Here is a 57,671-nt window from a genome sequence, read left to right as displayed (position 1 = left end):
ATTCAAAATATCAGAAAAGAATTAGGAGGAGAAGTTGTTGAAGTAATTCCTTATTCTGATGATCCTGCTGAAATGATTAAAAATTCATTAAATCTTGAAAGGTTAATGGACAAAAATAAAAATTTTGAAGTTTTAACAATTTCAGCAGATAAAAAAATAGCTATTTTAATAGTTCCTGATAGTGAATCTCAAGCCAATATAATAGGTAGAGATGGCATAAATGTTAAATTAGCAGTGGAGCTTACAGGATGGAAAATTGATATAAAAACTAGAGAAGAGTTTGAAAAATCAGAATATGCTCATTTAAAAAGTATTCAATTTGAAAATATTTTTCAAGGTAGTAGAAAAGATACTGAACAAGAAGAATATGAAGAAGTTTCAGAGGATGCAGCAATTGATGAATTTATTGAATTCCTTGGTAAGGAAATAATAAATAAATTAAAATCTGCTGGTATTGATACTATTGAAAAACTTATTGATTATAGCTCTACAAATAGATTACAAAATATTTCTAAATTAACAACAGAAGAATTTCTAAAAATAGATAAATTTATTAAAGAAAATGTTGATATACAGGAAGTTGAAGAGGTTGAGGAAGAAGTTGCTACATGTCCAAATTGTAATAACGAAATTCCTTTAGATGCCTTGAAATGTCCTTATTGTGGATATGAGTTTGAAGAATAATGAAAGTTAAAATAGTAAAGTTAATAAATTAAAGTAATAAGAAAAAAACACTTTACATTATTAATTATATTTGTTGTAATTGCAAAAAAATATGATAAAACATGATTAGTGTTTGAAAGGAATGTATGAATAAAAAAATAATAACATATCTTAAAGAAAAAAATTTTACAATTGAAAAAATTAATGAAATTCTCTCTAAATACAATTGGAATCCTGAAGATAGATTGGTTGATGAAATTATTTCTATAATAGATAGAGAATATGAAGAATTAAAGAAGCCTATTAAAAAGATAAAAATAAAAAAGAAAATTATTAAAAAAGTAGTAAAAACATCATTAAGCTCCAAAGAAGATGAGATAGAAGAAGAAACTGCTCAAGAATTAGAAGAAGACAAAAAAATATCTACTGCTGAATTAATTGAAGATAATGTTAAAGATGATGAGGGAAAAGTTAAGTTAGAAGATTTAGAAAAGAAAGAAGAAGATATAAAAGAAAAAATTAAAGATGAAAGTGGGCAAGAGATAGTTAAAACTTATAAATTTTCTCCAAAAACAGATTATAAAAAAATCAAAGAGGAACCTCAGGAATCAAATATTTCAAGTAAATCTGCTAAAGAACCTTCTTATAAGGGAAAAAATTTTAAAGGTACACCGCAACAGGGAACTAAAACTTTAGAACCTTCTAAAAAATTGACATTTTCAAGAGAATTTAAAAAATCTGATTATGACAATAAAATTGATACAAAGAAAGAAGAACAAAAGAGTTTTGGTGATCATAAGAAAAAGATATTTATTAAGAAGAAAAAAGAAAGTAAAGTAATAGATATACAGAAAAAAGAGTTTAGTTTTAGCAATAAGCAAACTTCTACACAGCCAACTAAAATTGGTGAGAGAAAAGAGCCTCCCAGAAAATTTACAGAAAAAGGCAAGAAAAAAGAGGTAGAATATCAATCTTCTTATGAAGATGAAAATATTTTTAATCAAAAAATTTCAGCAAGTTTGAAGAAAAAAGAGGAAGAAACTAAGTTTAATATACCATCTAAAATTGAAATCCCAGAAACAATAACAGTTTCAGAATTAGCTAAAAAGATGAACATTAAAAGTAATATGCTTATAAAAAAATTTTTTGAAATGGGAAAACTTGTAACAATAAATCAAATAATAGACGCTGAAACTGCTGAAATTGTGGTTTCAGAATTTGGTACACAAGTAATAAGAACTTCAATTGCTGATGAGATAAAGATTCCTGAGCAAAACTTGAGTAAACAAGATATCAGAATAAGACCTCCTATAGTTACTATAATGGGGCATGTTGATCATGGTAAAACATCTTTGTTAGACTATATTAGAAAATCCAAAATCACTGCAACTGAAGCTGGTGGAATAACACAAAAAATAGGTGCTTATAAGGTTGATGTTAAAGGAAAATCTATTGTCTTTATAGATACACCAGGGCATGAAGCTTTTGCTAATATGAGAGCTAGGGGTGCTAAAGTTACAGATATAGTAATTCTAGTTGTTGCTGCTGATGATGGTGTAATGCCACAGACCAAAGAAGCTATAAATCATGCAAGAGAAGCAAATGTCCCAATAATAGTTGCAATAAATAAGATTGATAAACACAATGCTAATCCAGATAAAGTAAAAGGAGAGCTTGCTGAATTCAATTTAATCCCTCAAGAATGGGGAGGAGATACTCTATTTTTTAATATATCAGCATTAAAAGGAATAGGAGTTGATGATCTTTTAGAAGGAATCTTGCTTTTAGCAGATTCTCTTAACTTGAAAGCAGATTTTTATACAGAAAAATGGGGAAGTGGTTATATTCTAGAATCAAGAATTGATAAAGGTAGAGGAGTTATTGCAACAGTTATTTTAAAAGATGGAGTTGTAAAACTTAAACAATTTTTTGTTAGTGGTAAAGAGTATGGTAAAGTTAGGTCAATGATTGATGATAAAGGGAAAAGCTTAAAAATAGCTTATCCTGGTGATGCTGTTGAGATAATAGGTTTTGAAGGTTTACCTGAACCTGGTGATGAATTTAATATTGTTGATAACGAAGATTTGGTTAAAGAAATTTCTAAAAAAAGAAAAGAGTATGAGGTTTTAAAGAAATCTAAAAAATCTTCGCTTTCTCTTGATTCAATTTTGAAACAGATGGATAGTTCTGAAGTTAAAGAATTAAAAATAATTTTAAATGCTGATGTTAATGGCATGGTTGAAGCTCTTTCAAATGCATTGGAAAAATTGTCAGTTAAAGAAGTAAAAGTAAAAGTAATTCAGAAATCTGTTGGAGCTATAAAAGAAAGTGATGTAAATCTTGCTATAGCATCAAAAGCAATTATCATTGGTTTTAATACTAAACCTACTCCTGAAGCACTTAAATTAGCAGAAAGTGAAGGAGTTGAAATTAGAAGATATAATATTATTTATGATGCTATTGAAGATATAAAATCTGCAATTTCTGGTTTAGCTGCTCCAAAAATCAAAGAAGAAATAATAGGTGAAATCGAGGTAAGGCAATTATTTAAAGTTCCAAATGTTGGAACTGTTGCTGGATCATATGTAACAAAAGGTAAAGTTGTTAGAGGGGCACTATGCAGAATCTATAGAGATCATGTAAAAATATATGAAAGTAAAATTGCTTCCCTTTTTAGATTTAAAGATCCAGTTAAAGAAGTTAAACAAGGTTTTGAATGTGGTATATCAATTGAAAATTTTAATGATATTAATGTTGGTGATATAATCGAAGTATATCAAAACATTGAGGAAGCAATTTCCTTTGAAGAATTAAAAAGAGAAGAAACAGAAGAATTACAAGATAAAGAAAAAAAAGAATAGAATATAAAACTAAATAAAAATTTTTTTCAGGTTGGGTTATTATATAAAAGTAACATATTTACAACTTAAATTAAATTAATAAAAATTAAAAGAGATAAAGAGTATGATTCCAGATAGGAATATTAGAGTTGGAAGGTCTATATATAAACTAATATGTAATCTTTTTTTTGATGAAATTTATAACAAAATTATAAAAGATAATGTAGTTATTACAAATGTTGAAGTTTCAAAAGATTTGAAGGTTGCTAAGATATTTTTTATAGCTAAAAATAGAGATGAAAAAATAATTGATAAAATTTTAAAAGAACTTGAGAGATTAAAATCTTTTTTAAGAAAAAGAATAGCTGATGAAATAAATTTAAAATATTGCCCTGATATTATTTTTAAATTTGATTATGAAGAAGATAGAGCAAATAGAGTTGATGAATTAATAGAAAAGGTAATTAAAAAAGAAAAATAATTTATCTTATTAAAAGATTTTTAGGTTTAAATTTACTTGATGTTTGATGATTATTTGATAATGCCTATTATAAAACCTTCTGGTTTTTCTAGTGCTCAATATTTGAATATAATAAAGAAAAATTTTTTATCATATATAAAATTTGAAATTTTATCTTATGCCAACAATAATAATAAAATTAAAAATAATTTAATTAAATTTGGCCACACAGGTACTTTAGATCCTTTTGCTTGTGGAGTTCTTTTAATTCTATGTGGTAAGGCTTGTAAATTAAACTTTTTATTTAATTATTTACCAAAAGAATATATAACTGTAATAAAGTTAGGAGAAAAGAGAAATACAGGTGATATTACTGGCATTAAGATTGGAGATTCTGAAATAATTGATAGATATGAGATCGAAAAGAATTTAAATATATTCAGGGGTAAAATAGAACAATATCCTCATAAATTTTCAGCAGTAAAAATTAATGGCCAAAGAGCTTATAAACTTGCAAGAGAAAATAGAGAATTTGAACTTAAAAAAAGAGAAATATTTATTTATGAAAATAAACTTTTAAATTATAATAAAAAGTTAAAGAAAGCTGTTATTTATGTAAAATGTTCATCTGGTACTTATATAAGAAAATATATTGAAGATATTGTTGAGTATTCAGGTAAGTTTGCTTATTGCGAAAAACTTGTAAGAAAATCAATAGGGCCTTTTAATTTGAGATTAATAGTTCAACCAATTAATTTTGAAAGAAATTTTATAAAAAACAAGATCTCTTATCCTATATTAAAACCATACAAATATTTATTTGAAGATTATTTTCAAATTTTGAGCCAAGAAAATCTTGAAAAAGAAGTTTATGATTTTTTAAGTGAAAATTTTAAGAGAGGAAAAACATTAAATAGAGAAAATATTAAAGAAATTATTGAAAAAAGTAGATCAAAAGAATATAAGGTTAAAGATAAAAGTTTAAATAGCGAACTTTATCTTTTTTTTAATACAAATGATTTATTAACAACAGTATTCTCTTTGAATAATAATAAAGTAGAGTATCTATTTAATTATCCTCAAGAAATAAATTAGTTCAAACAATGTATTGATAAAAAAAAAATAATAGTATAATCTTTATTAGGGAAATGAAGATTTTGCTAAATTAAAATTTTATAAAAAAATAACCATGAAATAGAGGTGTTTATGAAAAGTAATAATCCTATTTTAAATTTTTCACAGTCAAATACAGAATATTATTATGAGTTTGATAAAATAAAATCTGAACATTTTTTGCCTGCAATAGAAGAAACTATAGAAGAAGCCAAAAAAGAAATAGAGAATATAAATAAAAATAAAGAAAAACCTGATTTTTTTAATGTTATTGAGAAATTAGAGTTTAGTACTTTAGAAGTTAAAAGAGTTTCTGCTTTGTTTTCAAATCTTTTACAAGCAGAATCTGACAATAAGTTTAAAGATTTAGCTCAGGAAATTTATCCATTGTTAACAAAATTCGAAAATGATGTTATGTTAGACCCTGATTTATTTAAAAAAGTTGAGTATGTATATAAGAATGAAGATAGAAGTAAATTGGATGTAGAACAAAATAGATTTCTTGATATCACTTACAAAAATTTCATAAGAAACGGTGCTTTGTTATCAGATAGTGATAAAAAAATATTGAGAGAAATTGATGAAGAGCTATCTAAACTTGATCCTAAATTTGATCAAAATTTATTAAATAGCACCAATAGTTTTGAATATTATGTAGAGGATGAAAATGAAATTAAAGGAATTCCAGAAAATATTAAAGAAATATTAAAAGAGAATGCTATAAAAAAAGGTAAAAATAAAGGCTATCTTTTAAATTTACAACCACCAATTTTAATGGCTATATTACAATACTGTCAAAATAGAAATTTAAGAAAAATTATAAATGAAGCATATTCTAAAAGAGCTACTTCAGGTGAATTTTCTAATTTAGAAATAATCAATAAAATAGTTAAATTAAGAGAGAAAAGAGCCCAAATACTAGGTTACAATACTCATGCTGATTTTGTACTTGAGATGAGAATGGCAAATAATCCAAATAAGGTTATGGAATTCTTAGAAAAACTTTATAAATATTCTTATAAGAAAGCATTAGAGGAAAAGATGCAACTTGAAGAGTATGCTAAAAGAATAGATAATATAGACAGTTTACAGATTTATGATTGGAGATATTATGGAGAGAAATTAAGGAAAGAATTGTTTAATATTGACACAGAAAAATTAAGAGAATATTTTAAATTAGAAGATGTTATTGATGGTTTATTTAAAGTAGCAAATAAACTTTATAATATTAATTTTATTGAAGTAAAAGATATTCCAATTTATCATAATGATGTTAAAACATTTAAAGTTCTTGATAAAGATGGTTCTTATCTTGGTATTCTTTATATGGATTTGTTTCCAAGGGATACTAAGGTATCAGGTGCTTGGATGACTGAATATCTTGGCCAGGGATATTATAGAGGTAAAATCATAAGACCACATGTTGCAATATGTGGAAATTTAACTCCTTCAACTTCTACTTCTCCATCACTTTTATCATTAGATGATGTAAGAACTCTATTTCATGAATTTGGGCATGCTTTACATGGGCTGCTTTCTAATTGTAAATATCAATCTATGAGTGGCCCAAATGTTTTCTGGGATTTTGTTGAATTACCTTCTCAGATCATGGAAAATTGGGTTTATGAAAAAGAAAGTTTAAACTTATTTGCAAAACATTATAAAACTAAGTTACTCATTAATGATGAAATATTGAATAGTTTAAAGGAATCAAAAAAATTTTTAAGTGGTATTTTAAATTTACGACAATTAACTTTTGGTTTTCTTGATATGGCTTATCATTTTAATAGATTTGGAGAAACTAATATTAATATAATAGAGTTTGAGTATAAATGCACTGATAAATTAAATATATTCCCTAGAATAGAGGGGAGTTGTATATCTTCATCCTTTTCTCATATCTTTGCTGGAGGCTATTCTGCTGGTTATTATTCTTATAAATGGGCTGAAGTTATTGAAGCAGATGCATTTGAATTATTTAAAGAAAAAGGAATATTTAATAGTGAAGTTGCCAGTTCTTTTAGGGAAAATATTTTATCTAAAGGAAATAGTGAAGATCCTATGAAATTGTATATAAAATTTAGGGGAAGAGAGCCTAATGAAGAAGCTTTATTAAAGAGAGAAGGTTTAATATGAGAAATAAATTCGGTTTAATATATATTTTGATTACTTTAGCAATGATTTTTTGGGGAATGTCTTTTGTTTGGGTAAAAATAGTTTTTAAATATATTGGCCCTTTTACACTAGTTTTTATAAGGTTATTTTTTTCTTCTATTTTATTATTTTTATTTAGTAGTATTTTTGGTTTATTTGAAAAAATTAAAGATAAAAGTATTTTATTTTCTATTATGTTACTATCCTTTTTTGAACCATTTTTATATTTTATATGTGAAAGTTTTGGGCTTATGTTGGTTTCTGCTACAATAGGTTCTATTATTATTGCTACAATTCCTGTTTTAACCCCAATTTTCTCATTTATATTTGAGAAAGAAAGGTTAACTTTTTATGGCATTATTGGTTTATTTATATCTACTATTGGTGTGTTTCTTCTTATATTTTTAAGTAAAGTAGAGAAAATAAGTGAAAATAATATTTCAATAAAAGGAATAATTTTATTGTTTTTAGCTGTTTTATCTGCAATTGGATATCTTATTACAGCAAAAAAAATACTTAAAAAAAATGTTAATCCTATTACTTTAGTTACTTATCAAAATCTATTTGGAGCGATCTACTTTTTACCTCTATTTATAATATTTGAGCTTAAAAATTTAAGATTAGAGATTTTTAAAATAGATGAATTAATTAAAAATGTATTATATTTGTCAATTTTTCCATCAACTTTAGCTTTTATTTTTTATAATATCTCATTAAGAGAAATAGGTATAAATAGATCCAATATTTTTACCAATTTTATCCCGATAGTAACGGCTATCTCTTCGTTTTTTATATTAAAAGAAAATTTTGGAATAATTAAAATAGTTTCAATATTCTTAATTATATTTGGTGTTTTTATGTCTCAAATAAAAAATAAGAGGAATATTTATATTCAGGAATACTAAAAAAACATACTTTTATGAGAGGAATTTATGATAAATTATGTTTTGGGTGATTTAAGAAAAGATATAAAAAAAATATTTATTCCAAAATATTTGAGATTTTTATTAATTAAAATATTTATTTTATTTGTTTCAATAATAATTTTTTATTTTAAACAATATTTTAATACGAATTTTATTATTCTTTTGTATATCTTTAATTTTTATATATTCTTGTTGACTTTCACTTCTTATATAACGGGTTTTATAGAACAATCAGAATATAATAGGATAGACGTTTCAGTTTTATTATCTAATTTAAACAAATCAAATGACATAGCTATATGTATAATTATTAAATATTCTTTATTATTTTTTGGTTTTTTTCTTTTAAATAATCTTTTAAAATTGTTAAAATTTAATATTATAGAAAACAATTTTTTTCTTATTTTTCCACAAACCATAAAGTTACTTAAATCTGGTAATTTTGTTCCATTTTTTTATTTATTAGGTATAAATATCGTTTTAATATTATACCCTCTTTATTCTATTTTATTTAATTTTTGTAATTTTTTTATTATTGATAGAGATGAAATTGCAAAAAATGCTCTATCATTTTCTATTTCTAAATGTTATAAAGATTATGTTAAAATTTTTATTTTAAATTTGCCATTTATTCTATTTATTTATTTATTATTGATTTTAGGAGGGTATATAACTTATATATTTAGAAATATAAAAATTTTGTCCATTCTTTATTTTTTTATATTTTCAATTTTAGTAGTTTTGGCAATTCATATTAAAACATTACTTAACTATAATATATATGTCTTGATAAAAAATAGTTAAATATAGAGAAATTTTAGGGGAGCGTATGACTTTTTCAAAAGAACCAGAAAAATACTTTGATTATAATAAAAGAGAAATTGAAATTTATAAGAATTGGGAAGAAAAAAAAATTTTTTCAGTAGATGTAGATTCACAGAAAGAAAGCTATGTTATTCCTATGCCTCCTCCTAATGTCACAGGTGTTTTACATATGGGGCACGGATTGCAGGATACATTGCAGGATACTTTAATAAGATACAAGAAAATGAATGGTTATGAATCATTCTGGATTCCTGGTAAAGATCATGCTGGTATTGCTACCCAAAATGTAGTTGAAAAAGAATTACTAAAGATTGGTATAAAAAGAGATGATCTAGGAAGAGAAAAATTTCTTGAAGAGGTCTGGAAATTTGTTGAAAAAAATAGAAATACTATTTCAAATCAAAAAAAGAAACTTGGAGATTTTGTTGATTGGACAAAAGAGGTATTTACACTTGATCCAGATTATTATAAAGCTGTTTTAACAGCATTTAAAATTTTATATGATAAAGGTTACATTTATAAAGGCAAATATATTGTTAATTGGTGTCCAAGATGCCATACAGCCATATCTAATGAAGAGGTTGAATATATAGAAAGGGAAACTAATTTATGGTTCATTAAGTATCCTATTAAAAAAGAAAATAATAGTAAATTCTTTACAAATTATGAGAAATTGGTAAAGGAAGGGGTTGAATACATTGATTTTATAGTTGTTGCAACCACAAGACCTGAAACAATGTTGGGAGATACTGCAGTTGTAGTTAATCCTCAAGATGATAGATATTCAAATTTAGTAGGTAAAAAGGTTATTTTGCCTATTGTTGAAAGAGAAATAGAAATAATAAAAGATGAGCTTGTTGATAAAAGTTTTGGAACAGGTGCTGTTAAAGTCACACCTGCTCATGATCCTGTAGATTTTGAAATAGCAAAAAAACATAATCTTGAATTTATAGTAGTTATTGATTCGAAAGGGAATATGAATGATAATGTACCTGAAAGTTTTAAATATTTGTCAAGGGAAGAAGCAAGAAAAAAAATTGTTGAAGAACTGGAAAGAAAAGGTTATTTGCTTAAAATTGAACCTTATAAGCATTCAGCAGGTATATGTAGTAGGTGTGATACTATAATAGAACCATATCTTTCAGATCAATGGTTTGTAAAAATGAAGCCTATGGCTGAGAAAGCTATAGATGTTGTTAAAAATGGACAAATAAAAATATATCCTGAAAGATGGGAGAAAATTTATTTTGATTGGCTTACAAATATAAAAGACTGGTGTATATCAAGACAACTATGGTGGGGACATCGAATTCCAGTTTATTATTGTGAAAGCTGTAATAAAATGTTTGTTTCTATTGAAAATCCACAAAAATGTCAATATTGTAATTCAATAAATTTAAAACAGGATGAAGATGTTTTAGATACATGGTTTTCTTCTTGGTTATGGCCCTTTGCAACCCTTGGATGGCCTAATAGAGAAACAAAAGAGTTAAAAAAATTTTTTCCTTCAGATTTACTTATCTCAGGGTATGATATATTGTTTTTTTGGGTTTCTAGAATGATAATGGCTTCATTAGAATTTTTGGATGATATCCCGTTTAAACATATTTATTTAACAGGGCTTATAAGAGATAAGTACGGAAGAAAGATGTCAAAATCACTTGGTAATGGAATAGATCCTCTTGAAATGGTTGAAAAATATGGTGCTGATGCAGTAAGGTTTACTTTAGTTTATCTATGTTCTGAGGGACAAGATATAAACTTAGATCCCATTAAATTTGAGATGGGTCGTAATTTCGTTAATAAAATATGGAATGCTTTTAAGTTTTGTTTTAGTTATTTTAAAAAATATAATAATGAGATATTGATAGATAAAAATAATTTTAATCCTTATAAAGAGATAGATAAGCTAGATATCTATGACAAGTGGATATTAGAAGAATTAAATTCATTAAAAGAAAAACTTAAAAATTATTTTAATAATTATAAATTTAATTTCATCTCTTCAGAGATTTATAAATTTGTATGGAATGATTTTTGTGATTGGTACATTGAGATATCTAAATTTTATTTAAATATGAAAAATGAAACTTCAATCTTTAAAACAAAAATACTTTATTATTTACTAAACGAAATAATAAAAATTATTCATCCGATAATGCCTTTTGTTTCTGAAGAGATATATTCTTTTATAAATTCTTCAAAAGATTCTATTATTTTTGAAAAATATCCAGAACCAATTTTTAATATAAATTTTTCAGAAGATTTAATTAGTTTTAAAATAATAGAAGAAACAGTTAAATCGATTAGAAATGTTAGACAGGAACTTAATATTCCTATTTCTGAGTCAGTAATATGGATTAAGCTTGAAGATAAGGATAAGAAAGTAAAAGAATTATTAAATAGAGAATTGAATATTATAAAATTTTTAACAAAAATTGAAAATATAAATATTATTGATTCTCTTCCTCCATATAAATCAGCAATTTCTGTTAATATATATAATGAGGTTCATATTAAGATTGAGGGAATTATTGATTATGAAAAAGAAAAAAGAAGACTTATGGAAGAACTTGAGAAAATTGAGAAAGAATTTCAAAAAAGTGAAAGTAAACTTAATAATAAAGAATACTTAAGTAAAGCAAAAATTGAAGCTATTGAAAAAGAAAAAGAAAAAAGAGAAGAGTATCTTTTAAAAATAAAGTCTATTAAAGAAAAAATTAAAATGCTTGGGTAAAAAGGTGTTAAGAAACAATTCTCAAAGCATTAATAAAGATTTTATAATTGAAAAATTAAAAACTTATTCAAAAGAAGAAAAAAAATTATTTTATTATAAATTCTTTAAAGTTTATCAAGGTGGATATGGTTATGGAGATTATTTTTTGGGTGTAACTGTTCCATATATAAGAAAAGTTGCGAAAGAAATATTAAATAAAGTCGATGTTTTTTTTATTGAAGAGGAATTATTAAAAGATAGATTTCATGAAGTAAGAATGCTTGCTCTTATTCTTCTTGTTATGAAATATAATAAAATTGAAAAAGAAAAAAATGATTTTTTAAAAAAAAATAATATTAGTGAAATTACTAAAAAACTTGAAATTTATCAAAAAGAGATCTTTAATGTTTATTTTAGAAATCTTAATTTTATTAACAATTGGGATTTAGTTGATTTATCTGCTCCAAATATAGTAGGAAATTTTTTGTATAATTATTACTTTATAAATAAAAATTTAGAATATGAAAATATCTTATTTAATCTTGCAAAGTCTTCAAATTTATGGGAAAATAGAATTGCAATAGTTTCAACATTATATTTTATTAAAAAGAGAGAAATCAATTTACCAATTAAAATTTGTTCCATATTATTAAACCATGATCATGATCTCATACATAAAGCTTGTGGGTGGATTTTAAGAGAAATAGGAAAAATTGATAAAGTGAGGTTATTAGAATTTATAAAGAATAATTATAATTATATTCATAGAACATGCTTAAGATATTCTATTGAAAAATTTGAAAAAAGTGAAAGAGAAAGAATTTTAAAAGAAAAGATAAATTAAGTAAATGGGTTTAAAATTAATATTTTCAAACGATATTAATGATTTAATAGATCAACTTAAAAATGATATAAAAAACTATAATAAAAAAGATATACTAAATAGAATTAAGTTAGTAGTTCCAAATAGAAATTTAAAGAAATATATTCAAATAAAGTTGAGTCAAGATATAGGAATAAGTACATTTATAGATTTTTTTCGTTTTGAAGAGTTTATATTTAATTTTTTAATGTTATTAATAAAAGGAATAGAGGAAAAAAATAATATAAAAAAATTAAATAAAAAAGAAGATATTAAAATTTCTAGAAATATTAAAGTATTGAATTATTCAAATAATTTTATTTATTTATCCCTTTTTATATTAAATATTATATTAGAAAAATATGATGATGAAAATTTCAAAATTATAAAAAACTATGCCAATGATAAAAATAAGTTTTATTATATATGGGATATTGCTGAAAAATTAGCTTTTTATTTAAAAGAATATTTTTACCATTTTCCAGACCTTATTAAATGGTGGGAAAAAAAAGAGTTTTTATTTGATAAAATAAGTAGTAAAAATTATATAGTAAGAGAAATAGAAGCAATTTATAAAAAAGTATTTGATGAATTAAATATTATTTTTAAAGAAAAATTTAACAAAGAAGAGATATCTTATTGCTTTTTTTATGATCTTTATAAAATAGCAAAAAATTATTTTGATAAATTTATAAAAAATGAAAATTCTATTTCTCAAAATTTAGGGATAAGTATTTTAGAATATGATCCGGTTTTTTATTTCGGATTTTCACATATTTCAGAATTTCATACTGATTTTTTATTATTTATTTCAAATTTTATAAATGTAAAATTTTATTCACTTTTTTATCCTTCGTATTTTAGTCTTTATCAGAGTTTTGTTGATTATCATAATGAAAAAACTTTAGAAAAAAACTTTGAGGAAAAGCTATTAGAAGAATCAAATGTTACTCTTACCCAGTTTGATAAAGTTTTTAAAAAGTATTTTTCAATTTATAGTGATAGCAAAGAGTTTATTAAAAAATATTTTTTGAGTTTTTATAAAAATCTTAGAAATCAATTTTCAATTTTTTCTAATAATAAAGAAAAGGTTGAGATTGCTTTCAAATACAGTCAATTAAAAAAAAATAGTTTATTGGATTATTTTAAATTATCTATTTTAGGAGAATTAAATATTGAAAAATTTTCAAAAATAGAGCAGGATAATTCTATTCAAATTTTTTGTGCTCATTCAAAAAAAAGAGAAATAGAAACTGTTTATAATAGTATAATTTATAATTTAATAAATGATAAAGATTTAAACTTAAATGAAATAGCTATCCTTGTCACTGATATTAAGTCATATATTTATGAAATAAAAAATGTTTTTGATTATTATGGACTTATAAAATATAATATTAGTGATTTAAAAGCTGATTCTGAAAGTAATTTTTACAAGGCTATAATTAGTTTTTTAAATTTAATTGAATCTGATTTAAGAAGAAATGAAATAATCGAATTCTTAATAAATCCTATTGTGATGAACAAATATAAATTCACATATAATGATATTGTAAATATAATAAAAGTTATCAAATCTTTAGATATTTTTTATTCATATGATATAGAAGATAAAAGGAAATATTCATATTTTGAAGATCTTTTATTTACATGGAGTTATGGATTGAAAAGAATTAGAAGTGGTTATTTATACAATTTAATATCTCCTAATAGTTATAAGATTTCAGGCTATTTTGAAAAATATCCTCCTTATATAGTTTACTTTCTAAAAAATCCAGAAATTTTTGAAAAATTTAATACTTTTTTTGAATCTCTGTTTAGATTGCTTAAAGAAGCCAGGGAAGCAATATCCTTTGAAGATTGGGTAAATATATTTAAAAAACTAAATGAAAATTTTTTTGATTTTAATGAAGATGAGGGTATTGAGAAACAAATAAAGAGTAGTTTTGAAAATATTCTTATAGAATTTAAAAATTATGGAAATATATTAGATAAATCTATTAATGTAGATCTTATAAAAAAAATTATAAAGAGTGAATATCAAAAAATAGAAGTTATAAAAGGAAATTATATTATAGATGGAGTAACAATCTCTCAAATAAATCCTATGAGACCTCTTCCTTTTAAAATAATTTATCTTATTGGCTTAAATGAAGATATATATCCTTCAATTTTTATAAACGACATTTTTGATTTAAGAATATATAATAATAATTATATGTTAAAAGAAGAAATTGATAATTATAATTTTATAGAAACTTTTTTTTTGTGTATAAATAAAATATATCTTTCATATGTTTCAAAAGATTTAGAAAGAGATAGAATTTTATATCCATCAAATGTTTTAAAAGATTTTATAAGTTATTTAGAAGAGAATATTATTATAGACAAATTTATTTTATTTGAGGTTCCATTTTTAATAGATGAAAATTATGCAAAATATATTGAAGAAAAAAATTATAAAGATTTTATTTTAAAAAATTATACTGATATTTTTTATTTAGTTTTAGAAGAAAATATTAAATTAAAAGAAGAATTAATAAAAGAATCAATAGAAGAGAAAAATAATGATTTATTTAATATAGAAGGATATGGTTTATCCAGAAAAGAATTTTATTTAAATGATCTATTTAATTACATTTTAAATCCAAAAAGAGTTTTATTGAAAAATATCTATAATATAAATGTAGAAAAACCAATAGAATTAATAGATGATGATATTGAGCCTTTTTATGAAGATAGATATTCTTTTGAGGAAATGGAAAAATTAATTTTTGTCGAACTATTTTATTTTATAAAAAATAAAAAAAGTAAAAATGATTTTAATAAATCAATAATAGAAGATTTATATATTTTTAAATTTGATTTTTATAAAAATTTTGAAAAAAGATATTTTGATGAATTCTTCCTTTATATAAAAGAAAAAATAGAAAGTGGAAATTTTAATTTTAAATTACCTAATAACTTCTTTAGAAACTTTATTTATAAAAAACTAAGATATTTATTAAAGAAAATCTTTATAAACTTTTATTCTTTTATAAATTTTGATTTATTTAATAAATTAATATTAATTGATAGTGAATTAAATAAGTCTAATAATTATCAGTATAACTTAAAATTTGATAGATTTGAGCTAGTTAAGGAGTTTATTATAGACAACCTAGACCCAGATTTTAAGTATAGATATAATCCTATTGTTTTTGAAGATATTTATATTAAGGGAAAAGTTCAAAATTTTTTAATTATAGAAAAAGAATTAAAAAAAATTATTATTTTCTTTGATTTTATTAATAGCAAGTTCCCTTTTACAAAAGAAAATTTATACTTTGAGCTTAAAGTTTTTAAAAATTTGAAAAAAAATTTATTCTATTTGAAAAGTTTTATTAAAAATATTTTTTATGCTTATCTACTTTTTAAGGTATTTGATAAGAATGAAATATCAATTTATTATTTTTTTATAAATAATTCAAATAGTTTAGTTAACAAAGATAAGATTGTTTGTTTACAAGCTTTTATTTTTAATAAAAATAAAATTTTAGATTATTTTGAAAATAAAGAAAATGGATTATTAATTAGTTTTCTAAATGATATAAAAAATTCTGAAATTTATGAAATTAATTTTAATGTTTTGTTTAATAATGTATTAGATAGTTATAACCCTCAAGATTCAAATAAAATTAATATAGAAGAGATACTAAATATTTATAAAGAAAAAATAGATTATGACTTTGAAGAATTTGATGAAATAAATGAGGGGTATTTTCTGGAAATAGAAAGTTTACTGCTAAAAAATTCAAAAGATGGGCTTGATTTTGAGAAATTAAAAAATAGATATTTGAGAATATTTGATACTATTGATAAAATAATAGAACTTAGTATTTAATTTTAAAAGTTAATTTATTATTAAAGTTTATTTTATTTATAGGTTATAAATTTATATTAAATTTTTTATATAAATTTATTTTATATTGAAGCTATGATTGATAAAATAAGTGAAGATATCTTGTCAAAAAATGTTCTAATAGAAGCATCGGCTGGAACTGGTAAAACTTATACTATTGTAAAGCTTGTGGCAAACTTGATTGAAAATGCTCATGCTTTGCCAGAAGAAATAATTATTGTTACCTTTACTGAAAAGGCAGCTGGTGAAATAAAAGAAAGAATTTATAATGATTTATCATTAAAGTTAAAAGAGATAGATGAAGAAATTCGTAATAATATTGATTTTGAAAAAGAAATTTTATTAAGAAAAAAGAAACTTATTAATAATGCTTTAAATAATATAAATAAGTTTTTAATTAATACTATTCATGGATTCTGTAATTACCTTATTAGCAATTATGCTTTTGAAATAGGGTTAAATTTTACAAATGAAATTATAGATGATTCTGAAATTATTAAAAATTCTTTTTTTTCATATTTAAGAAAAGGTTTATTCGAAGATATAGGTAAAATATTAAATAATTCTGATAAAAAATTAGTGGTCAATTTTGCAGAAGATATTTTTTCTTTTTTATCTTTTGGACAGTGTACTTTTGAAAATAATAATTTGATTGTTGACTCAAGCACAGAAAAAAAAATATACAAAATTTTAAATTATATTTATAATATATCCTATATTTTCCCATATAAATTTAGAAAATATATATTTGAAAATAGTGATGAGAAATATGAACTATTAAAGGATATAGGTAATAAAATTGATTTAATAAAGATAATATTCAATAAAATAAAAGAGTTTTTTGCTGATTTAAAGCAAAATAATCAAGATAGAGAATATACAATCTTATATAATTTTAATGAATTTGTTTTAGAATTAAAAGATAAATTTAATGATATTATTAATAAAATTAATAACTATATAGAGGAAATTTATCCAATGTTACAAGATGATGATGGGAGTTTTTCAAATAATCAAAACTTGGGAAATATAAAAAAAAATATTGTTGACTTAATATCTAGAATTGAAGCTATAGAAAGAGATATAAATATTCATGATTTTTTTTCTATTTTAGAATTTAAAGTAAAAGATAGTTTTCCAAGGTATCTTCAGAACAAAATCTTTTTGTTTTTTTACTTTTTATATACAGATATATTAAACTCACTCGTCAATTATATTAGTATAAATGTTTTTCAACTATCATTAGAATATAAGAAAAAATGTTCAAAATTATCTTTTAATGATATGATTCATTATGTATTTAATGCTATTAATAATTCTAGTATATTAATAGATAAGTTAAGAAATAAATTTAAGTACGTATTTATCGATGAATTTCAGGATACAGATCCAATACAATGGGAAATTTTTAGAAAAATTTTTATTAGTTCAGAAAATAATAATAGGGTTATTTTAATAGGTGATCCAAAACAATCTATCTATTTTTTTAGAAATGCTGATTTAAATACATATTTTAAAGCTAAAAATGAGATAGCAAAGAATGGTAAAATATATAAATTAGATGAAAATTTTAGATCTACTGCAGAATTCATAGATGTTTGTAATAAAATATTTTCGTCTTCTGATTATTTTAATTTAAATATTAAGAATGAAAAAGAAAAAAATATTAGTTTTAGTAAAAATGATTTAAATATAGAATAGTATCGAATAAAAAAGGGCATTAAAGCTAAAATTTATGATTTTTCTATTAAAACATCTAATAATAAAGAGAAATATTTTGGAGTAAATTTTGTTAAAATAGAAAAGATTAATAATGAAGGTGCAGGAGCAATAGATAAGATTACAAGTATTGATAAAACGAAGTTATTTTTAGATTTTATTGGAGAAGAAATTATAAGAATAACAAAAAGAGGCAAATATTTAATAAAAAGAGAAAATGAAAAGGATTACAGATATATTAAACCATCAGAAATAGCTATACTTGTATCTTCAAGAAAAGATGCAATAAAAATACAAAACTATCTTTATGATAAGTTTGGAATAGATTCTACTTTTTATAAGAAAAATCTTCTATATCAGAGTGTTGAGAGTATTAATATTTACTTTTTAATAGATTATATATCAGAGCCAGATAATATTGAAAAACTAAAAAAAATTATACTTTCTGATCTTTTTTTTATAGATGATGTTGAAAATATTAATATTGAAGAAATAATTAATGAAAATGAAAATTTATTAAAGTTTATTGATGAAGTTAAAAAACTGGATAAAATTTTTTTACAATGGAACTTTTTATCCCGTATTTTTAAATTAATGGATGTTGAAAAAAACATAGTTAGAAAGTATGGAAGCAAAAGGGCAAAAAATATAATTATCAACTATAGGCATATAATTGAAAATATAGAGAAGATAGCTTATAGTGAAAATCTAGATATCTTTTCTCTAAAAAATAAATTCTTAGCTATGATTTTTAAAAGCAAAGAAAGTGAAATTGAAGAAGATCTTTTTAGAAACTATTCAGAAGAGGATAAGATAAATATTTTAACTATACATGCTTCAAAGGGTCTTGAGTTTCCAATTGTCTTTGATTTTGGGGCAATTAAGAAAATAAATAATAAAAAAAATTATCCTTTTTATTATAAAAATGGAAATGTTGTTATAGAGTATAAAATATTAAAAGAAAATAAAGAAATGTATCTTAATAAATTATTATATGAAGAGTATAGAAGACTTCATTATGTAGCTATCACAAGGGCTATTTTTCTTGCCTATATTCCCATATTTTTTGATCCATTGAAAAATAATAAATCAATTAAAGATATTGAAGAAAAAAAAGCAAAAATGAGTTTTTCAGAATATCTTGGGACTTTAGACATTTTATTTGATAAAAATTTAGAAGGGGCTTTTATTCCTTGTAGATCAGAAAATATAGAAAATTCTTTAATTTTTGAAGATAAATCTCCTTACAATAAATTTGATAATAAAATTCAAGAAAATTATGTTTCTATAGATTTTAGTTTAGAAAACTATAGAAACTATATTTTGGAACTAAATAGGAAAAGTCTAAGACTAACTTCTTTTTCTAGTCTTCATGAAAAAGAAAAGAATAAAAACATATACAATATTGACAAAATACTAAAAGAACTTAATGATGAAATTTATATTAAAGATTTTAATTTAGAAGAAACAAATCTGTTACCAAAAGGTGAGAAAACTGGATCCATGTTTCATGAACTAATGGAGGAGATAGATTATGATGTTGATTATGATGATAAAATAAATAATAAAGAACTTGAAAATATAATATCATTGAAGATTAGTAAATACTTTAGTGACTATAAATATGAACAACAGAAAATATTTCAAGAAAATACTAAGTCAATGATAAAATCTGTTTTAAATTTAAAAATATTGGAACCAAATTTTTATATTAAGAATATTAAAAAAATGGATCGAGTTAATGAGCTTGAATTTTATTTTAAAATAAAGAATGGTTTTATAAGTGGGTTTATTGATTTAATTTTTAGGGTAAATATAAATGGCAAATTAAAATATTTTATAGCAGATTGGAAAACAAACATTGTTGAGGGCATAGATATTAATAAACATTTTGAAGAAAACTATTTTCTCCAAGCAAAAATATATGAATTTTCTTTTTTTAAATATATTTTATCATTAAATAATATATATATATTTTCATTTCAGGATTTAAAATTAAATAGGGAAAAATTTTTTGAAATATATAATAATTATTTTGGAGGTATTTTTTACATTTATACAAGAGAGGTAGAGAAAAGGAGAAATGGTGTAGTTTTTTTAAATCCTAACTTTGAAAGATTATATAATTTTGTTGAAGATATTGAAAATGTATTTAATTAATTATTTCTCCATAATAATTAAATAGGAACATATATTTCTATAAGTAGGGTAAGATAATAAATATAAAGACTAAATTTTATTATGAAAAATTATTTTGATATTTGTAAATTTATTAATTTAGAATTTCCTTATAAATTTCAAGAGTTAATTATTTCTGATATTTGTGAGGAAATTATCAATAAATACGAAAAAGAAAATTTTTCAAATTATATTGATTTAAGACTTATTAATAGTTTTGTTAATGTTGTAGGAAATCTTTTGATAAATATCTACAATGGTTCAACTTGTATTGACCTATCAAATTATCCAGATTTTTTAAATTATTTTTTTAATAATAATTATTTTAAAAATCTATTATCTGACTTTGTAACATATGTGGATGAAGAACAGAAAAGTTTAGATAAAATAACTCCATTTATATTAAAAAAACTAAATTATGAGGGGGAAAAAAAGTTTCTTTTTTATAGATGTGGGGACTATGTTAATGAAAATGAAATTAAAGAAAGCATTAAAAAAAGAGTAAGAAGGAATAAAGATAACCAAATATATATTAATTTACAAAGGGATGAAAAAAATATAAATAATATAATTGATCAAATAATTGAGAATAGTTTTGTATTAATAACAGGGAAACCTGGCAGTGGAAAAACAACTTTGGCATCTAAAATATTTAATTTTTATTTTATAAAATATTACAATGATCATGGAAGAATTCCAGAAATTTTTATTTGTGCTCCGACAGGTAAGGGAGCTAATGTTTTGTCTTTAAGAATATGGAACTTATTAGATTATAGGGTAAGAAAAATCTTAGAAGAAAACAATATATATAATAATTCAAATTTTGTTTCTGGAACTTCGATTCATAAACTTTTAGGATTTAATTCAGAGAAAGGATCTTTTAATTTTAATAAAGATTGTAAATTAAAGGCAGACCTAATAATAGTTGATGAAGCTTCGATGATCGATCTATACCTTTTTTCTTCTCTTATTCAGGCTATTTCTGAATTGACAAAGCTTGTTATTCTTGGAGATAAAGATCAACTTCCTTCTGTAGATTGTGGGAATGTATTTGGAGATATTATTGAAAGTAAGAATGTTTTTAAAGTAAATTTAGAAGGACAATTTAGATTTGTTGATTCTATTAAAAATATTTCTGAAGATATATTAAAATTTAATGATACCAAGTTAAAAGAAAAAAGTAATGATTTAAATTTCTTATTTAATAGTGAAAAAGAAAAACATTTAGAAAATATTTTTAAAAAAATAAGATTTTTACCTTTGAAAGATATTAACAAAGGTTTTACAATTGAAGATTTTGAAAATGGTATATATTTTTTAGAAGCTAAAAATGAAGCTTTTATATATAAACTTATAGATTTTATTGTTTCAAATTATAGCAATAATTTTAATTATTCAATATTAAATGATAACTTATTAAATGATAACTTAGATAGACTAAATGCAGTAAAAGATAGTGTTATTTCTAAATTTGCTTTATTAGTTTGCACTAATAGAGGTTTTTTAGGAACAGAAAATATTAATGATATTTTTATAAATTATTACAAAGATAATTTTGAATTAAAACCTGTTATTATTCTTGAAAACGACTATGAAAATAATCTCTTTAATGGAGATACAGGTTTAATTGTTCAAATTAAAAAAGATGGGAATCTTTTAAATTTTTTTATGTCTGAAGATGGAAGATTTATTAATATAAATCTAATAAAAAAGTGGAATTACTCTTTTTGCTTGACAGTTCACAAAAGTCAAGGAAGTTCTTATGATGATGTTTATTTTGTTTTACCAACTGAATTAAATTCTCCTTACTTAAATAAGCAAATTATATATACAGCAATAACAAGGGCAAAAAAAAGAGTTTTTATTTTTGGTAAAAAAGAGGTGTTTATTAATGGGTTAGAAAAGAGCATAATTCGAGAATCAGGATTAAAGTTTTTATAAATGTCTCAAAAAAATTTTATTTAAATAACTATAATATTAAATTATTTCTAATTTAATTCTAAATCTCTAATATAAAAGATTAATTTAAAAATTAATTATTTTTCAAAACCTTTTCTTAGAATAGTTAAATACTCTATAAATTCTTTTGATATTTTTTCAAAATTTATATCATAAGCAGGTAAATTTTTGACATTTAAAAGTATTTTCTCTTCAAAACCCTTTATTACAAATAAGATGGTTTCTTTTACCTTGTTTATATCAATGTTTTCTTTAATTTTCCCAACTATTTCTTCATCTATTATAAAGTCTGGCGAAAGAAATATCATAAAATTATATAGTTTACATATGAAGTATTTTAATATTTCTGGTGGATTTGAGAAATATTTAATTATAAAATTTGTTATTAATAAATTTTTTCTATAAATTTCTATTTTAATTTTAAATAATAAAAAAAGTTTTTCTTCAAACCCCAAATTATTAAAATTATTTATATTTTCAAACTTTTCTTTTATAAGATAAAGAAATTTTTCAATAGAGTAGAAAATTAAATATTTAAAGAGATTTTCTTTTGATTTAAAATAATAAAATAACATTCCTTTTCCAATTGATGCTTTTTTTATAATACTATTTGTTGAAGCTTCATCGTAATTTTTGCTGTTAAATTCTTCAATTGCACATAGTATTATTTTTTCTTTTTTTAATTTATTAATTTTATTAAACTTTACAAATTTATCATCATTGAAACCTTCTTTGTTTTTATAGTCTATAAATGTTTCGATTAAATTATTTAATTTTTGTAAAATCATATTTTAATTTAAATATTTTTTATTTTTATAAAGTTAAAAATTTATTTTAATTAAAATTCCTGTTATTAAATAAAAAGGATGGGAGATAAAAAATTGATCAATTAAATTTGGATCAAATTTTGGATAAAAGCTGAAATTTAATTCAAGTTTCAATTGATTAAGCAAATTTAAATTTATAATTGTAAAAAGGATATATTTAGATAGTTCTTTATCTGTGAAAGTTCCGATTTTTAAAAATAAAAATGGATCTGGATTATAATCGATTGATATTATAAAAATTATATCATCTTTAGTAATTAAAATATTTCTATTTATATTTTCTTTATTGTTTGATATAAGATAAAAATAGATTTTATGAAATTCTTCATTTGTGTAATTTAAATCTGTATTTAGGATTTGAAAATTTAAAGTAGTATTGTCTAAATTATAATAAAAGGATAAAAGAAGTTCATATCCTTTCTTAATATTTTCTAAAGAGTTTACTCTATTTTTAAAATAATGATATTGATAAGAAATTATAATATTTATAAGCAAATTAAGCTTTATTTCAAACCCTGTTCTAAAATGTTTAAATATATTGTCCCAGACAGTGAAATAATTAAAAGCAAAATTTAAATTAGTTAGAGAACTTTTTGAATAAATTATAAAATTATTAAAATCAAAAAAGATAATTTTTATATTTTGTTTAAATAAATTATAAGTTAAGATAAAATTAAAAGCGAAATTATTTAAGCTATTGTTATAATTAGAATTTAATAAAGTTCTTAGTTTTACAGGAGAAAAAATATCTAAACTATAAAGATTGATAGAATAATTGGGTAAGATTCCAAATTCACTAATAAAGTTGTTAAATATAAAAGATATATAAAATTGGTCTAAAATAAATAAAATATCTTTATTATTAATTTTCTCAAAGTAGTTTTGATAGAAATATATATTAAATATTGAGCTAAATTTATAAAAATCCGTTTTATAAAATAGTTTAATTTTAATATTTTCTCCAAAACCGATTTTAATATAATCATTTAATATTTTTATAAAATCTATATTGATATTTTGCTTTGAAATTTCTATTAAATTATCTGAAAAAAACAATGATGAAAAAAAATTTGTTTCAAAAGAGATGAAAGTTTCATCGGCATAAACTTCTAATTTTGTTGAGTTTAGAATAAAAATGATAAAAAATAAAAACATAATTAAATAAAAAATAAAATTAAAAGCAAAATTTATTAAAAATGATTTTTTGTTTAAGCATTTCATAAATATTATTAAACTATTTTATTTTTTCCTTTGATGCAATTTTATTTGTATAAATTTTGTATTGTAAAAATTGATTCATCTATATTTATATCAAATTTTGCTTCAAGTATCTTAAATTTAGAATAATAATCTTCTCTTTTTGGATCTTTAATTATTGTTTCTGTAGGGTAAATTCTATTTTTAAAATTTTCATATTTTAAAAAGTGTATTTCTTTTATTTTTCTTAAAGCCAAATCAAAATAATTTATTTTTTGAATTGTTAAATTTTGTGGATCTATAAAAAGCTCTTGTTTAAAATATGGAACATTTTTAACTTTTGCAATCAATGAAATAAAAATATAATTTTTATTATCAATAGTAATATTTTTATATTCTTCGATTTTATAAAGGTCAATTAGTTTATCATTTGAGGTAATATCTTCATAAGTTAGATCTGATCCCATAAATGACTGCTTTAACATTGATCCTGATATTGTTAATATATCATTTGCTTCAGGGAAATAAATTATAAGATTTCCGTCTTTTTTAAGATATTTTACATTATAATCCTCTTTATTTGTAAATTTTATAAAAAAATTTTTGTTTTTAGCATAGACCTCAAAACTTTTTAATAAAGTATTTTTGCCTCTTTTTATTTCTAAAATGGCTTTATAATAAACAGATTCAAAGACCTTATTATTGTCAATTTTATTAAGTATTTCTAAAGCTTCACTGTTTTCTTCTATTGCAAAAATAGAAGTTATAAACACAAAAAAAAGTAAAGTTAATATTTTAAGTAAACACTCTATTTTTTTCATTATTTATCTCCTTATTCAATATATGTTTAAAAAAATATTTAAAAATTAAAATTTTTTTATTTATTAAATTTATATTAAAATTTTAAATATTTTTATTTTTTAAAATATTTTATAAGTGTTTTAATGCTTCATTTGGATTTAATTTCTTAGCATAGTTTGAAGGAATCATAGTAGCTAAAGCTGGAGCTATTATGCTTAAGATGATTGTCAAAATTAAAACATCAATTGATGCTTTGGGTTTTATAATAGTATCAATTAGAAAATCTATATTTGACATCACATAACTAAAGTCTAAGCCATAATAGTTCATAATATATGTTAAGAAGTAACCGAAAAATGAACCAGGAATTCCCCCAATAGCTCCCATCATTGTTCCTTCTATAATATGAATTAAAAATATTTGTTTATCAGAAAAGCCTATTGCTTTTAATGTTCCTATTTCACTAATTCTTTCAAAAATATTCATCATCATTGAATTAATAATTACAAAGGATGCCAGAAGAACTATAAAAAAATAAACTATATACATTACTTTTTTAACTAAATCATAAGGATTATATAGAAGCCCCATATTGTCAAATCAATGGTGTAAAGCATAGTTTTCTAAAAAGTTAAATGGAAATTCATTTTTATTGTCCGAAATATATTTTTTTAATTCTTTTGTTAAGATTTCTGTAAAAGCATTATCAAAAAATATTAAGATTTCTGTTCCTGTATTCTCTGGTAACTTTATGAGAGTTTTTGCATCTTCTAAATTCATAAATATTGCGCTTTTATTTAGATTAGATAGAGTAATTTTTACTATTCCTTTTATTTTGAATTTTCTTGCATTTAATCCACCACTAAATGTTTGAGCTGATATTATTATAGAATCATTTTGATAAACATTTAACTTTTTTGCTAATCCTTCCGCAATAAGTATTTCTGAACTATTTATTGTGCTTGAGCCATATATAAGATTTTTTTCAAACTTAAATCTTTCTTTTTCTTTATTAAATTCTAAAGCAAAAATTTGTGCTATTGATGAGTTATTTTTATACCCAGCAAAAGCATTAAATTTCAATCTTTCTATTATTTCAAACTTTCTAATTTTTTTTGGATAATTCGAAAAAAATTTATCTAAAAATTTGTTTATCTTTTCTTTTATATTTGTTGTATCTTCTATTAGATATTCAATTGGTTTAAATTTTTCAAATTTAATAAAATCTTTATTAACTACCCTTATATTTCCTGTTTGAATATTTTTGTAAGAATTTATCATATTGTTTATCATTCCATCTATCCACCCATAACCGATAGCTACAATAATGCATGATACGAAAATAGATAGTGCAGAAATAAATGTTCTTTTTTTGTTAATAAAAAGATATCTATAAGGTATTTTTATAAATTTCATATCAATCTCCAAATAGTTTATTAAAATATAATTTTAATATTGTTATTGTATTTTTCTTAAAGCAACAGCAGGTTCTAACTTTGATGCTTTTTTAACTATAGATTTTGTTGAAATATAAGAAAAAAAGATCCCAAGAAAAAATGATATAAATATATTTTTAATATTATAGCTTGAATAAATTATGCTTTGAGTATTGAAAGAACCAAGAGTATTAACGTCCATCATTTTGGAAAGATCCATTCCATATTTGTAAGGGAAATAATTAAGAATAAGTCCAAAGAAAATCCCTGATAGAGTCCCAAGAGAAGCTATTAATAAACTCTCAAATGTAAAAAGATAACTTATTTCTTTTTCATTAAAACCAATTGCTTTTAAAGTTCCTATCTCAGTTATCTTTTGATAAACAGATAAAGTCATAGTATTTACAATTCCAATAATAGCAATAATAATTATAAAAAAAATAAAAATATTTGTAAATTTTGATTTTGTTTTAGTTAATTCAAGTATATCTCTTCCTTCTTCTGCCCAATATGTGACAAAAGAATCTTTTAAATATTTGCTAAGGTTTTTGATATATAATTTATCTTTTTTAAAATTGTCAGTTTTTATGCAAATTTCAGTTGGAGAATCTATTTGTACTAGGTTTTGAGCTTCTAAATAATCAATAACAACAAAATTAGTATTTATAGAAATATCTGGAGAATCTATATATCCTGCAAGAATAAATTCTTCAGAGTTAAACATTCCATCTGATGTTTTTGTTGTTAAAATTACAGGATCACCTTCTTTTAATTCCAGTTCATTAATAATGTTTTTCCCAAGATATATTTTGGGAATAGTTTGATAAATTGGATTTTTTTGGATATCATAGTTTTTGTATATATATTTAATGAAATCGAAAACTTTATTATCATCGTTAAAATTGATTCCTAAAACAATTACTTGAGTTGAAATAGTTTTAGACTCTATTAATCCAAAGAATCTTATTCTTTTTGTTATACCTTCAACAAAATTTTGTTTGCTTAAATATTCAATTATATCATTATAATTTTCTATCTTAAATATTTTAAAAACTTCTTCTTCATTAAAATCTTTGCTTAAAATTTTAATATTTCCAGTTTGTAGACTTATAAGAAGTTTAACAGTATCATGCTCAAAACCTGTCATAAGTCCATCCATTAAAATATAAAAAGTTATTCCAAAAGTTAATACAAGAAAAGTTAAAATTGTTCTCTGTTTATATTGCAATATATTTTTAAAAGCAAATTTAACTAAGAATATTTTAGAAATGCTTACTTTTTCTTCTGTTTTTCCGACATTTTTTTTCATAATTTACCTCTTTGATAACTAACTTAATAATAAAATTAAAATATTATTTTAATTTTATAATTTAGTTTTTAATTATTTCTCCATCTTCAAGATAAATTATCTTCTTTGCCAATTCCATTATTTTAGAATCATGAGTTGAGAAAATAAATGTTGTACCGTATTTTTCATTTAGTTCTTTCATAAGTGTTACTATTTCTGCTCCAGTTTTATGATCAAGGTTTGCGGTTGGCTCATCAGCAAATACAACCACAGGGTTCTTAACAAGTGCTCTAGCAATAGCTACTCTTTGTTGTTGGCCACCTGAAAGTTCATTTGGAAGCCTGTTTTCAAGACCAGATAATTTTGTTTCTTTAAGAATATTATGAACTTTTTCTTCGATTTCATGTTTCTTTAAGTTTAATAATTCAAGAGTTATAGCAACATTTTCAAAAACATTTAAAACCTTAATAAGGTTAAAATTCTGAAAAATAAACCCAAATTTTTCTCTTCTTAAAAGAGTCAGTTTTTCTTTATTAAATGAAGTTAATTCATTGTCTAAAAAATAGTATTTTCCTGAATCAGGTATATCTATACATCCAAGTAAATTTAATAAAGTTGTTTTACCTGAACCAGAAGGCCCAACTATACTAATAAAATCTCCTTTATTTATATCAAGGTTAATATTTCTTAGGGCTTTGACTTCTTGAGAACCAGTTTTATAAGTTTTTGATAAATTTAAAACTTTAATAAAATCCATGTCTTACTCCTCAAAGTAATTGTTTAATTATGTTAAATAATAAAAAAAATGTTTTTAAACAAAAATTAGACCAAATGGTCTATAATAATTTATAATATATGTTTTTTAATTTTCAAATTAAAAAGATTAAAAACAAAATAAAAGAATAAAAATTTTTTAGAAAGAATTTTATTGATAAAAACTGTTAAATATTATAAACAACTTTGTTTCTTCCAGATTCCTTAGCTTTATATAGATTTTTATCTGCAATATTAATAAGTTCTTCTATCCATCTACTATCTTCAGGATAGTTTGATATTCCAATACTTATAGTTAGGTTCATCTTATCTCCTAAAAGCTTTGCATCCTGAACTTTCATTCTTATTTTTTCTGCAATATTTATTCCATCATCTTTTTTTGAGTTGAACAAAGCAATAATAAGTTCTTCCCCTCCAAATCTACATGTTAAATCATCTCTGCGTACATTTTCTCTTATAATATTTGCAACATTAGTAAGAATCTCATCTCCTTTTTGATGTCCAAATGTATCATTTACTTTTTTAAAATGATCTATATCTATATAAAGGAAAGTTATAGGGATATTCTTGTTTCTTTCATCATATAAAAAATTACTAATTTTTTTATAAAATATGTCTCTTAAGTAAAATTTTGTTAAAAAATCTTTAAGGTATTTTTCTTCTTCAATTTTTTGAAAGTAAAATAGAGAAAGTAGGATTTGAATATTTTTTAATAGATTATAATCTATTTTATTTTTAATATTATTTTTTTTATCGAAGTATAGATAGCCATAGAGATAATGAAGATTGTAGTTAGAATAATTTTTTCTGGAATTTTTAGTAATAAAGATATTTTTTATTTTTGTTGGATCAAATATTGGGATTATTAAGGTTGAATTAATACCCTCATCTTCATTTATATTAAATTTTTTTAAAACAATTGTATTAATATTTAAAATCTCATCTTCTGAAATATATGTAGGTTCTGAAGAACCATAAAGATTTTCATCAAAATACAATACAAACTCTTTTTTTAATTTTTTATTTTGATCTATATTATCTTTTATATCAAAATTATAAAATATTGCCCTATCAAAATAAAATTTTTCAATTATTATTTTCGAAAATTCCTTTAAGCCAGATATAAGTTCAAGAGATATACAATTTATAATTTCATTTTCTAACTTATTGAAATTTAGTTTTATAAAATTTTTTTGTATTATTATATTTTCCTTTGTAATATTATTGTTAATATTATCGATATTAGTTATAAAAGATTTTCTCTCTTTTAATTTTCCAATCTTTACATTAAAAAATTTCTCTAATAATTGATAAAAAAAACCCCATGATGTTTTACTTATAATATCTTCTTTTTTATAGTAGTGCTTTTGTTTTTGATATATAAATAAAGCTGAAGATAAGTATCTTAAGTAAATATCCATATTTTTTAAATAATAGATTATACTTTTTAATATTAAAGCTAAATAATCTAAGATAGGAATATCGAGTTTTGTAATTTTATTTAATTCTGTTAATTCAAAGTTTTTAAGATAGTCTATATTATTTAAATTTTGAAAAATATTGTTAATTATATTAAGAGTATCTTCTTTCAGCTTGTCTTTAGTTTTATAAAACTCTTTTATTCCATAAAGTATTTCATTAAAATAATTACTAAAATTATCTTTTGTATTTTGGTTATACAAAAAAGTTAAAACAAAGTAAAAAATATCTTGATAATTGTATGAAAATGTATTTTGAATGCAATTTTTTAATAATAAAATTTTATTGTTAATTGTAGAATTAAAATCTTTAGTTTTTACTGTTTTTTCTTCTTTATAAAGGAATTTTAACTCATATAAAGCTTTTATTATCAAAAAAAGGTTTTTATTTTTTTCATTTTTTGAAAAAGGTTCTTCAAGTTCTAAAAGTTTATCATAATATTTCTTTAATTCATTTTCATATCCTAATCTAAAAAGGGTATAATATGAAGCTATAGTAGATAATAAAAAATTTTCATTAGTAACTATATCAAGTTCTTTAAAGGTAAATATATATTTATTGAATTTTTTAAGTAATTTTTCCATTTTACCAGGTGAAAGGTATTTGCTTAAATTGTACAATAAAACCAGTACTATCTTTCTATCTTCGATATATGAAGCATAGTTTAAAGCTTTAAGATAGTGTGATTTTTTTTCTTGAATATCATCAGAGATAGCTGCTATATTGTTATTTGTTCTAGCTATAAGATTAGGTATGTTAAATTTTTCAGCTAGAATGTATGCTTTATTAAAAAATTCTTTTAACTTATTTGGATCGTTTTTTTGATAGTAAAAGTAGATACCTAAATTTGTATATGTCACAATTAAAAGATCATAAAATTTGTATTTTTCAGAAAGATTTTTTGCTTTTGTATTATAAAAATAGTAAGCTTCTAGATCTTTATTGTTAAAAAAATATTCACCATAGTTAATATAAGATAGACATAATAGATATGGTATATTTTCATTTTCATAATCGTTTTCTGTTTCGAATTTTTCAATTACTTCATTTATTGATTTTTTTAGATTTGAAAAATCGGATTTATGATAAAAATATTCATTAATAAAGGTGTAATAAAATATTATTTCATTCTGGTTTAATTGCTCCTTTATTTTTTCTAATTGAGAAAATACATTATCAAGTTTTTCTGGATTTAAATTAATTAAATAAAGTTTGCCTAATACAAAAATTTTTGAAAAATTTATAATCTTATTGTCTGATTTTATTTTAATTAGTATTCTTTCTTTTTCTTCAAAAGTTAAACTTGTAGATGTATATATTGAAAGAATTATAATATATATAAAAAGGTTTTTTTCTTCTTCTGATTTAAATAAATTAATTTCATTATCATAATTTTTTTCTATTAAATTTAAATTAATATTAAAGTATTCTGTAAAATAACTAAGCTTTTCATTATACCTATTTTGATAAAATTTAATATTTAAAAAGACTTTTTCATATAATGTTTGTATAGATTTTTTAAAATCTTTGATTAATAAATAAAGATAAGAAAGATAAATATATTCTGAAATATCTAATTCAGTTAAATTGTTATAATATGTTTCTATTATTTTGCTAATTAAAAAGAATATAAATTCTTTATCCTTATAAATATAATCTTTAATAAATATTTTTATTTTATTTTTGTTTATAAGAATTTTATTATATTCAAGAAAATATATGAACTCTTTGTTTAATAATAAATTTAAATATGCTTCACTAATATTTTTTTGTATGTTTAAATTTGTTGAACAAAAATTTATAATATCTTCGTAATTGAATGGAGAATCTAAGTTGAATAATAAAATTAAAAAATTTATAAAATTTTTTTCTTTAATAAATTTTTCTAATTCTAAGTCTTTAATATCTTTAAATAAATCTATCTTTTGAGAACTTTTTAATGTTTCAAAATAATTTTCAAAGTTTTTTAAAAAATGAATTATTTTATTAATATCGATAGATATATCTAATTTGTTTTCTATTAAAAATATTTGATTTAATTTTGTTAGTATTTCTTTTTTAATTTGATCAAAATTAATATTTTTATCTGGTAAAAATAATAAAATGTTTTCATAATTATTTTCGTTAAATTTATATGAATTAAATAAAATTGTTAAATTATTTGATTCTATATTGTTTAAAATTTTATCTACAAATTGGACTTTTTCTAAATCTATTAAATCATAGTTTTTTAAATAAATAATGGTTTTATTATAAAAAGATATTTCTTGCAAAATTGATGTAAAGAAAATATAATAGTTTTGAAATCCTTTTTGAATATTATTGTTTAAAAATTCAGATATTTTATTGATTATATTACTATTATAATTTTCTTTTTTCAATTGAGTTGATAAATATATTAAGTTGTTTTCATAAGTTTCATTTAAGTCTATTTCTAAAAAAATAAATTCATAAATTTGAGATATTGAAAATATGAAACCTTTAATTAAATCAAAACATTCATAATTTGTTTTATAAAAATTTATAATCTTTATTTTATTTTTGCTTTTAATTTTTTCAAAAAGATTAATAATAGTTGATTTAACATTATGTGTAAAAAATAAATTAATAAATTTTTCTAATTTATAATGTTTTAATATTTCATAGTCAGTAGGGGGTGGATTAAAATCTTGTTTGAAATATTCTTTATACCTTTCAATATCTAATAATATATTAGATTTTTCTTCAAGATCTATAAAAAAAGGTAGATAACTATTATTATCAATTTTAATTAAAATATTTTTAAAACTAAAATCCCCATGGTATAAACCTATTTTGTGTAAATATTGAAGGATTGAATCTATTTTAAGTTTAATTTGTTTATATTGAGGAGTATTTTCATTATATTTTTTTACAAAATCCTCAAAAGTTAGGCTTTTAATATATTCCATTGTATAAAAATAATAATTTGTAGATATTTCATTTCCATCTATATTTTTTACTTTATTAAAATCATAAACTTCAGGTACAAAAGGTAATGGAAAAAATTTAAGAAAAATAAATTCGAATTTAAAATTAATTATTGCAATATCTCGATTTTTATCAAAATTATATAATTTTAATGCTTTTATTTCCGGGTTTTTGCTATAAATGTCTTTTACTTTATAGATAGCCCCGAACTCACCTTCACCAATGAGTTCAATTATTTCATATCTTTTATTTATAAGTTTCATAAATAACTTGTTTTATTAATAATTAAATTATCTTAATTAATTTAGTTAAATAAAATAATAATATTAAAAAAATATTATAAAAATAATTTATCATTTCGTAAAAAAATTTCAAATTAAATTTGAAGTAATTTAGCTTTAATAATTATTGAAAAATAAATAATAAAAGATAAATTAGTTTTAGTTAACTAAAAAATATTAATAAACATTTTTAATAAAATAATATTAAAAATATAAAAATTCATTTTTTGGAAGGAAAAATGGAAAATTTAATTATACCAAAAAATTATAATCCAATTTTAAGTGTTAGACAAACTGAAAATGCAATAAAACTTATAAAAGACTTTTTTCAAATTAACCTTGCATCAGAATTAAAGCTAAGAAGAGTAACAGCTCCCCTTTTTGTTCAAAGTGGACTTGGTATAAATGATGATCTAAATGGAATTGAGAAACCAGTTTCATTTAAAATTAAAAATTTATCTTCTGATGATGGAGAAGTTGAAATTGTTCAATCTCTTGCAAAATGGAAGAGATTAAAACTTTGGGAACTTCAAATTGAAGCTTATAATGGGCTTTATACTGATATGAATGCTATAAGACCTGATGAAATACCAGATAATATACATTCTATTTATGTTGATCAGTGGGATTGGGAAATGACTATTAACAAAGAAGACAGAAATATAAAGTTCTTGAAGGAGATAGTAAAAAAAATATATTCTATTCTTCCAAGAACTGAGTTTTATATTTATGAATTTTATCCTGAAATAAAACCTATTTTACCAGACGAAATTTACTTTATCCATTCTGAAGAATTGCTAAGAATGTATCCTGATTTACCTCCAAAAGAAAGAGAAAAAAGGATAACTGAAAAATACAAAGCTGTTTGTATTATAGGAATTGGTAATAAGCTTTCAAATGGTGAGCCTCATGATGGGAGGGCTGCAGATTATGATGATTGGTCTACTCAAAATGAAGATGGTTATATTGGATTAAACTGTGATATAATAGTTTGGAATGATATTTTAAGAATCCCATTTGAAATATCATCAATGGGAATTAGAGTTGATAAATACTCTTTGGAAAAACAACTTAAAATAAAGGGTGAGGAATGGAAAAAAGAACTTTATTTTCATAAACTTATTTTTGAAGAAAAACTTCCTTTTTCAATAGGGGGTGGAATTGGCCAATCAAGATTATGTATGTTCTTTTTAAGAAAAGCCCATATTGGGGAGGTTCAAGTAGGAGTTTGGCCAAAAAAAATGAAAGAAATTTGTTATAAAAATAATATTTATATATTATAAATTTATTTTATATATATATTAATTTAATAAAAAATTAAAATAGTAATAAATTCAAATCAATAAATTGTAATTAATTAATAAATTATAATTAATAATATATTTATTAAGGAGCAAATATGAGAATAATAACTAAAGATAATTTTAATAAAATTATAGATTATTTAGATAAAAATAATTTAGATGGCCTTTTAATATCTGATTCTGAGAGAAAAAGAGATGTATCTTTAAAATATATTTCTGGTCATCCAATGGATGCAAGTCTAATAATAACTAAAAATGGTAAAACATATTTATGGTGTTGGGATATAATTTTAGCAAAAAAAGAAGCAGAGGTAGATTATATATACACGATGGATCAGATATCTATATATGAACTTTTGAAAAAGATTTCTTATGAAGAAAATCTTTCTAATAGTCCAATTTTTGAGGTTTCTTCTGAAACTTCAGTTTTTCATATTGATAATTTAAAAAAATATACAGGATTTAATTTTATATATAAAGAAAAAGATTCTGTTTTTGATCTTATAAATAGAATAAGAATGGTTAAAAGTGAAAAAGAGATTAAAATAATTAAAGAAGCAGCATCTATTACAAATGATCTAATTGAAAAGATTTATGCTTTTATTAAAGAGAAAGTAGCTAAAAAAGAAGGACTTACAGAAAATGATCTTGCTTTTTATGTTATAAAGGAAGCTAGAAAACTTGGAGCTCAGAAAGAAAGTTTTGAATATCTTATAGCTAATTCAAAAAGATCATGGGGAATTCATGCGTATCCACCAAGTTCAAATGAAGATTTAACTTTAAGGGGGCTTGCTTTAATTGATTTTGGGATTCTTTATAATGGGTATTGCACAGATGTAACAATTCCTTTCTCATTTGGGGATCTTTCGGAAGAAGAAAAAAATGTTGTTAAAGTAGTTCAAAAAGCTCATGATGAAGCAATAAAAGCAATAAAACCTGGTAAGTTAAGTTCTGAAATTTCAGATATTGCTATTAGTATAATTAAAGAAAATGGTTATACTATGCCCCATTCTTTAGGTCATGGAATTGGTCTTGAAGTTCATGAGTATCCAAGGATAAATAGCAAACCAACTGATGAAAATTTAGCAAAATTATGGAAACCTGAAGTATTAGAAAAAGGGATGATATTTACTATTGAACCTGGAATTTATGAAGAAAGGTTTGGTGGTTGTAGATTGGAAGATGATGTTTTAGTAACTGATGATGGATATGAAATTTTAACGAAATCAAAATACATGGAATTTTAATAATTGCAAATATGATAATTGGAATTACAGGTAAAGTAGCTGCTGGGAAAGATTCTGTTTTATCGATATTAAAAGATTATATAGAGTATGATATATGTCTTGATATTGATAAAATTGGTAATTATTTTTTTCAATTAAAAGTTGAAACTATAGTTAAAAAATTTAATTTAAAAACTTGTGAAAATATAAAAAAAAATTTAAGGAAAATAGTTTTTAGTAATAAAGGTAAGATGAACAAACTTGAAAAAATTTTGCATCCAAACATGAAAAAATTTGTAAAAAGAATTTTGAATGAAAATGAAAAAAATGGAAGGGTTATAATTATTAATTGTGCTTTGCTTCATAAGATGAAATTTAATAGATATTGCGATAATATAATAATAGTGGATTCAAATAGGGAAAAAAGATTGGAAAGATTAATTTCTAGAAATATGATAGAGTTTGATGAAGCAGAGAAAATAATAGATTTTCATGAGAAATACCATTTTTTAAATGAAAAAAAAATTGAAAAATTAAAAATTAGAACTAGAAACAAATTATTTTTTTTTAGTGATGAAAAAAAAGCAAATTATTTTATAATTAATAATAATGGCACATATGATCAGCTTAGAGAAAATGTGGAGTTAATATGGAAAAATTTGATAGAAATAAATTAGTTGATATTTTTTCAAAACAAACAGAAATTCTATTGTCTGAAATCATATCTAGTGATGTAAAGCTTGAGTCTATAGAGCTTAAAATAAATCCAGCGAATATTAATGGTTATGTAGCAATTTTAAATATAATAGAAGATGTTAAGGGTACTATAATTTGTAATTTTGATGAGGAATCTGCAAAAAAGATAACTCAAATAATGAATTCAGTTTCAATTGATGAAATAGAATCTCAACAGGAGAAAGACGAATTAATTGAAGCTTCAATTGGTGAAGTTGCAAATATGGTTGGTGGGAAGGCAATTACAGATTTTGCAAATTTTGGATTTAAATGCAATATTACAACCCCAACTATTATGAGAGGAGAAAATTTAAAAATATTTGGTAAATCCCAAATTGTTTACATTTTAACTTATTACTATGATTTTCACAAGATTATTGTTTTAATTGGGTTACAAAAAAATTAGATAAAAATATTTCTATTAGTCAATTACAAAAAATTTAAATTAAAAAAATTGAAAAAAAAAATTGAAAAATTAAATTAAAAAAAATAAAATATCTAAGTAATAAGTAGAAATAATAAAATTAATTTATTTTTGAATTTGGTTCTATTTTTTTATCTTTTTATTATTTATCTTGTATTTATTATAAAAAGCTTTATTATTAATAGATTTCAAATAATAATAATTAATTAAAATTTTTAATAAATTAATTTATATAAATATAAATGGAGGTTTTATGTCAGGTCATAATAAGTGGAGTACTATAAAACATAAAAAAGCAATAGTTGATGCAAAAAAGGGAAAACTATTTACAAAATTTATCAGAGAAATAGTAGTAGCAGCTAAAATTGGAGGAGGAGATATTAATTCTAATCCAAGACTTAGAGCAGTAGTTGAAAAAGCTAAAGCTGCAAATATGCCTAAAGATAATATTGAAAAAGCTATAAAAAAAGGAACTGGTGAGCTAAAAGGTGAAAATTATGAGGATATTACTTATGAAGGATATGGTCCTGCTGGAGTTGCAATAATGATTAAAGCTTTGACAGATAATAAAAACAGAACAGCATCTTCTATAAGGTCTACTCTTACCAAATATGGCGGTAATTTAGGAGAAAATGGTTGCGTTTCCTGGATGTTTAAAAGAAAAGGGGTTATAACTTTATCTATGGATGGTAGAACAGAAGATGATATAGCAAGTTTTGCTTTAGAAAATAATGCGGATGATTATGTGATAAAAGGTGAAGAAGCTTATATTTATACAAATCCTGATGAGCTTCTTAATATTAAAGAGAAACTTGATAAAAATGGTATAAAATATATAGAAGCTGAAGTAACATTTGTGCCTGATACTTATGTAAAACTTGAAAATGATGAAGCTATAAGAATGCTTAAGCTTATGGATGCTCTTGAAGATAATGATGATGTTCAAGATGTTTATGCAAACTTTGATATTGATGACGATATTATGGAAAAGTTTGAATCTGCCCAAAATAATTAAGTTTTTGTATATATGATTTTAAAGACTTAATATTTTATGTATGGATTATTATTTAATTTTAGTAAAAGATCATATTATTTAATTATTAGAAAATTATTTTTGTTAAATTAATTAATATAATAATAAAATTCTATCAAAACAAATATAGTTTTAGAAATAAGAAATATAAAATATTAAATTAATATTTTAATTCATTATTATAATTTGAAATATTTAATAAAGTTACTGAAAATTTAATATTTAATAAAAATTAAAAATAAATGAAAGTTATTGGTATAGATCCAGGATATGCTTTAGTGGGATTTTCTATAATAGAATTTTTTCCCGAAACTTATATAGATAGAGGGAGCCCACAACTTATTTCTTATGGAGTTATAAAAACTGATCAGAATTTAACTTATAAAGAGAGATTTAAAGAAATTTTTGAAAACTTAGAAATAATATACAATAGTTATAAACCGGAGATTGCATCTGTAGAAAGGGTTTATTTTACGAAGAATAAAAAAACTGTTATGGAAATCTCAGAGATAAGGGGTGCACTTAATTTATTTTTTTTATATAAAAAAATTGAAGTAGTTCAATTTACTCCTCTTGAAATAAAGAAAATAATAACAGGTAATGGTAAAGCTAAAAAAAAAGAGATTCAAATATTTATAAAAAGTTTCTTTAATATGGATGAGATTCCAACCCCAGATGATGCTTCAGATGCAATTGCTACGGCACTTGCATGTTTTTTTAATTATAATAAATATTTTCTTAATTAGAAGCAAATAAATTAAAATAATTTCTAAGGAAATTTTTGATGTTGTATGGAATTGAAGGTAAACTCAATAGAGTAAATATTGATAAAACAATTATTGAGAATAACAATGTTTATTATGAAATATTTACAAGAAAAAAGTTTTATGAAACCTATAAAGAAAAAGAGGGAGAAAAGGTTTTTATTTATCTTTTTAAATATAAAAGAGAAAATTTTGATGAACTTTATGGTTTTATTAGTGAGGAAGAAAGAGAATTTTTTATAACTTTAATTGGTATTTCAGGAATAGGTCCTAAAAAAGCTCTTGAAATAATAGATGCTAATGAAATAAAGTTATATAAAGATTCGATTTTAAGAGGTGATATTTCTCCTTTTGAAAAAGTAAAGGGTATAGGTAAAAAAGTAGCTCAAAAAATATTAATTGAGCTTGCAGGTAAAATTGACCTTAAAGTAGATCAAAATAATTTTTCTGATAAAGATATTTTTGTAGGATTAAAGGGATTAGGTTTTAATGATGAAGAAATAAATAGTGTTTACAAGAAATATTCTAAAGAAATTGAAAGAATAGATTCTTTTGAAGAAAAATTTAAGTATTTTCTTTCAAAACTTTCTAAAATTTAGAATATTTTTGAAAAATTGTAATTAACAAATTTAATATTTGTTTTAATTAATAATTAATTGTGTATAATTCTATTAATAATTAAGTGTTGAGTAAAATTATGATAGAAGAAAAAAAATGTAAGGAATCCTATAAAAATTTTGTTAATAAAGAAGATACAAATGTTTTAAGGCCTTCTAAACTTGATGAATTCATAGGGCAAGATAATATTAAAAATCAATTAAAAGTATATATAGAATCAGCTAAAAGAAGAAATAAAACTCTTGATCATATACTTATTTATGGCCCAGCTGGACTTGGTAAAACTACCCTGTCATCTGTAATAGCTAATGAGCTTGGAAGTAATATTAAAATAGTATCTGCTCAAGTTTTTGTCAAAAATGGAGATATTGCTTCTCTTTTATCTTCTCTTAAAAACAATGATGTTTTATTTATAGATGAAATTCATAGACTTAAAGTAAATCTTGAAGAAGTTTTATTTCCTGCTATGGAAGATTTTAAACTTGATATTCTAATTGGTAGTGGAGTTAATTCAAGAACAATGAGGATTAATTTGCCTCATTTTACTCTTATTGGAGCAACTACTAAAGTTGGCAATATATCTAAACCTTTACAAACTAGATTTGGAATTATAATCAAAATGGACTATTATGATGATTTTTCATTAAGCAAAATAGTACAAAGGGCTGCTAATATTTTAAATATAAATATAGAGGATGATGCATCAGCTGAAATAGGAAAAAGAAGTAGGGGTACTCCTAGAATTGCTATAAGACTATTAAAAAGAATATATGATTTTTCTATTTATATGGGCAAAGATAAAATAACAAAAGATGTTGTTAATAAGTCACTTGAAGAAATTGGAATTGATGTATATGGATTGGATAGTATGGATAGGAGGATGTTATCAACTATTTGTAATGATTATTGTGGTGGCCCTGTTGGTTTAGCAACTCTTGCTATAAATCTATCAGAAGACAAAAAAACTATAGAAGAGTTTTATGAACCATATCTAATTCAAAAAGGGTTTTTAAAAAGAACTCAAAAAGGTAGAATTATAAGTGAAAAGGGGTTAGAATACCTTGCTGAAATCGGTCTAATTAATAATGACAAAATAGAAAGAATTAAAAATTCTTTAATCAATAAAGAAAGTCAAGCTTTATTTTAAATTATAATCATTTTTTAAGAATTAATTTTTTCACCTTTCCATTTTTTTCAACTGTTATTATATATGTTAATTTTATTTTATTTTTTATGATTTGTTATTAATCTATTTTATTTTTATTATGTTAATTCTTATTTAATTTTTTTTAATTAATTTAAAATATTAAATTTTTTATAAAATTTATAAATTTTAGAATAATATTTTTTTATGAAATAATTTGATTTTAAAATTAGTATATAATATTAAAGTAAGTTTTGAGGTAATAATTATGTTTTCAATACCTGCTCTTATTTTATCTGATTTTGAATTTAAGAAAATTGATATAGAAGTAGCTTTAACTAAAGGTCTTCCTTATTTTGAAATTATTGGATTACCAGGAAAAATAGTTAAAGAATCCTGTTTTAGGATTAAAGAATCTATATTAAAGACTATGTCAGATTTTCCTGAAAAAAAGATTATTGTAAATCTTTCACCTTCAGATGTTCCAAAGAATACAAAGTATCTTGATCTACCTATAGCATTAAATATTTTAGTACAATTTAAATTGAGTATTATGAAGAAGGAATTAAATTTATCATTAGATTTAATCATGAGTTATATAAAAGAATTGTTTTCTGAAGTTTTATTTATTGGTGAGTTAGGTTTAGATGGCCAAATAAAGGCAGATGAAAATATACTATCTTATCTTATAAATGCATCAAAATTTGGTTTTAAATATATATTTGTGTCTGATATAATTAAAAATAAATTATATATTTATAATAAAAACATTAATTATATTAAATCAGAAATTATCTTTGTAGATACTTTAAAAACTTTAAATATTTTTATTAATAAAATTTTTAACAAGATAAATAAAAATGAAAAAATAAATAATACTTATAAGTTTTTCTTACAAGAAATGGGATATGAGTTAAAAAATATTTTTAATATAGAAAGCAATAATTATATTAAAATAGTTGATAGAGAAGGTAATGATAATATTAAAAACAAAACAGATTCTAACAGTTTGACCTTTAATGATTATATTGAAAATTTTCACATAAAATATGGATTACTTATATCTTTAGCTGGTTTTCATAATTTATATTTAAAAGGAGCTACTGGTACTGGTAAAACACTCCTTTCAAAAATATTAACAAATTATTTACCACCATTAACTTATGAAGAAAAAATAGAACTTGCTGAATTATATTCAAAGTTTGGGATATTAAGGGATGTTAATTTTGAAATTACAAGACCTGTTAGGACTCCTCATCATAGTATTACTGAGATTGCAATGCTTGGAGGTGGGAATTATTTATCATTAGGAGAAGTGACTCTTGCACATAGAGGAGTTCTTATTCTTGATGAAGTAAATTTATTTAAAAAAAGTGTAATAGAAAGTCTAAGAGAACCAGTAAATGATAATTTTGTTTCAATTTCAAGAGTTAATAATAAGATTAAATTACCATCATCTTTTTTATTATTTCTTATTTCAAATTTATGCCCATGTGGGGCTTCAGGTGATGATGAAAAAATTTGTATTTGTTCAAAATCAGAGATAATAAATTTTAATAAAAAAATTTCACAAGCTATAATAGATAGGATTGATATAAATCTTATTGTTCCTAAAGTTAAAAAAGATAGTAACTTAATGATAAATGTAAGCCCTATAATAAATAATCATATTAAAGAAAAAATATTTTGGGATGATTCAAATATTATAAATTTGCTAAGCGAAACTATATCTCGGCAAATTTTTAGATATGGAAATAGGATTGATTATTTTAATGGCAAAGTAGTACCAAAAATATTTAATGAAAAAGTTAAATTAAAAAGAGAGGTTGAACTATATTTGAAGGATATAACATTAAATTTTGGATTATCTTTAAGACAACATGAAAAATTAATAAGGATTTCAAGAACAGTTGCTGATATTGAAAATAAAGAAAATATAGATGAAAGTCATATAGATGTTTCTGTATTTTATATGATTTTGCAAAGTATATCATATAATAAATCAGAAAAGTTAGTTTAAAATAAAAAATAAATTGACGAAATTAAACATCTTTTATTATATTTATTATTGATATAAATAATTTTATTTCAGGAGGAATATATTATGAAAATTAAACCAATTGGTGACAGAATACTAATTAAAGTTAACCCACCAGAAACAAGAACAAAAGGTGGAATAATTTTACCAGATACAGCACAAGAAAAAACTCAAAATGGAACTGTTGTAGCTATAGGGGATTCAGATCAGATTAAGGTTAAAGTTGGCGATAAAGTAATGTATGATAAATATGCTGGTACCTCTATAAAAATTGATGATGAGGACCATCTTATATTAAAGATGAATGATATACTTGCAATAATTGAATAAATTAAATTTTATTTGGTTCATTTTTTAGAAAATTATTTTTTACATATTAAAGCCATCCTTAGTAATAGGGGTGGCTTTTTTTAATTTAATTTATAATAAGTTTTAACTGAATCATTTTGACAAAATTATAATTTATATTATTTTTAAATTTAGAATAATTACAGGAGTAAAAAATGGAAAATATTAAAGCAAATGAAGTAATAGAAGGGAAAGTTTTATTTGAAAAAGATGATTATAAATTTATTTGGCTTGGATGGGATAAATATTCTGAAAGAGAAATCATCCAGACAAACCAATATCTTATTATGACTAAAGATATGGGGATTTTGCTTGATCCAGGTGGTGTTTCTACTTTTTCTAAAGTTGTTGCTGTTGTATCACAATATATTCCTATGACAAAGATAAAAGTTATATTTTATACCCATCAAGATCCTGATGTTTCATCTGGAATAGCTATGTGGCTTGGTATTACAAACGCAAATATTTATATTTCAAATAAATGGATCAGATTTTTACCACATTTTGGCATTTTTGATGCATCTAGGATAGTTCCACTAAAAGATCAAGGAGGTGATATTAAGATAGATGGATATCAACCTCTTATAATAGTTCCAGCTCATTTTATGCATTCTCCAGGGAATTTAATAATTTATGATCCAAATTCAAAAATTCTTTTTTCAGGAGATATTGGAGCAGCAGTTTTTCCTCCAAATAAGAAGTATCTTTTTGTTGAAAAATTTGAAGATCATCTTCAAGCTATTGAGGCCTTTCATCAACGATATATGGCTTCAAATAAAGTGCTTAGATATTTTGTTGATAAAATTTCAAAATATGAAATAAAAATGATTTGTCCACAACATGGTGCAATTTATGATGGAGAAAATGTTAAAAAGTTTTTAGATTGGTTATATAATCTTAAATGTGGTATTGATATAATTGAAACTATTTATTAAAAAATTTATCCTTTTAATTAAAGAGCCCTATAAAAAAGTTTTGTAAATTATAAAAAGGATTTCAATATGAATAATAATAATTTAAAAAAAGAGTTACAAAATTATTTCATTTTAGCAGATAAATTAACTTCTCAATATTCAAATTCAATTATATTAAGTACAATTACAACAAATTCCCTTGAACTCATTTTTGAATTTATAAGTTCTATAAAAGGATTTACCACCTCTATTCTTGCTGCATTTGAAGAAATGAGTGCTACAAATAAAAATATTAATGTTAATTTAAAAAATATTGATTTAGAAATGAATTCGATGCTAGATAAAAATAATTTACTTGTTAATAGATTTAACGAAAGAACAGAACAAATAGATAATATATTTTCAAAGATAAAAGAATCAAAAAATGTATTTAATAGGCTTTTTGAAAATTCTAAAATTGTATTTGAATCCACTTCTGCAATAAAAGATATAGCTGAAAAAACAAATGTGTTGGCAATTAATGCTTCTATTGAAGCTGCTCATGCTGGAAAGTATGGTTCTGGGTTTAATATTATTTCTTCTGAAGTTAGGAAACTTGCTGACAATACTAAAGATCTTGCAAATAATATATCAAAAATAGTAAATGAATTTCAAGAAAATTTTAGTAATATTAATGAACTTTTAAAAAATATTGGTGAAATAATGGAATTTTTGGTTACTGATATTAATGAAATAAAGAAAAATTTTAATGAGAATAATATTATTGGTAAAAAGATAGGGCAATCTTTAACTGAAATTACAAATTCTATGGATGAACAAACTTATGCTTTAAGTGATGGACTTAAAAATATAGAGAATTTATCTAACTTTTCAAATAAAACTTTCAACTTGACAAATGCTTTATTTAGGGCTTATGAAGAGATTAAAAATATTCTTGCCAAGGAAGTTTAAAACCAAAATATATATTTAAAGTTTATTTTTTAAGATAGTCTATTTTGTAATCATAAAGCCAATATTCCTTAGAAGCGTATAAAGCATAAACTCTTAAATGTGGAAATTCTTTAATTACATTAAATCTACCATTATTTCCTATAGCATATGATAAAAAGCCTATAAAACCTCTAGCATTTGCTTCTACTTTATAAGTAGAAAAATTTTTATTAAATGGTGTTGTTATGTTTTCTTCACTGAGAACTTTAAAACCAAAAGGCACTTTAAAAGTGTTGAAAACAAGATATGCTGTTGAATCTATCTGCTTATATTTTTCTAAATTAACGAATGTTAAAAACTCCATAAGGTAAAGAGAATCGCATACAAGTGGATTTTCTCTTGTTAATGTCTTTTGTTCTTTTTTGTAAATGTCCTTAAATATAATTTTATCATCGAAGTATTCATATCTAACATGCCAATAAGATTTCTCAAAATCTGAATCGAATCTAAAATCTACAATTTTTGGAGAAATTTTTTCATCTATTTCCATTGTATAGACTGATTCTCCAAGTGGTCCCCATGAATCTTCTCTAATAAAAATTTCTTTGATTCTATTTTTTTCATCATATTTAAATTCATAAATTATTTTTTCATCATTGAATGATCCTTTAAATTTAATTTTAAATGTTGCTTCTATTTTAGAAACAAGCGCATAATTATTTGATGAAAATTCAGATAAATCGAGGAAGTTTTTATAACCATTTTGGGTATAAACAATAGAAAAGATTATAAAAGTTGATAATAATATTCCAATCAAAATTTTATTTATAAAACCATTATTTTTTGCCATTCATTATCCTTTAATTTTTATTTAATTTTAATTAAAAAACAATTTAGGTAAAAAACTTAAATAATAAAAATTTTTAGATATAATAATTAAGAAAATTATATTGTCAATTGAATAATTTATTTTTAAAGTTTATAATTTAACTGATTTTTTATTATTAAAAATAAATAGTTAAAAAATTAATTTTTATATAGGTATAAGATATTTAATGAGTTAAATAATTTATTTATTATTCCAAGGTTATATAGTATTTTAATTGATTCATCATATTTATCTTTATCTATATAACCAAAACCTTTTTTATGATAGAAAAGATCTATTGTTTTAATTAAAACTTTTTTCATTATTTTGTCATTGTCTATTCCTTTAACATATTTTTTCCCAATTTCATAAGCTTCATCAATATTTTTTGTTGTAAAATTAAATGCTTCTGTAGTAGCAACTATAAAATTATCTATTATATCTTTTTTTCTTGTTAAAGTTTTATTTGAAGTTATAAATGATGCTCCGACAATATCAGAAATATCTTTAACATTCCAATAATTTAAATTTATACCATTTTCTTCCATTTGAACAGGTTCATTATTATAAAAACATACAGCTGCATCAACTTTATCTGAAGTTAAAGAAGCTATTTGAGTGTAACCTATTTTTTCAATCTTTACTTTGTTTGTTAGATTATAATAATTAAGAAATATTAACAAGCCTATAAAAGAAGTTCCAAAAATATCAGGAGTTCCAATCTTTTTATCAACAAAATCCTCTATTTTTTCAATTTTTGACTTCTTTGCTACTATTGTTACAGGATATTTTTGGTAATACTGGAAAATAGATTTTAATTCTATGCCTTTTGAACCTGCTATAATTAGTTGATCTGAATCACTTAAACCAATATCAATTTTTTCTGTTGAAAGTAGTGAAAAAATATCAATACCAAACCCATATTCAATTTTTAAATCTATACCATATTTTTTATATATACCTTTTTCAATTCCTACATAAAGTGGAGTAAATTGAATGTGGGGTATAAAGCCGATTGCTAATTTAACCTCATGTAAAGTTTGAGAATTTAATTTAATTAGATTTGGGGGTAAAAATGAAAATATTAATAGAATTAAAAATGAAAAAAAGATAAATAATTTTTTTTTCATATTATACTCCTTTAAATTTGTAGTTTATTTATATTTTTTAATATTTATTTCTTATTATTGTTATTATTTTTTTAATTATATCATTAATGAAGTTTATTTATTCTTTTTAAGAATTAAAATTTGAAATATCTTTTATTTTTTTATTTTTATTAAAAATATTATAAAAAAAGTTTGCTAATTTAAAATACGATAGTCCTAGTATTATTAACCATATAAGACCAACAAACATTAATTCGATGTCGAAATTAGCTTTTGCTATTCTTATTAAACTACCTAGTCCGTCAGAACCAGCTACAAATTCTCCAACTACAGCTCCTATTACTGATAATGTTATTGAAACTTTAATTCCACTAAATATAATTGGTAATGATTTTGGGAATTCCAGTTTTAGAAAAGATTTAAGTTTATTTGGCTTATAAAACTGAATTAGATCTTCTAATTCTAAATATGCAATTTTTATAGCTGAAATATTATTGATTAACATAGGAAAAAAAATTACAATAATAGAAACAAATATTTTTGAAGTCAAACCAAATCCAAACCATAAGACAATAAAGGGAGCTATTGCTACAGAAGGTATTGTATTAAAGGAAATAAGATATGGCATAATGATTGAATAAATTTTTTTGTTTTTTGAAAGAAATATACCTAAAAATAGAGTTATAAAAAATGCTATAAAAAAACCAGATAAAGATTCATAAATAGTTATTCCTAAATCTTTAAAAATAGAGCCATCTTTTATAGTTTTAAAAAATTTAAGTATTATTTTTTCTGGGGATGGAAATATTAGATCTGAGATATTAAAAATATTTTTTATTAAAAATAACGTTATTAAAAAAATTATTAAATTAAGAAAAGATAATAATTTTGATTTAATTTTAATAAAAGATTTTATAAAAAAGGGAAATTTATAATAAAATTTAGTATTTTTTAAATTTTTATTATTTGCTTGTTTTTTCAGTTCTTTTTGATTTTCTTCATTTATGTCCCAAAGTTCTTTTACATTTTTTCTTATAAAATTCTCAGCATTTTTCTCTTCCTCACTTAATATAAAAGAGTCATAATAAGTAGTATTTTCTTTTTTTAAAGATAAAGTATTAATAATTTTTGAAGGCAGTGATGACATAATAAAGATTTTATCAGAAAGGAAACAAGCTTCTTCAACTGAATGTGTTACAATTATTGTTGTTATATTGAGTTTTTTTATAATATTTTTTAACATTATATTTAATTTTTCTCTTGTTAAGATGTCAAGTGATGAAAAAGGTTCATCTAGAATAAGAAGGTCGGGATCATTAACTAAGGCACGAGCTATTTCTGCTCTTTTTTTCATTCCTCCTGAAAGTTCATCAGGGAAATAATCTTTAAATTCTAATAATCCTACCATTTTTAAAATATTTTCAATTTTATGATTAATTTCAGAATCTATTTTAATGTTTTTCATTTCAAAGGGGAGATAAAGATTTTTATAAACTGTTCTGAAATTAAGCAAAGTATCATGTTGAAAAACAATACTTATATTTGAAAACTTATTTTGCAAAGATCCTTCGAAATTATTTTTTATTTTTCCAATTATTTTTAGAAGTGTGGTTTTACCACAACCAGATGGCCCAATGAAAGAAACTACTTCTCCTTTATTAACTACAAAAGAAATATTATTTAAAACAAAGAGATTTGAATAACTGAATGATAAATTTTTCGAAATTATTTCCATAACTTTCCCTACTATATCTATAATTATTTATATTAAAATAATCTTTATTAAAATAATTTTTTAATATTAAAAAATTATTTAATTTTTCTCACAAAAATTTTAATATCCTTTGTTATAGAAATAACTGGAAGGGAGAGCTAAGGATAAAATTATTTTTTATTTTATATTGAGATAGATAAATTATAATATTGTTTATTTAAAAGATGCTATTGATAATAAATAGCATTTATTCTTCTCCCATCCAGACTTTAACTGTCGGTTAAGGATTTTCACCTTATCCCCTGGAATAATCATCTATTCCAGATCGCAGACTATACTGCCGGTACGGAATTTCACCGATCCCCGAAGAATAAAAAATATTAATTTATTTTTAAAGAGCTTATTTAAATATAAATAATTGAATGTATTTTATAAAAAATAAATCAAATATTTAATACTTGATTTTATCAAAAATGCAATCTTTTATTTTGTCTCTATCTACTCTTATTTGTTGCATTGAATCTCTATCTCTTATGGTTACCTTATTGTCTTCTTCAATTGTCTGAAAATCAACAGTAATACAAAATGGTGTTCCTATTTCATCTTGTCTTCTATAAAGTTTTCCTATTGCTGCAGTGTCATCATACATTACATCAAAATAATCAGAAAGTTCATTAAAAATGTTTTTTGCATAATTAACTATTCTTGGTTCATTTTTCTTTAAGGGAAGTATAGCTGCTTTAATTGGAGCAATTTTTGGAGAGAGTTTAAGTAGATTTCTTTCTGTACCATCTGGGAGTTTTTCTATTTCAAAACTATCTATTAGTAAAACTAAAAGGAGTCTTTCTACTCCAAGTGAGGGTTCTATTACATAAGGGATCAATTTTTGTTGATTATATGGATCAAAATAAACCAAATCGACACCAGAATATTCAATGTGTCTTTTTAAATCATAATCAGTTCGTGACGCTATTCCCATTAATTCTCCATAACCCCATGGAAAATTATACTCAAAATCTATTGTTTTGTTAGAGTAATGTGAAAGTTCATCCTTTTCATGTTCTCTTATTCTTAAATTATCCTTATTTATTCCTAAATTTAAGAAAAAGTTGTAAAAATCATCTTTCCATTTTTCAAAATATTCTAATTCTTCACCTGGTTTAACAAAATATTCTATTTCAATTTGTTCAAATTCCCTTGTTCTAAATATAAAATTACCAGGAGTTATCTCATTTCTAAAAGATTTACCAATTTGAGCAACTCCAAATGGAAGTTTGGCTCTTGTTGTATTTAATATATTCAAAAAATTTATAAATATTCCTTGTGCAGTTTCAGGTCTTAAGTAAATTATATTTTCTTCTCCTTCAACAACACCCTGATATGTTTTAAACATTAGATTAAATGATCTAACAGGGGTAAAATTGTGTGCTCCACAATTAGGACATTTAATATTTTGATTGTTTTCTATAATTTCTGATAGTTTTTGATTGTTTAGCCCTTCTACTTTAATTGAAGTGGTCTCTTCTATTAGTTTATCTGCTCTAAATCTTTCTTTACAATCTTTACAATCTATGAGCGGATCTTTAAAATTTTCTAAATGACCTGAAGCTTCCCAAACTTTTGGGTGCATAAGTATTGATGAATCAATAGGATATATATCATCTCTTTTTTGAACGAATACTTTCCAAAAGTAATCCTTTATGTTTTTTTTTAATTGAGCTCCTAGTGGACCATAATCCCACGAATTCGCTAAGCCTCCATAAATTTCAGAACCTTGAAAAATAAAACCTCTTCTTTTACATAAAGAAACAATTTCCTTTATATCCTTAGTTGTATTGGAAGGCATAATAACCCTTTTTATGGATTTTCATTAAAAATAATTTAGGTTTTCTTAAAGTCAAGATTAATTTTTAAGATTAATAATTTTTAAATATTACTTTTAATAATTGTAAAATAAAATATACTATTTTTGAAATTAATTGTTTTTAACATATTTTTATTTATTTTTTTTTAAATAAATTTATTTAAAAATTAATTGGAAAAAATAAAGTATTTTTATTAAGAGGAAAATTTAATGAGTAGTTCAATAAATGAAAATAAAAATATATCAATATTATTGGGTAATCCTAAAAGAGCAATTATTAAGATTTCTATTCCAATGATTTTAGCTAATATAGTTCAAACTCTTTATAATATAGTTGATGCTGTATGGGTATCTGGTATAGGAGGTAATGCTCTTGCTTCAATTGGCGTATTTTTCCCTTTTAATATGGCTATAGTATCTTTATGTATAGGAATGTCTACTGGTGTCAGTACCTCTATTGCAAGATTTATTGGTGCAGGAGATTTTGAAAATGCTAATAAATCTGCAAATCAATCTTTGATTTTAACATTTTTCTTATCAGTATCTTTCATGCTTTTATTATCTCCAACAATTAGCATTATATTTAGAAAGATTGGTCTTAAAGGAATAGTTTATAATTATGCATTGTTATATGCTTATCCTTTAATATATGGAAACATTTTTTTATTTTTAACAAATACAATATATGGTATTTTAAGAGGTTCTGGAAATTCTAGAGGGACAATGGTAGGCATTATTTGTGGGGCTTTAATTAATATAATTCTTGATCCTATATTTATTTATTTTTTTAAATTAGGTGTTTTAGGGGCTTCTATTGCTACAATTATATCCCAATTTATAAGTTTGGTTGTTGTTTTTAGAATCATGATTAATAAAAGTAATTTGCTTAAAATAAAATTTAATTATTTAAATGTAATTAAAGAAAAGTTTTACTATAAGAATAAAAAAATAATTTTTGATAATTATATAATAAAAGATATAATTATTGTAGCTTTACCATCTGCTCTTGCTCAACTATCAATGTCTTTAGCTATGTTTTTTATTAATTATTTTGTATTAAGAGTTAGTGATTCTACAGGGTTAGCAATATTTACAAGTTCATGGAGAATAATTCTATTAGCGATTGTTCCTTTAACTGGACTTGCTGCTTCTTCAAATGTAGTAATAGGTGCTAATTATGGTAGAAAAAGTTTTGGTGGAGTTAAAACTAGCTATTTTTATTCAATTTTTTTTGGAATTGTTATTGAGTTAATTATTTTTATTTTGATTAATATTTTTTCTAAAGAAATATCATATATTTTTTCCCTTAATAAAGAGAATATAGAATTTATACCTTTAATTTCCCAGTCAATTAGATATCTTTCTATATTTATTCCTTTTGTTTCTTTTGGTATGAATTCCTCATCTTTTTTCCAAGGAATAGGGAATGGTAGAATGGCTTTAATAATTACCATAATTAGAACAATAATTTTACAAATATTTTTTTCTTTTCTTTTTGGAGTATTTTTTAAACTGGGAATAAAAGGTATATGTATAGGTATTTCACTTGCAAATATAACTGGTTCCTTTATTGGCTTTTCTATAGGGTGTAATGAGTTAAAAAAAATGAGGTTAATACTAAGCAAATAAAATTTTATTCTAAAAATTGCATATTTATATTATCAAGTCTATATTTTGCTTCTTTAGAATAAGAAAATACTTCATCGAGATTACTACATGGGTAATTTTCGCAATAACCACAATTTACAAGATCTTTAGATGAAGCACATTCTCTAATTTTACATTCATAACAAAACTTAAATTTAATTTCATCATTACTTGTGCAACCTGAACAAATAATTTCTTCAGGTTTTAAATTACTTCCTGAATTTGAAGCCCATTTTATCAAAGCTTCTTTGTCGATATTTTGAACACCATTTTTGTAAGCCAAGAAAGCAGGACATTTAGTACAATCGTATCCACAATAAGCAACTAATGAATCCATTAAATTTTATCCTCCTTTTGTTAAAAAAGAATAAATTAATTATTGCTAATTTTTAAAATATATAAATATTTTTTTATAAAAGTCAATTATTTTTAATAAAATCTTGGATAATTTAAACTCCATATTTCTAAAAATAAAATTTTAACTAAAAAAATTTAAGTTATTTAATAAATTTATAGAAATTTTTTTAATAAATATTTAAATATAAAAATTGAAGTTTTTAAAAAGTTATATATATTAAGGCAAGATTTTTATCCAAAAAATAGTATAGTTTTATTAATTAAAAATTTGATTTAAATTGAAATAGATAAATGAAAGTATTTAATTTTATAGTTAAAAATAGAATTTGGGTTTTTATTTTTTATATTTTAATTATTCCATTTTGTTTCTATTCTTGGAAAAATACCCATATAAATACTTCTTTGACTTCCTATTTACCTCAAGATTTAGATTCAGTTAAAGGTCAAAAAATCCTTGAACAATATTTTCACTCTTCTTCTTCTGCTTTTATTTATTTAGAAGGCTTTGAAAATATTAAATATATTAATGAAATAATTGAAAAAATATCATTAATTGATGGAATAAAAGGTATTTATAGTACAAAAAGCTTTGGAGTTTTAACTGTTCCTCCTGAATTTCTACCAGAAAATATTAGATCGCAATTTTATTCAAAAGAAGGATCTCTAATTACCATTCAATTTAAATATGGTCCAGAGGATAAAAGAACATTTGAAACTGTTAGAAAAATTAAAGAAAATCTAAAAGGTTACAAAAATTTATATTTTGGAGGATTTGCTGTAATTAATGAAGAAAGTAATAGGGAGGTTAGATCTAATACCCAAGATATTGCTCTATATATTACTATTTTTGCTATTTTTATTTTCCTTACATTTAATACAGGTTCCTTTATAGAGGCTTTTTTATTTCTATTTTCTCTTGCTATTGCTTATGTTATTAATATGGGAACAAATTTTTTCTTTAAAGAAATTTCTTATCTTTCTTCTGGTTTAACTGGTGCATTACAACTTGGAGTTTCTATAGATTATTCAATCTTTTTATTTCATAGATTTGAAGAAGAGTTTGCTAAAGATTTAAAAAAAGAGATTGATAAAGCTATGGTAAAAGCCTTAAACTATACTTATAAATCTATATTTACATCAAGTATAACAACATTAATTGGGTTTCTAGCTATTACTGTTATGTCAATAAGAATAGGTTATGATCTAGGACTTATACTCGCAAAGGGAATATTTTTTACCCTTTTCACCACATTAACTTTAATGCCATGTTTATTAATTATTTTTTATCCATTAATTAAGAAGACAAAAATTAATTTTAATTTTTTAAAAAATTTAAATAAAAGATTTCATTATAAGATTGAAAATAAAGTAAAGAATGATGATAGAAGAATTAATAAAGGAAATAAAAACTTTTTTTATATTTATAAATTTAAATCAAATAGATTTATTTTATTTATAATATTTGTTGTTCTTATTACTATTTCATCTTACGGATATTTTAATGTTCCAATATCGTACCAAATAAATGATACATATCCATCAAATTTGGATTCAATAAAGGATTCTATTTATATTATTGATAAGACTGGTTCTGGAGATATAATTTCTCTTATAGTAAAAATTGATAAATTTGATGATTTTGAAAATTACCAGTACAATTTAATGATATCTGAATTAAAAGATATTTATGGAATAGAAACAATATTACATGTTAACTTTGGAAGATCTTTTTTAGAACCATTAAGTTTTTTATCAAAAAGTACATTGAAGTCTTTTTATCAAGAAAATTATCTTGTTTGTCATTTAAAGTTAAAATTTCAACCTGGAACTAACGATTCTTATAGAACAATAGAAAAAATATTTAAAAAAGTTTCAGAATACTATAAAGAATATTATCTCGCTGGGCAAGGAGTTTTAGTTTATGATTTTGCAAGATTAACCAAAGTAGATTTTATGAAGATTAATAGTATATCTTTAATTTTAATTTTTATTACATTAATTGTTTCTTTTTTTTCAATATCTTTACCTCTTTTGTTAATAATTATTATAGAACTTGCAATATTTTTAAATTTTTCTTTTAATTTCATAGCTGGTAAACCTATATCTTTTATAACTCAAACTATTCTAGGTTCGATTCAACTTGGAGCTACTATAGATTATGGCGTATTATATTTAAACAGGTTATTTGATGAAATAAGAGAAGGTAAAACAAAATTTGATGCAATATATCATGCTTCTGTTTCAACTTTCTTACCAATTTTATCTGCCTCATTATGTCTTTTTATTGCAGTTACTACTTATGGTTTTTTTTCAAATTATCCTATTGTAAAAGATATTACTAAGTTAATAGGTAGAGGAGCTATAATATCATTTTTAACAGTAGTAATTTTTAGTCCACTTTTGTGCTATTTATTATATAATAGAATTAGCTTTGTTATCAACTTAAGAAAAAAATTATTTAAATTAGAGAAGTAAACATTTTACAAATTTACAATTGTTAATAAAATTACATTTGCTAAATTTAGTTAAATATTTAGTTGATACATTTTAGTTGATATTATAAACTATATTTGATTTTGTTTAATTTACAATTTATTATTTATTTATTAATGTTCTTAATAAGAGTTATTAGCTTAATCTTATTAAATTAATTTTAGGACAAGAAAAAATGTTAAAATTAAAATTAAAGATATTGATTGTTATATTTTTATTTATATATTTTATTATTCCTCCTATGATTATTATAGCAAATCCATTAAAAATTATTAAGGTAGAATTATTTTATGTTGAAAATGATTTAAATGGTAATATTTCAAAAATAAATTTCAGAGGAACAATCAGATGGGCTGTTGGTAAAATATTAAATTTTAGGAGTAAAATAAATATTAAAAATATAAGACCATTTGATGCAAGAAACCCATTTAATATATCTGGGGATGTTGCAACGGTAGAATTTAAAAATGACAACATAGTATATCTTGATGCTTCTTTGGAAAAGACATTTTTTTTGCCAATTTCACTTACTGCTAAATACTTTTTTAATGATAAAGAAATAAAACCTGATGAAATTTTAAAAAATAAAGCAAATTTAAATGGGACTTTAAGAATAGAATTTTATGCAAGATCTTTGCAAACATATCTAAAAGATATTAATTATCAGAAGTTTCCGGATAATTCAAATGCAAAAATATCTACAAACTTGATAATTCCATATATAATTATTATTACTAATAATAGTCAAATAAATATAGCTAGCTTTAGAGATATAGAAGTAACATCTGGAACAAAATATTTTTTTGGTGACAATATAAATATAAACCTTTTAATGATTACATATCCGGATGCTAAAGCTTCTATAACTTTCAAAGGTAATATGAAAAACTTACCCTCATTTATAGCTACATGTTCACCTTTAAATTTCAATATACCAAATCAATTTCTTGATAATATAAAAAATATTGACAATGCATTGAATACTATTTATCAGAATTATCAATTGATGAAAGAATTTCTTAAAACAATAATAGATACAGAAGCTCAAATAATTGAACAGATAGATATTTTTTACAAAACATTATCAGGTCTGTATCCTTATATTTCAAGTGTAAATGATTTGTTAAATTTATATTCTGCTAATCTTGAAAAAGTAATTAAATTAAATAATGCTTTCCTTCAGATATTAAAAGATATGAAAGATTATCTTTCCTTAGATGAAAATATGTATCAAAAAATAGTTAGTCTTTTTGAATTAAATAATAAATTAATAAAAGTTGTACTTGAAGGAGTAATAATAGAAGAATTTAAAGCCCCTGGAATATACGATTTCCCTCAAATTATTGATTTAGGGGAATTTACATTAAAAAACACTCAAAATATCTTAATACAATTTAATGAAGGCTCTAAATTAATAAGAGATAAATTAATTGAAGTTAAAAGTATTTTTGAATCTTATGAAAAAGATGTAATAGAGACAATAAATAATCTAAGGATAGAAAGAGAAAAAGCCATTCAAATATTTCAAATTACGCCATCTTTGCTTGATTATATAATATTTATAATTAGAGATTTTGAACCAGAAGTTGTTATTGAAAGAAATGTACAATTTATATTTAAATTTAATTTTGAAGAATAATTATTATAGGTAAATAATCTATGGATAAAGAGTTAATTGTATTAAAATACGGTGGTTCCTCAGTAAGTGATGAAAACAAGATAAAAAGGATAGCTCAATATGTAAAAGAGTTAAAAAGTGAGGGGAATAATATTCTTATTGTTGTTTCAGCAATGGGCAAACAGACTGATTCCCTTATAAATATGGCTTATAATATTGCCAAAAATCCACCAAAAAGAGAAATAGATATGCTTCTTACAACTGGAGAAAGAATATCAATGGCTCTTCTTTCAATAGCTTTAAATGATATTGGTGTTAATGCAATATCATTTACAGGTTCTCAATCTGGCATAATTACTGATTGTTCTCATACTAAAGCAAAAATTAATCAAATAAAACCTTATAGGATATTAGATGAATTAAAAAAAGAAAAAGTAGTAATAGTTGCAGGATTTCAAGGAGTGTCTTTTGAAAAAGAGATAACAACATTAGGTAGAGGTGGATCAGATTTAACAGCAATTGCTTTAGCAATATCATTAAATGCTTCAAAATGTTATATAAATACTGATGTAGATGGCATATACCCTGTGGATCCTAGAATAGTTAATGATGTTAAACCTTTTAAAACAATGAGTTTTTTTGATGCCTCACTTTTTGCTTCTACTGGTGCAAAAGTTATGCATGATAGAGCTTGTAGTTTAGCTAGTTTATATAAATATCCTTATTATATAAAATCTAGTTTTAATTCTAATGGAGGGACTTTTGTTATGGATAAACTTATGAATGAAAATGTAAAAGAAAAACCCTTTATTAAAGGAATTACATCAAAAAAAGATTTAAAGATATTCATTTTTAACAATATTGGTTTAGATTTTTTGTTGGATATATTTGATAAAAATGATATTAATATTTATAGTGTTTTTACAGACATAAAAAGATCTATTTTAATAATTGAAGATTATGAATTTATTAAAAATATTGAGATTATAGAAAATGAAATTATAAAAAGATTTAATCCAATACTAGAAAATGGTTTTATAATTTCAATTCTTGGAGAAGGGTTTAATAATTTTCCTGGTTCAATTAATCTTGTTAAAAATATTCTTAGAGAAAATAATTATGAACCTATTTTTTTAGCATCATTTAATCTTGCTACTTCTATTATTTTTAATAAC

The 57,671-nt window shown here is 22.2% G+C and carries 43 protein-coding genes and 1 riboswitch (2 of these 44 cut by a window edge); of the genes, 29 read left to right on the top strand and 14 right to left on the bottom strand.

The genetic code is table 11. The annotated features are described in order from the left end of the window. The 11 genes from N3A58_09085 to N3A58_09035 all read left to right on the top strand — a co-directional run. Window positions 1–684: the final stretch of a hypothetical protein gene (locus N3A58_09085; protein ID MCX8059552.1), read on the top strand. Its footprint begins 888 nt before the window's first position; the window shows 684 of its 1,572 coding nt (coding positions 889–1,572); its start codon lies beyond the left edge, outside the window; it ends in the stop codon at window positions 682–684. Window positions 685–809: 125 nt separating this feature from the next. After that, window positions 810–3,524, top strand: a complete 2,715-nt coding sequence (gene infB, locus N3A58_09080; GenBank protein ID MCX8059551.1) for a translation initiation factor IF-2 — start codon at window positions 810–812, stop codon at window positions 3,522–3,524. Window positions 3,525–3,627: 103 nt separating this feature from the next. Further along, window positions 3,628–3,984: a 30S ribosome-binding factor RbfA gene (gene rbfA, locus N3A58_09075; GenBank protein MCX8059550.1), complete on the top strand. Its 357-nt coding sequence runs from the start codon at window positions 3,628–3,630 to the stop codon at window positions 3,982–3,984. Between the two features lie 39 nt (window positions 3,985–4,023). Next, window positions 4,024–5,058, top strand: coding sequence for a tRNA pseudouridine(55) synthase TruB (gene truB / locus N3A58_09070; GenBank protein ID MCX8059549.1), 1,035 nt, complete (start codon window positions 4,024–4,026; stop codon window positions 5,056–5,058). A 111-nt stretch (window positions 5,059–5,169) separates the two neighbouring features. After that, on the top strand, window positions 5,170–7,212 hold the full coding sequence (locus N3A58_09065; GenBank protein ID MCX8059548.1) for a M3 family metallopeptidase: 2,043 nt from the start codon (window positions 5,170–5,172) through the stop codon (window positions 7,210–7,212). Then, window positions 7,209–8,135, top strand: coding sequence for a DMT family transporter (locus tag N3A58_09060; GenBank protein ID MCX8059547.1), 927 nt, complete (start codon window positions 7,209–7,211; stop codon window positions 8,133–8,135). Before N3A58_09065 ends, N3A58_09060 begins: the two co-directional genes overlap by 4 nt. Window positions 8,136–8,162: 27 nt before the next feature. Then, entirely contained in the window at window positions 8,163–8,960 is a 798-nt protein-coding gene (locus N3A58_09055; protein MCX8059546.1) for a hypothetical protein, read from the top strand. Window positions 8,961–8,985: 25 nt separating this feature from the next. Continuing rightward, the gene (locus tag N3A58_09050; GenBank protein ID MCX8059545.1) at window positions 8,986–11,718 is read left to right on the top strand and encodes a valine--tRNA ligase; all 2,733 of its coding nucleotides are present in this window, start codon (window positions 8,986–8,988) and stop codon (window positions 11,716–11,718) included. A gap of 4 nt (window positions 11,719–11,722) precedes the next feature. Beyond that, the gene (locus N3A58_09045) at window positions 11,723–12,541 is read left to right on the top strand and encodes a DNA alkylation repair protein (protein MCX8059544.1); all 819 of its coding nucleotides are present in this window, start codon (window positions 11,723–11,725) and stop codon (window positions 12,539–12,541) included. Window positions 12,542–12,545: 4 nt separating this feature from the next. After that, the gene (locus N3A58_09040) at window positions 12,546–16,442 is read left to right on the top strand and encodes an exodeoxyribonuclease V subunit gamma (protein ID MCX8059543.1); all 3,897 of its coding nucleotides are present in this window, start codon (window positions 12,546–12,548) and stop codon (window positions 16,440–16,442) included. A gap of 93 nt (window positions 16,443–16,535) precedes the next feature. Further along, window positions 16,536–18,161: a UvrD-helicase domain-containing protein gene (locus tag N3A58_09035; protein ID MCX8059542.1), complete on the top strand. Its 1,626-nt coding sequence runs from the start codon at window positions 16,536–16,538 to the stop codon at window positions 18,159–18,161. 32 nt (window positions 18,162–18,193) lie between these two features. On the opposite strand, the gene N3A58_09030 is transcribed toward N3A58_09035, so the two are convergent. Further along, on the bottom strand, window positions 18,194–18,376 hold the full coding sequence (locus tag N3A58_09030) for a hypothetical protein (protein ID MCX8059541.1): 183 nt from the start codon (window positions 18,374–18,376) through the stop codon (window positions 18,194–18,196). A 7-nt stretch (window positions 18,377–18,383) separates the two neighbouring features. Here N3A58_09030 and N3A58_09025 point away from each other — a divergent pair, with 7 nt between their 5' ends. After that, complete coding sequence (locus N3A58_09025; protein MCX8059540.1) at window positions 18,384–20,339, top strand: hypothetical protein; 1,956 nt, start codon at window positions 18,384–18,386, stop codon at window positions 20,337–20,339. An 81-nt stretch (window positions 20,340–20,420) separates the two neighbouring features. Beyond that, a complete protein-coding gene (locus tag N3A58_09020) occupies window positions 20,421–22,298 on the top strand; it encodes an AAA family ATPase (GenBank protein ID MCX8059539.1) in 1,878 nt (625 codons plus the stop codon). A 95-nt stretch (window positions 22,299–22,393) separates the two neighbouring features. On the opposite strand, the gene N3A58_09015 is transcribed toward N3A58_09020, so the two are convergent. The 8 genes from N3A58_09015 to N3A58_08980 form a co-directional block, all read right to left on the bottom strand. After that, window positions 22,394–23,104 carry a TetR/AcrR family transcriptional regulator gene (locus tag N3A58_09015; protein MCX8059538.1) on the bottom strand — a complete coding sequence of 237 codons (711 nt, stop codon included), beginning with the start codon at window positions 23,102–23,104 and terminating at the stop codon, window positions 22,394–22,396. 33 nt (window positions 23,105–23,137) lie between these two features. After that, window positions 23,138–24,298: a hypothetical protein gene (locus N3A58_09010; protein MCX8059537.1), complete on the bottom strand. Its 1,161-nt coding sequence runs from the start codon at window positions 24,296–24,298 to the stop codon at window positions 23,138–23,140. A gap of 107 nt (window positions 24,299–24,405) precedes the next feature. After that, entirely contained in the window at window positions 24,406–25,161 is a 756-nt protein-coding gene (locus tag N3A58_09005) for an outer membrane lipoprotein-sorting protein (protein ID MCX8059536.1), read from the bottom strand. 109 nt (window positions 25,162–25,270) lie between these two features. Next, window positions 25,271–25,732 (bottom strand): FtsX-like permease family protein, encoded by a 462-nt coding sequence (locus N3A58_09000; protein ID MCX8059535.1) that lies wholly within the window; start codon window positions 25,730–25,732, stop codon window positions 25,271–25,273. 9 nt (window positions 25,733–25,741) lie between these two features. Then, window positions 25,742–26,557 (bottom strand): hypothetical protein, encoded by an 816-nt coding sequence (locus N3A58_08995; protein ID MCX8059534.1) that lies wholly within the window; start codon window positions 26,555–26,557, stop codon window positions 25,742–25,744. A gap of 42 nt (window positions 26,558–26,599) precedes the next feature. Then, window positions 26,600–27,886 (bottom strand): FtsX-like permease family protein, encoded by a 1,287-nt coding sequence (locus tag N3A58_08990; protein MCX8059533.1) that lies wholly within the window; start codon window positions 27,884–27,886, stop codon window positions 26,600–26,602. A 61-nt stretch (window positions 27,887–27,947) separates the two neighbouring features. Continuing rightward, complete coding sequence (locus N3A58_08985) at window positions 27,948–28,622, bottom strand: ABC transporter ATP-binding protein (protein MCX8059532.1); 675 nt, start codon at window positions 28,620–28,622, stop codon at window positions 27,948–27,950. 184 nt (window positions 28,623–28,806) lie between these two features. Further along, window positions 28,807–33,330, bottom strand: coding sequence for a diguanylate cyclase (locus N3A58_08980; protein MCX8059531.1), 4,524 nt, complete (start codon window positions 33,328–33,330; stop codon window positions 28,807–28,809). 257 nt (window positions 33,331–33,587) lie between these two features. On the opposite strand from N3A58_08980, the gene asnA reads away from it, so the two are divergent. The 12 genes from asnA (at window position 33,588) to N3A58_08920 (ending at window position 44,847) form a co-directional block, all read left to right on the top strand. Then, window positions 33,588–34,631 carry an aspartate--ammonia ligase gene (asnA, locus tag N3A58_08975; GenBank protein MCX8059530.1) on the top strand — a complete coding sequence of 348 codons (1,044 nt, stop codon included), beginning with the start codon at window positions 33,588–33,590 and terminating at the stop codon, window positions 34,629–34,631. Between the two features lie 116 nt (window positions 34,632–34,747). Beyond that, entirely contained in the window at window positions 34,748–35,899 is a 1,152-nt protein-coding gene (locus N3A58_08970; protein ID MCX8059529.1) for a Xaa-Pro peptidase family protein, read from the top strand. A gap of 11 nt (window positions 35,900–35,910) precedes the next feature. Continuing rightward, window positions 35,911–36,555: a dephospho-CoA kinase gene (gene coaE, locus N3A58_08965; protein ID MCX8059528.1), complete on the top strand. Its 645-nt coding sequence runs from the start codon at window positions 35,911–35,913 to the stop codon at window positions 36,553–36,555. Further along, window positions 36,528–37,019: a chemotaxis protein CheX gene (locus tag N3A58_08960; GenBank protein MCX8059527.1), complete on the top strand. Its 492-nt coding sequence runs from the start codon at window positions 36,528–36,530 to the stop codon at window positions 37,017–37,019. Before coaE ends, N3A58_08960 begins: the two co-directional genes overlap by 28 nt. Window positions 37,020–37,290: 271 nt before the next feature. Next, complete coding sequence (locus N3A58_08955) at window positions 37,291–38,052, top strand: YebC/PmpR family DNA-binding transcriptional regulator (protein ID MCX8059526.1); 762 nt, start codon at window positions 37,291–37,293, stop codon at window positions 38,050–38,052. Window positions 38,053–38,312: 260 nt separating this feature from the next. Next, window positions 38,313–38,816: a crossover junction endodeoxyribonuclease RuvC gene (locus tag N3A58_08950; protein ID MCX8059525.1), complete on the top strand. Its 504-nt coding sequence runs from the start codon at window positions 38,313–38,315 to the stop codon at window positions 38,814–38,816. A 38-nt stretch (window positions 38,817–38,854) separates the two neighbouring features. Continuing rightward, window positions 38,855–39,433 carry a Holliday junction branch migration protein RuvA gene (ruvA, locus tag N3A58_08945; GenBank protein ID MCX8059524.1) on the top strand — a complete coding sequence of 193 codons (579 nt, stop codon included), beginning with the start codon at window positions 38,855–38,857 and terminating at the stop codon, window positions 39,431–39,433. A 98-nt stretch (window positions 39,434–39,531) separates the two neighbouring features. Further along, window positions 39,532–40,599: a Holliday junction branch migration DNA helicase RuvB gene (gene ruvB, locus N3A58_08940; GenBank protein ID MCX8059523.1), complete on the top strand. Its 1,068-nt coding sequence runs from the start codon at window positions 39,532–39,534 to the stop codon at window positions 40,597–40,599. 265 nt (window positions 40,600–40,864) lie between these two features. Further along, on the top strand, window positions 40,865–42,616 hold the full coding sequence (locus tag N3A58_08935; GenBank protein ID MCX8059522.1) for an ATP-binding protein: 1,752 nt from the start codon (window positions 40,865–40,867) through the stop codon (window positions 42,614–42,616). Between the two features lie 84 nt (window positions 42,617–42,700). Further along, window positions 42,701–42,964, top strand: a complete 264-nt coding sequence (locus N3A58_08930) for a co-chaperone GroES (protein MCX8059521.1) — start codon at window positions 42,701–42,703, stop codon at window positions 42,962–42,964. Window positions 42,965–43,137: 173 nt separating this feature from the next. Beyond that, window positions 43,138–43,917 (top strand): FprA family A-type flavoprotein, encoded by a 780-nt coding sequence (locus N3A58_08925; GenBank protein ID MCX8059520.1) that lies wholly within the window; start codon window positions 43,138–43,140, stop codon window positions 43,915–43,917. Between the two features lie 66 nt (window positions 43,918–43,983). Beyond that, window positions 43,984–44,847, top strand: a complete 864-nt coding sequence (locus N3A58_08920) for a methyl-accepting chemotaxis protein (GenBank protein ID MCX8059519.1) — start codon at window positions 43,984–43,986, stop codon at window positions 44,845–44,847. Between the two features lie 22 nt (window positions 44,848–44,869). Here the strand turns inward: N3A58_08920 and N3A58_08915 are convergent, their stop codons facing one another. The 4 genes from N3A58_08915 to N3A58_08900 form a co-directional block, all read right to left on the bottom strand. Further along, the gene (locus tag N3A58_08915) at window positions 44,870–45,676 is read right to left on the bottom strand and encodes a hypothetical protein (GenBank protein ID MCX8059518.1); all 807 of its coding nucleotides are present in this window, start codon (window positions 45,674–45,676) and stop codon (window positions 44,870–44,872) included. A 176-nt stretch (window positions 45,677–45,852) separates the two neighbouring features. Then, on the bottom strand, window positions 45,853–46,824 hold the full coding sequence (locus N3A58_08910) for an ABC transporter substrate-binding protein (protein MCX8059517.1): 972 nt from the start codon (window positions 46,822–46,824) through the stop codon (window positions 45,853–45,855). A gap of 106 nt (window positions 46,825–46,930) precedes the next feature. After that, window positions 46,931–48,538 carry an ATP-binding cassette domain-containing protein gene (locus tag N3A58_08905; protein ID MCX8059516.1) on the bottom strand — a complete coding sequence of 536 codons (1,608 nt, stop codon included), beginning with the start codon at window positions 48,536–48,538 and terminating at the stop codon, window positions 46,931–46,933. A gap of 225 nt (window positions 48,539–48,763) precedes the next feature. Continuing rightward, window positions 48,764–48,892: riboswitch (FMN riboswitch) on the bottom strand. A 76-nt stretch (window positions 48,893–48,968) separates the two neighbouring features. Continuing rightward, window positions 48,969–50,363: a glycine--tRNA ligase gene (locus N3A58_08900; GenBank protein MCX8059515.1), complete on the bottom strand. Its 1,395-nt coding sequence runs from the start codon at window positions 50,361–50,363 to the stop codon at window positions 48,969–48,971. A 228-nt stretch (window positions 50,364–50,591) separates the two neighbouring features. On the opposite strand from N3A58_08900, the gene N3A58_08895 reads away from it, so the two are divergent. Then, window positions 50,592–52,010, top strand: a complete 1,419-nt coding sequence (locus tag N3A58_08895; protein ID MCX8059514.1) for an MATE family efflux transporter — start codon at window positions 50,592–50,594, stop codon at window positions 52,008–52,010. Window positions 52,011–52,014: 4 nt separating this feature from the next. On the opposite strand, the gene N3A58_08890 is transcribed toward N3A58_08895, so the two are convergent. Then, window positions 52,015–52,365 (bottom strand): DUF3795 domain-containing protein, encoded by a 351-nt coding sequence (locus N3A58_08890; GenBank protein ID MCX8059513.1) that lies wholly within the window; start codon window positions 52,363–52,365, stop codon window positions 52,015–52,017. 311 nt (window positions 52,366–52,676) lie between these two features. On the opposite strand from N3A58_08890, the gene N3A58_08885 reads away from it, so the two are divergent. The 3 genes from N3A58_08885 to N3A58_08875 all read left to right on the top strand — a co-directional run. Further along, on the top strand, window positions 52,677–54,860 hold the full coding sequence (locus N3A58_08885; GenBank protein MCX8059512.1) for an MMPL family transporter: 2,184 nt from the start codon (window positions 52,677–52,679) through the stop codon (window positions 54,858–54,860). Window positions 54,861–55,053: 193 nt separating this feature from the next. Beyond that, window positions 55,054–56,517, top strand: a complete 1,464-nt coding sequence (locus N3A58_08880) for a hypothetical protein (GenBank protein MCX8059511.1) — start codon at window positions 55,054–55,056, stop codon at window positions 56,515–56,517. A 20-nt stretch (window positions 56,518–56,537) separates the two neighbouring features. Next, window positions 56,538–57,671: the 5' portion of an aspartate kinase gene (locus tag N3A58_08875; GenBank protein MCX8059510.1), read on the top strand. 72 nt of this gene lie beyond the right edge of the window; 1,134 of the gene's 1,206 nt are visible here — the first part of the coding sequence; the start codon lies at window positions 56,538–56,540; its stop codon lies beyond the right edge, outside the window.

Source organism: Spirochaetota bacterium (assembly GCA_026415295.1).
GTDB lineage: Bacteria > Spirochaetota > JAAYUW01 > JAAYUW01 > JAOAHJ01 > JAOAHJ01.
The sequence above is the reverse complement of the archived record's forward strand: the minus strand, read 5'-3'. Positions and strand labels throughout refer to the sequence as shown.

What these genes read in the sequence shown, in the direction of transcription:
- N3A58_08990 (MCX8059533.1), bottom strand. Translation starts at nt 27,886, where the DNA reads ATGAAAAAAAATGTCGGAAAAACAGAAGAAAAAGTAAGCATTTCTAAA.
- N3A58_08970 (MCX8059529.1), top strand. Translation starts at nt 34,748, where the DNA reads ATGAGAATAATAACTAAAGATAATTTTAATAAAATTATAGATTATTTA.
- N3A58_08950 (MCX8059525.1), top strand. Translation starts at nt 38,313, where the DNA reads ATGAAAGTTATTGGTATAGATCCAGGATATGCTTTAGTGGGATTTTCT.
- N3A58_08935 (MCX8059522.1), top strand. Translation starts at nt 40,865, where the DNA reads ATGTTTTCAATACCTGCTCTTATTTTATCTGATTTTGAATTTAAGAAA.
- coaE (MCX8059528.1), top strand. Translation starts at nt 35,911, where the DNA reads ATGATAATTGGAATTACAGGTAAAGTAGCTGCTGGGAAAGATTCTGTT.
- ruvA (MCX8059524.1), top strand. Translation starts at nt 38,855, where the DNA reads ATGTTGTATGGAATTGAAGGTAAACTCAATAGAGTAAATATTGATAAA.
- rbfA (MCX8059550.1), top strand. Translation starts at nt 3,628, where the DNA reads ATGATTCCAGATAGGAATATTAGAGTTGGAAGGTCTATATATAAACTA.
- N3A58_08920 (MCX8059519.1), top strand. Translation starts at nt 43,984, where the DNA reads ATGAATAATAATAATTTAAAAAAAGAGTTACAAAATTATTTCATTTTA.
- N3A58_09015 (MCX8059538.1), bottom strand. Translation starts at nt 23,104, where the DNA reads ATGATTTTACAAAAATTAAATAATTTAATCGAAACATTTATAGACTAT.
- N3A58_08900 (MCX8059515.1), bottom strand. Translation starts at nt 50,363, where the DNA reads ATGCCTTCCAATACAACTAAGGATATAAAGGAAATTGTTTCTTTATGT.
- N3A58_08980 (MCX8059531.1), bottom strand. Translation starts at nt 33,330, where the DNA reads ATGAAACTTATAAATAAAAGATATGAAATAATTGAACTCATTGGTGAA.
- N3A58_09050 (MCX8059545.1), top strand. Translation starts at nt 8,986, where the DNA reads ATGACTTTTTCAAAAGAACCAGAAAAATACTTTGATTATAATAAAAGA.
- N3A58_08885 (MCX8059512.1), top strand. Translation starts at nt 52,677, where the DNA reads ATGAAAGTATTTAATTTTATAGTTAAAAATAGAATTTGGGTTTTTATT.
- N3A58_08955 (MCX8059526.1), top strand. Translation starts at nt 37,291, where the DNA reads ATGTCAGGTCATAATAAGTGGAGTACTATAAAACATAAAAAAGCAATA.
- asnA (MCX8059530.1), top strand. Translation starts at nt 33,588, where the DNA reads ATGGAAAATTTAATTATACCAAAAAATTATAATCCAATTTTAAGTGTT.
- N3A58_08930 (MCX8059521.1), top strand. Translation starts at nt 42,701, where the DNA reads ATGAAAATTAAACCAATTGGTGACAGAATACTAATTAAAGTTAACCCA.
- N3A58_09035 (MCX8059542.1), top strand. Translation starts at nt 16,536, where the DNA reads ATGATTGATAAAATAAGTGAAGATATCTTGTCAAAAAATGTTCTAATA.
- N3A58_08985 (MCX8059532.1), bottom strand. Translation starts at nt 28,622, where the DNA reads ATGGATTTTATTAAAGTTTTAAATTTATCAAAAACTTATAAAACTGGT.
- N3A58_08910 (MCX8059517.1), bottom strand. Translation starts at nt 46,824, where the DNA reads ATGAAAAAAAAATTATTTATCTTTTTTTCATTTTTAATTCTATTAATA.
- N3A58_09060 (MCX8059547.1), top strand. Translation starts at nt 7,209, where the DNA reads ATGAGAAATAAATTCGGTTTAATATATATTTTGATTACTTTAGCAATG.
- infB (MCX8059551.1), top strand. Translation starts at nt 810, where the DNA reads ATGAATAAAAAAATAATAACATATCTTAAAGAAAAAAATTTTACAATT.
- N3A58_08880 (MCX8059511.1), top strand. Translation starts at nt 55,054, where the DNA reads ATGTTAAAATTAAAATTAAAGATATTGATTGTTATATTTTTATTTATA.
- N3A58_08890 (MCX8059513.1), bottom strand. Translation starts at nt 52,365, where the DNA reads ATGGATTCATTAGTTGCTTATTGTGGATACGATTGTACTAAATGTCCT.
- N3A58_09005 (MCX8059536.1), bottom strand. Translation starts at nt 25,161, where the DNA reads ATGAAAAAAATAGAGTGTTTACTTAAAATATTAACTTTACTTTTTTTT.
- N3A58_09055 (MCX8059546.1), top strand. Translation starts at nt 8,163, where the DNA reads ATGATAAATTATGTTTTGGGTGATTTAAGAAAAGATATAAAAAAAATA.
- N3A58_09020 (MCX8059539.1), top strand. Translation starts at nt 20,421, where the DNA reads ATGAAAAATTATTTTGATATTTGTAAATTTATTAATTTAGAATTTCCT.
- N3A58_09040 (MCX8059543.1), top strand. Translation starts at nt 12,546, where the DNA reads ATGGGTTTAAAATTAATATTTTCAAACGATATTAATGATTTAATAGAT.
- truB (MCX8059549.1), top strand. Translation starts at nt 4,024, where the DNA reads ATGTTTGATGATTATTTGATAATGCCTATTATAAAACCTTCTGGTTTT.
- N3A58_08905 (MCX8059516.1), bottom strand. Translation starts at nt 48,538, where the DNA reads ATGGAAATAATTTCGAAAAATTTATCATTCAGTTATTCAAATCTCTTT.
- N3A58_08960 (MCX8059527.1), top strand. Translation starts at nt 36,528, where the DNA reads ATGGAAAAATTTGATAGAAATAAATTAGTTGATATTTTTTCAAAACAA.
- N3A58_08995 (MCX8059534.1), bottom strand. Translation starts at nt 26,557, where the DNA reads ATGAAATTTATAAAAATACCTTATAGATATCTTTTTATTAACAAAAAA.
- N3A58_09010 (MCX8059537.1), bottom strand. Translation starts at nt 24,298, where the DNA reads ATGTTTTTATTTTTTATCATTTTTATTCTAAACTCAACAAAATTAGAA.
- N3A58_08915 (MCX8059518.1), bottom strand. Translation starts at nt 45,676, where the DNA reads ATGGCAAAAAATAATGGTTTTATAAATAAAATTTTGATTGGAATATTA.
- ruvB (MCX8059523.1), top strand. Translation starts at nt 39,532, where the DNA reads ATGATAGAAGAAAAAAAATGTAAGGAATCCTATAAAAATTTTGTTAAT.
- N3A58_08895 (MCX8059514.1), top strand. Translation starts at nt 50,592, where the DNA reads ATGAGTAGTTCAATAAATGAAAATAAAAATATATCAATATTATTGGGT.
- N3A58_09065 (MCX8059548.1), top strand. Translation starts at nt 5,170, where the DNA reads ATGAAAAGTAATAATCCTATTTTAAATTTTTCACAGTCAAATACAGAA.
- N3A58_08925 (MCX8059520.1), top strand. Translation starts at nt 43,138, where the DNA reads ATGGAAAATATTAAAGCAAATGAAGTAATAGAAGGGAAAGTTTTATTT.
- N3A58_09000 (MCX8059535.1), bottom strand. Translation starts at nt 25,732, where the DNA reads ATGGGGCTTCTATATAATCCTTATGATTTAGTTAAAAAAGTAATGTAT.